This is a genomic window from Bradyrhizobium sp. 23AC (genome assembly GCF_054863025.1).
Map to the genome: position 1 here is coordinate 1 of NZ_JAVAYN010000021.1, position 57,671 is coordinate 57,671.

Genomic DNA, 57,671 nt, shown 5'->3' on the forward strand with positions numbered 1-57,671 from the left:
GCGCAGCCGATGCCTTGCTGGTGACGCCGGAGACCGTGTCGGTCGCGGTGAAGCTGTGCTTGCCGTCAGGCAGTGCGACGGTGGTGTAGTGCCACGCTCCATTCGCATCCGCCGTGACGGTGCCGAGCTGGGTCGTGCCGTCGAGCACCTTGACCGTGCTGTTGGCAACCGCAGTCCCCGCCAGGGACACCGTCTTGTCGCTCGTGATGTGATCACCGGCGGTACCGGTATCGTTGGAGAACGAGGCAATCTTCGGCGCGGCGGGTGCTGTCGGGGTTGATGAGCCTGTACCCGACGTACCCGTGCCGGAGGTACCCGAGCCCGAGGTACCTGAACCGGAGGTGCCTGAACCGGAGGTGCTCGAACCGGAGGTGCCCGAACCGGCGGAGCCCGTCGTTCCAGAACCAATGACCGGATCGACAGCCGTCGAGGCAACGCTGACGTTGCCGGCAACGTCGGTCGCCTTCGCGGTCAAGACGTGGGAACCGGACGACAGCGCAGACGTCGTAACGCTCCATGCACCGCTCGAGTTGGTCGTTGCGGTACCCACCTGCGTCGTTCCGTCAAATACCTTGATCGCGCTGTTCGCTTCAGCGGTTCCCGATACAACGGCCTGATTGGCACTATTCACGGTATCCTTCGCGATCGTCGGTGCGGCCGGCGCCTTGGTGTCGACGGTCACCACGACCGCAGCCGAGGCCACGCTGGTTTGCCCCGACGCGTTGGTCGCGGTCGCCGTCAGCGAATGCTTCGCATCGGTCAAGACCTTGGTGATGTAGTCCCAGCTCCCGGTCGAAGTCGCGGTTGCCGTACCAATCTGCGTCGAACCGTCATAGACCTTCACGGTGCTGCCAGCCGCGGCCTTGCCGTGCAGGGTGATCTGGCTGGCATCAGTGACGCCGTCTCCGGCCACAGCGCTGTCAGGCGACCAAGAGGCAATGACCGGCGCACTCGGGGCCGGGGTCGGCGCGGTCGTCGTCGTACCGCTATTTGCCGACGTGTTGAGCGCCGACGCCAGCGCCGCGCCGTCCGTGAAATTCCCGGAGAACACTGAGCTATTGCCGCGGATCATCGCGTCGCCGTATTGCGCGCCACCGATGTGGTTGTTGGTGAACGACACACCGGTAATCGAGGCAGTGCCCAGGTTGGAGTCCGCGTATACGGTATAGGCGCCACCAGTCAGGAGGTTATTGGTGACGGTGACATTCGAGACCGGCCCGAAGTCGTTGTCGATCATGATCGCGGAGGTCCATCCCCACTGATTGATGATCGAATTGCCGGTGATCTGAATGTTGGAGAGGCCTCCGTCGATCTGGATGCCGTCATAGTGAGGCGATCCGCCTGCGTGGAGATCGTGGATGTAGTTGCCCTGGATGACGGAGTTGCTGCCGGGAACGATGCCATTCTCCACATTGAAGATGTTGTTCCCGATGAACGTGCCGCTTCCCATGATGCCCTGATTGCCGGTGCCATCCGGCGCACGGCCGGTGCCATCGATGGTGCAATTCTGGACCACTGCGCCCGTAACTCCGGAATCAATGGTCACCCCAGCCCAACCGCCGGACGTGACCTTGCAGTTCTGAAGAGTCACATTGTCCGCTCTGATGTAGACGCTGCCGGTGATGTTGAGTCCCGAGACCACCGCCCCCGCCTGCGTGATGATCACATCTCCAGAAGGAGTCAGCGTTACCCCCGCCGGCACCCCGGTGTTCGTAGCGTCAGGCCATGCGTTCGTTGTCGTTGCCAAAATAGTTTCTCCGTCTTCTCTGTATTATCCCCGTTAACTGACACCAGTGCTTATTGCGAGTTTGCGTCCTTGATTTAATTGGTGATCGAGGTACGCCAGGTGCCGTGCTTGTGCGGCGTTAATGGTCGTCTGCAGACGGCCTTTTTTTGACAAGACCACGGCTCCGCTAAGGTCATTTCGCCACAAGCGCCGCCAGATTCCTGTTTCAGGAAATACGGCGCGGAAATCTACGTTACGGAAATTAAAAGCGATTTCGTTTTAGCCGCGATCAAACGACGGCAAAACATGCGCGCGCCACACTTCACAGAAAAATTCTTTCGTGCTGGCTCGTTGCAACGGATCGAGCGACTCCGAGATCGGCCCCGCTCAACGTCGGCGCACATTAAATAAACCATCGGATGTATAAATAACCAGCGACGCGCATTATTAAATACGGCGCGCGAATGTCCTCTGCAGCAGACAGCGGCAAGACATCAGCTCGAATTTGCCGTGCTGCTCCGTTGGCTGAGATGCGCGCATACCGGCGAAGCCAGAGGCGATGCAGGATGACCTTGTAAATGAGCTTAGGTGACAAAGCGGTGCGGCCCGATTTCGCCGGGTAACGTCAAAGCACCGCCTGGTCTAAGTCTTCCGGCACAAAAATACTTTTTCGCCGCGGATCAGACCATATTGCGCAACTTGAGGCTCGACCGCCGTATACTCGTCGACGACGAAGCCCGCTCGTTCGAGCCGGCGTCGGAAATCACGACCGAAGAAACGGACGTGATCATGCTGGTTGAAATACAGGATCCGATCTTCTTCTGTTTTCTGCCTCGATCGATCCTCGAACGTTTCTTGCCACCCCTCAATAAGAGGGATCATCGCGATCAACGTCCCGCCCTTACGCAAGATCCGAAAGAGTTCGGGTATGGCCAAGCGATCGTTCACGTGCTCGAGGATATGGCAGCAGATGATCAGATCGAATCTGTCGCTTTCGAGGTCTATCTTTTCGATATTGACGTCGAGATCAGCGCCTTTTCCTCCGAACTCGCAGGTGACGTAGCTTCGCGGCCTTCTCGCCTTGATATACTCCGTGAGCCCCTTTTCGGGCGCGAAGTGGAGGATATCCTTCCCCGTAAACAGCTTCTGCTCGGCGTCGCAAAGCACCAACAGACGATGCCGCTCGTGCGACAGACAATTCGGACAGAGCGAATCGAAGTTGATCCCCAATGCCAGCGGATTTGCGTACGCGAAAAATTTGCCCCGATACTCACATACCGGACAGGTCCTCTCAAATCGTCCGAACAGGAAACGGATCGTCCGAAGCCCGCTGCGCAATGACCAGACATAAGGTCGCAAACGTCCCTTGATGCCTCCAATCGACGATGATGCCACGTCAAAATCGCTCATCTTGCGCTCCCAACATCTGCCATTCCCTGAGCGAAGCACGCACGCCGATGCAAACGCCCCAAAACGTCCACATGTAGTTCCAGAAATGCACCGTCAAACCCGTGAACAGGAAAACGATGCAGGCGATCGTAAATCCCGTCTGAATCCCGCTTGGGCGGCGCCCGGGCACAGGCAATACCGCCGAGAGATTCAAAACGATCAGCAGGATGGTGACCGGTACGCCGTAATGAAGGCTCGTGACCAGCCACACGCTGTCGACTGTGCGATCGAGTAGATAATAGCCGAACGTTACGAATCCGGCTCCCGTCAGAGGCGACTGCCACACCTGCGCCGAGACAGCGTCCCAGATCATGAGGCGATAGAATCCCGTTTGAGGCTCCAGTGTCGCGTGGGACAGCAGCCAACTGAGTGGGTTATTCGTCACAGCGGTGACGGCCAGCAGGAACATGCCCGCTCCCGTCCAAAGCAGAGGCCATCGCCACGGGCAGCGGCGCAACAACCGCTCGTAGGCGTAGCTTGACATGACGACGACCATCCCCATGACAGCGGCCGAAGATAACGACAGCAATCCGCCGAAGAAGCACAGACACGCCCACGATAGACGCTTGATGGCACTTGTCTCCGAGAACAGCACGATGGCCGCAGCCAGCGAACAGAACACGCCATAGAGAATAGGATGATCGAACGTCGATATTGCGCGTCGCAGACCTGCTCGGATTCCATCTGCGCCCGACGTGCCGTCGTCGACGAACGCCTCAGGCTGCGGCATGAGTGCCGCCATGATCTCGCGGACGATCCAATGCCCCGTCAACACGTCCGCTAGCGCAACGCATATCGCAATCGCCGTGAATGCCTTGATGAGACGAATGAACTGCTGGACCGCCGACGGCTCCAGAACGAAGGCTCGCGCAACAAAGTATGCTCCGACAAAGTCGAGAGCCTCTGCAACAGCAGAAAACGCCGATTGAGGTCCGGCGGCGTAACCAGCCGCCGCCACCATGGCGAGCGCAAGCGTCCCCGCGAGCCCGTCCGACAGCAGGAGCCGACGGCTCGGCTGCAATAACCGCGCAACCGCCGGCAACAGCAGGACCAGAAGGCATATTCTGGTCGGCGTTAGCTTTGCCCCGGCGATCAGCACCTGGAGCCCCGACGGCAATACGATGCCCATCAGAAGGAGCGGGACGGCCAGACTGCCCCGTTGGGGAATGGTCGAATGGAATCCGGCCGCCGTGGCGCGGATACGCGGCTGCCCCGCGAGGAGAGCATAGCCAGGATAGCTCATGAGGCTGTCTCCCTGGACAGGCCGGACCAAGCCATTAGATCCGACAAGCGCTTCAGTTGGTGCGGAGCACGCCGGCGCTTCATCTGATGGCCTCCTGCGCCGCGACGCTGCCAAAGTCCAGATTGCGCACCAGGCGCCAGCCGTCGGTCGCATTTCTGAGATAGGTGGGCCGGTTTCGCCGAAACAGGGTCGGCCCATACTGCCCCGAGCCGATGTGATTGTCGGTGATCGAAACACCCGAGATCGGATTGTCGTTGAACTTCGCGTCCGAGTAGACCGTATAGCTGCCGCCTGCGAGAAGATTGCCTTCGATGACGATGTTGGAGACCGGGCCAAACTCGTTGTCGATCATGATAGCGCCCGCCGCGCCGTGAGAATTGATGATCGTGTTTTGCCGGATGACCGTATCCGAGATGCCGCCATCGATCTGGATACCATCGTAATGTGGCGCCCCGCCGGCATTGAGATCGTGAATAAAATTGTGTTCGATCAGATTGTCCTTCCCGGTCAGCACGATGCCGTTTTCGACGTTCGAGATGTTGTTGCGCTGGAACGTACCCTGTCCCATGATTCCCTGGTTGCCATTGCCATCGGGACCAGAACCCTGGCCGTCGATCGTGCAATCCCTGACGACAACTCCTGTCCGATGCGGATCGATCTTGATAACGGCCCAAGCGCTAGCCGAGATGCGGGACATCTCGATGGTCACGTTATCGGCGTTGACGACGACGCCGCCCTGAATGTCCAGTCCTGAAATCGTCGTGCCGGAAACGGCAATCGTGAGGGGACCGGACGGCTTCAGCGCGAGATCACGAGGCGGCCCCGTGTTGCTTGCGTCCGGCCATTGGGAGGCGAATGCCAGCTTAGATGCGCCGTTCGACTCAGCTGCCAGAGCTGCGGCACTCTGGAGCGCCGCGACCACAACCGCTACACGGGCGGCCTCGAGCACAATGCCGCCCCAGCGCTTATGGCCAAGCGCGAGCCCCCTGGCTCCTCGCCATCTCCGTCGCTGTCCTTCTACGCTATCTGATCTCATCGCTCTTCTCGCCGGAAACAACCCGACGCTCTCATGCCGGCTCGACCCTCGGTGCCTCGTAACCGCCAACCCACTCTCGCCGACGCCTCCAGACGGCTTCCCAATAAACAGCGTTCTTTTGCCATTCCGCATTCCGCGCCAGGGCGGCTGCCATGCCGTAACCGTACCGGCGTGTAAGCGGCACGATCAGGTGCAAAGCCTGCCCGATCGTCCGTGCCGGCCAGCCGAAATGCCGATTGATCAGGGTGATTCTCCCCTTGAAAACCTTCACCCTCTTGTCGACAGGCACGACGTCGGATGCCCCGCCATAGTGGACGATGGTCGCCTCAGGCGTGACCGCGGGCCGCGCACCGAGCGAGCGCGCGCGATGACAGAGGTCTGCTTCTTCTCCGTACATGAAGAATGTGGGGTCGAACCCGCCGAGCCTCTCCCACACCAGCCGGTCGATCAGCAGAAAGCAACCTGTAACGATGTCGACGTGCCGCGCGGTATCTCGGTCCCATCCGCCATAGGCCTCGGAATTGAAAATCGGACTGCGACGACCGAAATAGGTGAACCCCAGCGCGAAGCACAACAAATTCCACAAACTGATTCTTCGAAAGCACGAGGTGCGATTGAGACTGCCGTCCGGAAACAGGGTGCGTCCGCCCCAGACGTGAAATGACGGATTTGCCTCGGCGAACTCAAAAAGAACATCGATCGCGCAGTCGAGAATAATGGTGTCTGGATTGAGCAGAAGCAATCGTCGGCCGCGCGCTTGTTTTGCAGCCAGATTGTTGGCGCGTGCAAAGCCGATGTTGTCGTTTAGGGCAATCAGCTTGATGTCAGGGAATTGACGGGCAATTGCGGCAGCTGACTGGTCGGACGAATTATTGTCGACGACGATGACCTCATACGTCGTACCCATCGTCTCCGCGGCGATCGACGCCAGACAGTCGAGCGTCATGTCGCGGGTATTGTAGCTTACGACAATGATGGAGAGGTCCAGCTGCCGACCCGAGTCCGGACCTTCGTCATCATGGTACGCGCTGCTCATAGCGACTCTGCTCCTTTCAAAGAAACTGCGGCCCCCGCTCGTCGCGCTATCCCCCTCGAACCTGAACTCAGGTGCGGGTGTCGTCTCACTCCGCTGCACCGGCCTCGATTGTTCCTGTCAGATTGTTGCCCGGCTCATCACGGCGCACGGCGGCCTCAGTCCCAACGCCTCGTCGGCTGCCTAGACCTGCAATGTGCGACGACAGCCAACGCGAAACCCACGCTTTTTGCTTTAGCGCCGGCGCTTCGACAAATCGCCAGGAGGCATACGCCAGAACGAGAGTCACGGATGCCGACAGCAAGGCCAACGGCCAGCCGGCTGCGAGATCGAACAGCGTCAGGAACGCCAATATGACCGGTGAATGGATCAGGTATACGCCGTAGGACAGATCGTGCTTGAGTGGCACGCGACTGGCGACCTCGGAGAGCCCGAGATAGATCACGACGTAGGGTATACACAGCGGCATCGCCACCGCGCCCAACCCGCTCGCAAGACCAATCAGCGCGCCCCCCACGGCGACCGCGGCCCCGATTCCGGAGAACGGGACACTTTCACGGTAGAGGTAGAGGGTCGTGCCGGCGATGAAGTAGACGAAGAGACCGATGAAATCCAAGAGCCGCTGCGGACAGGCCGCGTGCAGCGATGGCGAGAGCGCCAGCCCAACATAGGTGAAGTATACCAGGGCGAAAGTGATCATCGTCAGCGCGCGTCGGCGGAGAAAGCCCACCACGCTCATCGCCGCCAGCACCGCATAGGACCAGACTTCGATATTGAGCGTCCATAGCGGTCCGTTAATCTGCACTTCGTGTCCATGCCGCACCACGCCGGGCAGGTAGTGGGACATCAGGGTAACGGCGTTCTTCAGATACAGGTAAAGCTCGGCGCTGCCGAAATAGTCGGCTAGCGAATATGTCGTCAGGACCGGCCCCAGCACGAACATCGATGCGATGACCACGACGAAGAGTGCGGGCAGGATACGCAACGACCTGTTTACGGCGAACCGGACGAGATCGCCAGATCGGGCCAGGCCAGGCGCCAGCAGGAAGCCGCTGACGCAGAAGAAAATGACGACTGCAAACAGGCCGAACTGGATGAACCCTCCGCTGAACCGATAGAGGATGTCGTTTGTTCCCCACCAAGCATGGTGAGCAACCACCGTGAGTGCGGCCACAAGTCGTATCTGATCAAAACCGGGGCCTCTGGCCGAAAGGACGGCAAGCCGATCGCTGATCGTCGTTGCCCCGAGTGAAATCATCGATTTCTCACGCGAAATGATCCTTCTGCCGCTTCACGATTATATAACATTTAATATAAAACTGCAATTAAATGCGACATCCATTTTAAATGGACCGGACCTCGCCGGCCGGGCGATTTGACTGAGGCGAGGCCGTTAATTCGGCTACCCCGTCAGTGCTTGGCATTCCTCCGGAGACGGTCACGATGATCGAGGCCGCAAGCCCGAGCGAAACAAACCCAGGCGCGAGCTTGCCCAGCCGGGAGGTCATGCCAAACAATCCATCGCCAGGATCCGCCGGAACTCCGAACATCGCTTCGATTCGCAGACCCGAATCGACGCACCACCTTGCCAGCTTGCGCCCCGAAGCGAAATGAGCGCCCACAGCCTCGTAGCCGCTGGAGCGCCCGGACTGGAGACACGCCCCGAGATAAGACCGAATGCCCCTTGGGGACATCGTGTTGGGCATCTGGATCACTGCGAGCGATTGCTCGTGCATGAACGATCGCAGCCTCAGAAGCAATTTTTGCGGATCCGGAGCGAGGTGCAACAGATTGAGACATAAAACGCAGTCGTAGGTGTCGCGATTGGAGTCGATACTGTCCAGATCGGCGTAGATCATCTCGATCCCGTCCCCGGCGGGGCCGGCTGCAATCACTGGATCGAGCGGAATCGCGGTGACGTGCAGGCCTCGCGCCTGCAGCCGCTTTTCCGTCTTGCCGGACCCACAACCGATCGAAAGCACGCTGCGCGCCGAAGCCGGCACGAGCGCGATCGTCGCCTCGGATTCAGGTTCATAATAGTCCTTGGAGAAGCTAGCGCGGCGAAGGCGCGTCTCCGTTGGGAGCAACGAGTAGGGCGAGCGACGGCCGTCCGCGATTTGCAGCAGAATTTCCTTCTGCCTGCCAATTTCTTCTTCCCCGATCCCCATCCGGCCGACGTACCGGTTGGTGAGGTGATGGACGGTGAAATCCTCCAGGTGTGAGATTGGCACCAGTTTCCGCAAACCACATTGGGTGTATGGATCCGTCGCGGCCGTACAGGCCAGATCATACTTTCCCTGATGCGGAGCTACATCGAAGCCGCCGGAATGCAGGACGTTGCCTAGCTGCTCCCGGGTAAGGACAAAGCAGGCGGCGTGCTCGTTGGTAAAATGCGCGAGAATATAGTCGCCGCGCCGCCTGACCGATGAGGAATCCCAGTGAAAGTGCGCGTGAATATCAGGATAGTTACGCTGGCCGTCTTCGCCGAATTCAACCCGCAGAAACCCGGCAACTTCCTCTGGAGATAGAAACGACGTTGCATCCAGCCAGGCCCGGATGTTCCTCTCGGTGATCAGAATGTCGTCTTCCGAGTAGATGAACAGATCGTATTGGTCACGACGTTCCGCAAACAGCTTCTTGTGCGCGAACGGCAGGGACCACGGGTTCCTGTCGGGCAGGCCGACAATGCATTCCACCCCGGTCGTTTTGCGCTTGTCGATGTTCGACAGCACGACAATATCAACGACGAGGGACATCGAGCCGTATTCCCGGATGACCCGCTCGAGATAGCGGTCATTCGAGGTTCCATGGCTTGCAATCGCGACCAGTACGCGAGGCACGTGACGGCCGTCTTGGCGCGCCACGTGTCGGGCAGCATGTTCGTTCATCGGATCGGGGTCCCGGTGAGGGTCAAAAGCGGGTCTCGCGTTTAAATCCACTCAGATTATATAACCAAATCCGGACTGGTCGACATTTATTATTATTTAAATATGGATTATATCGCGATATGGTTCTCAGCAATGTCAGGTTGGTCTCTCAGCGCTTTGGCGCGACACCCGGAGAATCCCATCGCATGAAGGTGCTGGTCTATCCCCATTCCATGGAACTGGGAGGGTCACAGCTCAACGCAGTCCAGCTCGCGGAGGCGGTTCGAGACCTCGGTCATGAGGTCACCGTGGCGGCAGAGACTGGCCCTCTTCTGGACAGAATAAGGGAGACCGGCCTCAGACATATTGAAATTCCTCGCCATCGGGCCCGCCCCTCGCCTCGTGTTAGCCAGATGCTCCGCAGCATCGTCAACGAACGCACCGTAGACGTGGTGCACGGTCATGAATGGCCCCCCATTGTTGAAGCTTTTCTGAGCGTTGGACTATCGACGAGGGCTGCCGTGGTGGGAACGGTCATGTCGATGTCCGTCCCCTCCTTCCTGCCGCGCAGCGTTCCTCTGACCGTGGGCACGGAGATGATCCGTCGCGCTGCGATCGCTGCAGGACATCAGGATGTTACCTTGCTCGAGCCGCCAGTCGATACGAAGTCCGACCACCCCCTGGTCGATGGCACGGGCTTTCGCGCGGCTCAGAATATTGGTCCGGACGAGGTCGTCATAGCGATGGTCTGTCGACTTGTGCCGAACCTTAAACTGGAGGGCCTGCTATCTGCGTGCGATGCTGTCGGCGAAATAGCGCTCGACGGCCTGCCAGTGCGGCTGCTGATCATTGGTAATGGACCGGCGCGACCGAACGTCGAGGCGCGTGCGGCCAGAATTAACTCGCTGGTCGGCCGGAACGCCGTCGTACTGGTGGGCGAGATGTCCGATCCGCGCCCTGGCTATGCTGCCGCGGACGTCATCATTGGCCAGGGTGGCTCGGCGCTGCGCGGAATGGCCTTTGGAAAGCCGCTGGTGGTCGTTGGTGAAGACGGGTTCAGCGAGCTGTTGACACCCGAGAGTGCGCCGACCTTCCTGCAACAAGGCTGGTACGGATTGGGCAAGGGCTCGCGTGGAGCCGGCGCCAGCGCACTTCAATCGGCTCTCGAGACCATTCTCGCCTCTGCGTCGCTCCGTCAGGAGCTCGGCGGATTCGGCCGGCGGCTGGTGGAGCATCGCTTCAGCCTCGCGCACGCAGCGAAAACGATAGAGCAAACCTATCTGCATGCGCTGCGCAGCAAACCCTCAACCAGCCAACGATTGGCGGATGCCGGCCGATGCGCGGCCAGCCTTGCCAACTATAAGGTGCAGCGAAAATACCGGCGTTGGATGGGCTTGGCTTCCGCCGAAGACGACAACGATCGGGCGCGAATCTCTGCGGTGCTATCCGCAAAATCGACGGCCCCTCGATCAGACAGGGCCGCGCCAGATCCCGCTCATAAGATATCCCGGCAGACCGATACATGACCCGCCACGGTGGCACCGCGGTTTGCGCGGGCAAGTTCAGCCTTCACCGCATCTACGATACGATCCTGGTCCGCGCAGTCCATCTGCGCATAAAGTGGAAGCAGGATCGCGTGATCCTGAGCTAGCTCGGATTGCCGCAGATCATCGCGCGACCCAGTGCCGGCATAGGGCGGCTCGCGATGGCAGCACATGATGCCCCTGCGCGTAGCGATGCCCTGATCGAGCAGAGATTGCATCGTCGCCCGCTGATCCAATCGATCGGGCAAGCGTACGCAGTAGCTCTGCCAGTTCGATCGTGCCCACGCCGGCTCGAACGGCAACCGCAGCCCCTCAATATTTCCAAGCAGTTCGGCGTAACGGGATGCCAGCGCGCGCCGCCGCGCAATCAGCTGCGGAAGTCGCTCGAGCTGTTTGCGCCCGATCGCAGCCTGCATATCCGTCATTCTGTAATTGTAGCCGACGAGGACGTACTCCTCGAAAATGACACGCTGCGAACCATGACGCACGATATCCGGAACGCTCATCCCGTGTTGACGCAGAAGCCTGAACTTGCGATCGAGCTCGGCATCGGCGGTGGTGAGCATTCCCCCCTCACCAGTCGTGATCACCTTTCGCGGATGAAATGAAAAGCAGGCAATGTCTCCATGCGGCTTGCCGATCGCCTGCCATTGCCCGTTCATGCAGATTTGCGATCCGGCGGCACAGGCCGCATCTTCGATCACAGCGATCCCGTGACGACGCGCCACGTCCATGAGCGTTGCCATGTCGCATGGCATACCCATCTGGTGCACCGCGATGATCGCGCGTGTGCGCTCGGTGATGGCTTCAGCCAGCCGGGCGCAATCCAAATTGTACGTCTCGGGCTCGATGTCGACGAAAACTGGAGTGGCGCCCTGATATCGGATCACGTTCGCCGTTGCGATGAAAGAATGGCTGACCGTGATCACCTCGTCGCCGCTGCCGATACCCAGCGCAGCCAAGGCAAGTTGCAGGGCGGTCGTGCAATTCGCGACGGCACAGGCGTGCGGAGCGCCGACAAGTGCGGCGAACTCGTCTTCGAACGCAGCCACCTGCGGACCTTGCGATACCCAGCCCGACAGCACCACGGCGCGCGCGGCGTCAGCTTCTTCGTCCGCAAGCAACGGAGCTGCGATCGGGATCACGATGCCGCCACCTGCCGCTGACGATCCGAAGGGAGTTCGCGTTCTGATCGCCACCATTTCACGAGGTCGGCGAGCCCCTGCTCGAGCGAAACCGTGGTGCGGAACCCCAGCAGACGATCGGCCTTTCCTGTCGATGCCAGCCGTCTCGGCACCGGATTGACCGAGCGTTCAGGCGCAAATTCGGGAGTCAGACCGCGGCGTCCCATCACCGAGGCAAGCACCGTAGCCAGTTGCGTCAGGCTGGTCTCAGTACCGCTCCCGACGTTGAAGACCTCGTCGGTAATCTTCGCCCTGGCCGCAAGGATGTTGGCGCGCGCGACGTCACGGACGTGAACGAAATCCATCGTCTGACGGCCATCACCAAAGATAACGGGAGGTAACCCGGCCTCAAGCCGCTCCATCCAGCGGATCAGGACCTCAGTGTACCGTCCGTGGATGTCCATCCGGCTGCCATAGACGTTGAAATATCGGAATGCCACGTAGTCGAGGCCGCATGCGTCGTTGAAGGCCCGCAGCAGCCCTTCGTTGAACGCCTTGGCCGCCCCATATAGCGTCCGGTTGTTGTACGGATTTTGCCGCTCGGTTGTCGGAAACTCCTCGGCCATGCCGTATACGGACGCCGAGGAGGCTGCGATGACCTTCTCGATGTCGTGCTTGATGCAAAGCTCCAGGAGGTCGTAGGTGGCGTCCACCATGACCTCCTTGGCCAGGCGCGGCTCCGCCGCGCAATGAGTGATGCGGAGTGCGGCCTGGTGAAACACGATGTCGGCAGCCTTCACCAAGGCTTCCATCAGCTTGCGATCGCGTATGTCGCCGTGAACCAGTCTCACCGGTCCACGACCGAGCGCACGCCGGAGATTTTCGGGGCGGCCTCTGACCATGTTGTCGAGCGCAACGATCTCGATGCAACCCTCATCGCAGAGCTGATCGACGATGTGGGAGCCGATGAACCCTGCCCCGCCAGTAATCAGAACGCGCTTTCCCTTGAGCTCAATCAAGACGCCCTCCTGTTGCAGGACCTTGTTGTGAAGCTTTGTGATTGCTGCGCCGGGTTGCTGGCGGCTTCGCTGGGGCGCAATGCTCCGGCGTTCCTCAACGTGGAGACAACTTCAGTCGCCCGGTCCGGCAGCAGCTCCGGATAAATGGGAAGGGAGAGAAAGTCGTTCGCAAGCATCTCGGTTACCGGCAGATCACCGGCCCGATAACCGAGTTCGGCGTAGGCCTTCTGCAGGTGCACCGGAATGGGATAGTGAATCCCTGCACCGATGCCGGCCTCCCGCAACAATGTGAGCGCGTCATCGCGACGCTGCAATCTGATCGAATAGACATGATAAACGTGGCGGGAGTACGAGGGCGGTCGCGGACGCGCGAATGGGAGCTCAGAAAGCAGCTCGTTGTATCGTTCTGCGATCGATCGGCGGGCCTCGGTCCAGCCTTCGATGTAGTCCAGCTTGACATTCAGTACTGCGCTCTGGATCTCGTCCATGCGATAATTGTATCCGGGAATGACGTGGTCGTACTTTGTCTCCTGCCCCCAGTCCCGCAGCAGCGACACGCGGTGCGCAAATTCAGCCCGATCGGTTACGACGGCCCCACCCTCGCCGAACGCCCCCAGATTTTTGCCTGGGTAAAAGCTGAAGCACCCCAGATCTCCGATCGAACCTGCGCGGCGCCCCCGGTATTCCGCGCCGTGCGCCTGCGCGGCGTCCTCAATGACGACCAGACCGTAACGTTGCGCAATCGACATGATGGGATCCATGTCGGCCATCAATCCATGGAGGTGAACCGGCACAATGGCTCTGGTTCGAGGTGTGATTGCAGCCTCGATCAGACCGGGATCCATCGTCCACGTGACCGGGTCAACGTCGACAAAAACCGGCTTGGCGCCGCTGTAGAGTATCGCCGCGGTTGTCGCCACGAAGGTCATGGACACCGTGATGACTTCATCGCCCGGCCCGACGCCCGCCGCCAACAGCGCAAGGTGGAGCGCAGAGGTTCCACTATTCACGGTGAGGCAACGCGCAGTCCGGCAATATTCCGCAAAACGCCCCTCGAACGCCGCCACCTCCGGCCCGAGCACAAAATGCCCGCTGCTGACGACCCGTGCCACGGCGGCGTCGATTTCCGGCTTGATTTGACAGTATTGGGCTTTCAGATCCAGGAAGGGTATCAAGTTTCAAACCTTGGATTGGAGCAACCGTTATTAAATAATTAACTCGCATTATAATATTTAATCAAGCGCCAATTTCAACAAATAAATTCGGTTAATTCAATCTAGTCCGAAAGACCGGCGGACGGGGGCACGATCGGCGGTGGCCCTGCCTCCGACTGCGGACATGGTCCGAGCGGGTACTCCGGCGACGGTGGCACCCGGGGCAACATCCCTCGTCACGACGGAGCCCGCGCCGACGGTCGCTCCCGCACCGATCGTGACACCACATAGAATTGTGGCGTTGGAACCGATGGCAGCCCCCCTGCCGACATGAGTGCGCTCCAATGTCCAGTCAGAAGCTTGCTGAGGGCGACCATCCGCGGTCGTTGCCTTCGGATATTTGTCGTTCGTGAACACCACGCCATGACCGATGAACACTTCGTCCTCGATTGTGACGCCTTCGCAGATGAAACTGTGCGATGATACTTTGCACCGCGCGCCAATCTTTGCTCCCGCCTGGATTTCGACGAAAGCTCCGATCCTGCTCTCATCACCAACCGTGCAACCGTACAGATTGACCAGTTCCGGGTGAAAGATGCGGACATCGCGACCAAGTTCTACGTCTTGTGTGATAGGCATATCGGGCACTCCGAATGATGTCGTAGAACCGCTATGGCGCCGTCCGCGAAGGCCACAGCCCCGGCGCCATTCTCGCCAGACCGGCCGCGGCGTAGTGAAACTGCTGCAGGAGCGGGTGCCCAGTGACCATCAGTCCAAGCCACCAACAGAGCACAGCAACGGAAAAAGCTGACGCCAACCCAGCACCCGAGGGAAGGCCCCCAGCTTCCGTCAGCGCCGCGCAAATAGACGCACCGGCAATCACCAGAACCGTTACAGCGCCGCTTCGCCACAGGGCGCGTACAAATTCGGCGGGCCGAAGGCCGAGTTGTCGTCCCAGAAAGTAGAATGCAACCATCGCCTGAAACGGCAATGTCACAAGAGCGGATGCAGCAACGGCGTGCACGCCAAGAAACGAGGCGCCCAAGATGACCAGAAGTGATGGTGGCAGCGAAATTAACGACGAGATCAGCGCATCCTGCACCCTTCCGACCGCAACAAACATCGGGTAGGTCAGGCACGCCGCGAAAAGCGCAAGATTTCCGATACAGAGCAGCTGCACCAGCGGGACGATCTCCAGCCACGTCGGGCCGAGCCAGATCAGAATGATGGGCCGGGCCATGATCGCCATAAATACCAGGAACGGCCACTGCACGGCGGAGAGCAGCTGGATGGCCTCGAGATAGACGACCTTGAGATCACCACCCGCTTTGCTTCGCGCAACAATTGCCGGCATGACGACCGGACTAATCACCTGCGTGACCAGCTTGTCGAATATCTGTGTCGAGGCGGTCGCTCGGCTGTAAAGGCCGACAGCGGTGAAGTCGAGCACTCTGGCAAGAAACAGCTGCGGCGCCAGGCCAAAAAACACATTTACGACGCTCACCGCGCCCGAGTAGAGGCCGAAACCGACGATCTCTCGGCAATCGATCAAGGATGGCCGCATCGCACCGAAATCTCTCCGCCATATCATCAGCATCACGGCCAGCACCCCGTTGCCGGCCACCCCTCCCCAGAGCGGGGCCATGTAGCTGAAGTGGGCCATTGCGAGGCCGACCGAAACGACAGCGATCGTCGTACCAGCCGCGAGATTACAGATTGCGAGCACGCCAAACTGCATCTCCCGACGGAACAATGCGGCTATGGTTCCGGAGAAGGGCAGCAAGAGAAGATTTAGCGAGGAAATCTCGATCCCCCGGCCCAAGCGGTCCAGTTCGAAGAAGCGCGCGATCGGCTGGGCAGACACGAACAGCACGAAAGCCGTGGCAGCCGAAATCATGAGGGTAATCGTGAACGTGGTCTGCACGCTCGCGCGCGACAACTCTCGCTTCTGAATCAGATAGCTTGCGCCCGCAAATTCCTGGAAGCAGGCCGCAATGATGGACGTGACGGCGTTCGCGACGGCATAGATGCCAAACTCTTCCGGGGACAGCAAACGGGCAAGCACGGCGGTCACAACAAAGACCAGCAGCAGGCCGACGTAACGGTCGAGCGCCGAGAACAGAATGGAGCGCTGCACGGACTTCATTGCGTCGTCTGTCATGTCGGTCAGGTGAGCTGGGTCGCCGCGCGCGTCATGCTATCGCTCTGGCGCGCTGCCGGGTTCCGTAAGGCTCGCGCAGCAATACGGGCGCACCCTGCTTTGCGATCGAGCACGATGCCGCCTCCAGAACCTCGATCACGCGGAGTCCCGAGATGCCGCTGGAAATCGGCTGGCCACCGGTGCGGATGCAATCGACAAAATGATCGACCTCCGTCTGTAGCGCCTCCATAGTCGAGATATGCGGAGCCCACATGTCGCCGGCGCGATATCCGATCCGAAACTGATGTGCATCTTCGGGAGGCGCGTCGAGCGTAATTCCCTTGTCATAGACCTTGATCTTTTCGGTCGGCTCGAGATCGTCGTAGACAATCATCTTCTTGCTGCCACCGATGAATGTCTGGCGTACCTTGACGGGCGACAGCCAATTGACGCTGACGTGGGCCACGCACGCGTTGGCAAAAAAAAGCGTGATGTGCGCCATATTCTCCGGCGAGCCGACAACGTGGCACGAGCCGGTTGCCGAGACCGCGATCGGCGCCTCATCAAGGATATGGTGGATGATCGAGATATCGTGCACCGCCAGGTCCCAGATCACATTTACGTCCTTTTGAAACAACCCGAGACTCGCGCGCGTACTGTCATAATAGTAGATGTCGCCGAGCTCTCGGCTCAGCAGGAGCTCCCGGATCTTCTGGACCGCCGGCGTATAGAGGAAGGTATGATCGACCATGAGCGTCAACCCGCGCCGATCTGCTTCCTCGATCAAGCGGGTCACGAGCTCAGCGCTCGGCGCGAGGGGCTTTTCGACCAGAACATGCTTTCCGGCTCTCAGCGCCGCAATTGCCAGCTCGTAATGCGTATGCACCGGCGTGGCGATTGCGATTGCATCGATACGGACGTCTTTCAGCAAATCTTCGTAGCTAGAGGTCGTTTCCACCGCAGGATAAAGCTGCTTCATCGCGCCAAGCCGCCCTGGGTTCAGGTCGCTCACGCCGACGACCCGGGTGGCGGGATTGATCGAAAAATTGCGAACGAGATTGGGTCCCCAATAGCCGCACCCCACAACGCCGATTCCCAATTGACTGTCTCGCATGCTAACCTCGATGCATCCAGAAGGTAGCCTCTAATCATCCCATTGCCGACGATCACTTCGCGCCGGGCATTAAGTCCGCACTGGCATGTCCTGCCATATGCCCCGGGTATCTATGACGTCGAGATGTCGTCGCTCCGATAGGGGCACCATCTTGAACTCGTCATGATCGACGAGAAGAACCGCGATTTCGCAGCTCCGCAGAGCCTCCTCGATGCTCACGAAAGCGACACGGTAATCCGCCAGCTGAGGCGGCAGACGGCGAAGGTTCGGCTCAACGACCTTGACGCGCTCTCCGTACTTTGCCGCGAGATGCGTGGCGATCTCCATGGCGGGACTTTCACGCAAATCGTCGACATTGGCCTTGAAGGTCAATCCACAACAAGCGACGTTTGCATAGGGATGATCCTCGATCAGCGCCTCTGTACGTTCGATGATCTTCTGGGTCTTGGCGTTGTTGACTTCCCGGCTTGTTCTCATCACCCGAGCGAGGTCTGGTGCAGAGTCGATGATGAACCAGGGATCGACCGCAATGCAGTGCCCGCCTACTCCCGGTCCTGGCCTCAATACGTTTACGCGAGGATGGCGGTTGGCGATGTCGATCACCTCCCAGACATTGATGTCGAACCGCTCGCAGATCAGCGAGAGTTCGTTCGCGAATGCTATGTTGGTGTCGCGGAAGGCGTTTTCCGTCAGCTTGACCAACTCAGCTGCGCGTGCCGTGGTCCCGACGCAGGCGCCGCGAACAAACATTTTGTAGAAGCGTTGAGCACGCCGCGTGCAGGTTGGCGTAATTCCCCCAATGCACCTGTCGTTGTTGATAAGCTCGGTCAGGATCCGTCCCGGCAACACGCGTTCTGGACAATAGGCGACGTAAATCGCTCCATCTTCCTTGCCGTTGACACCTATGTGCAGATCTGGTCTGCGTTCGACGATACGTTTTGCTATGGCCTCAGTCGTCCCGATCGGCGATGTCGATTCGAGGATGACGAGATTACCCGGCGCAAGGATGTCAACGATCTGGTCGACTGCAGCATTAACGCTTGAAAGGTCTGGACGGTTTTCGCGATCAATCGGCGTCGGCACTGCGATGATGAAGACATCGGCAGGCTGCGGCTTGGTGGCGGTCGTCAGGGCACCGCTCGACACAACCTTGGAAACGAGACCATCGAGATCTGGCTCGGCAATGTGAATCTTTCCGGATGCGACCGTATCGACGATACGCTCATTTGTGTCGATGCCGACCACCTGCATTCCCCGGCTCGCAATCAGCGCTGCGGTCGGGAGCCCGATATAGCCAAGTCCAACGACATTGATCTTCTGAAATTCAGGCATCGAGAAGCACCTTCACGATACGCTCGCTCGCGTGCCCGTCGCCGAACGGATTATGCGAACGGGCCATGGCGGCATAAGTCTCGTCATCGTCGAGCAAGCGAAATGTCTCGGCAACGATCTTGTCGTAGTTCGCGCCGACCAGGCGCGCCGTCCCGGCCTCCACCCCCTCAGGACGCTCGGTCGTATCGCGCATCACCAGGACTGGTTTGCCGAAGGTTGGGGCCTCCTCCTGCACGCCACCTGAATCCGTCAGGACCAAATGGGACAACGAGAGCAGACTCACGAAGTCCGTGTATTCCTGAGGAGAAATGAGGACGACCCTCGGGTGATCCGACAATCGGGACGCAAACAAGTCGCGGACGTTTGGATTCGGATGCACTGGGAGCACCACAGCAACGTCTTCCCTGTGCAGGATCGTCTCCAACGCGTTCACGATGTTGACGACACCGCCGCCGAAATTCTCCCGGCGGTGGCAGGTCACCAAAATGATGCGCCGATTGCCGTGTCGCTTCTTGATGCCGTCCCAGCGGCACGAAAGCCCCGGATCGGATTCGACCATGGCTTTAGCGAGGATGAGCGCGTCCACTACCGTGTTTCCGGTGACGTGGATGCGGTCGTCCGAGACGTTCTCAGAGCGCAGCGCGCGGGCAGCGCGCTCTGTCGGCGCGAAATGCTGATCGGCGATCGACCCGACGATCTTGCGGTTCACCTCCTCGGGCCACGGAGCGAAGATGTCGCCGCTGCGCAGTCCCGCCTCGACGTGCGAAACCGGTATCCGGTGGTAATAGGACGCCAGCGCGCCGACCATGGCAGTCGCCGTGTCGCCTTGGACGATAACCCTGGTAGGCTTCACTTTGTCGAGGAGCTCACCGACCTCTCCGAGCAACCGGGCCGTCAGATGATCCAACGTCTGATTGGCCGTCATGACGTTCAGATCAAAATCCGGAACTACCTTGGCGAGCTTGAGGACCTGATCAAGCAACTGTCGATGCTGTGCCGTCGCACAGATCGTTAGCGAAATGTCCTTGCGATTCTCGGCCTTGAGTCGGTTGATGACCGGAAAGAGCTTGATGGCTTCTGGTCGGGTTCCCAAAAGGATGAAAAAATGCTTGCGCACGTCTCACCCTCCGATCCGACTCGGGCCCGGCGGCACGGCGCCCGGCGCGCCGAATGTATGCCCTATCGCTTGCTTGATGAGCGCTTGCACCAGGATGCCCGCAAACAACGTGTTCGTTGTGGCGTATCGCCACCACATCCGCCCGGGCTCTTGATAGATGCGGTAAAGCCATTCGAGGCCCAGCCCCTGAATCCGCGCCGGCGCGCGCCGAACGGTGCCTGCAAGGATATCGAACGCACCGCCGACGCCCATGATAAAGGGTACGCCGAGCTCGTCACGGTGGGCGGCGAGAAAGCGCTCTTTCCGTGGTGTCGGCATGGCGATGAAGAGACAATCGGCCGCGCTGGACTGGATGTCCCGCACGACGTCCCTCTCCTGCTCCGGCTTGAAGTAGCCGTCGTGCCAGCCGGCGAAGACGAGTGAGGGATATCTCTCTCGCGCGCGTTGCATCGCCTGGTGCAGGACGGCGGGCGTCGCTCCCAGGAAATAGGGTTTGTAACCCTCCTGCGCACATACCGCGAGCAACTCGGCCAGGAGATCGACACCGGCGACTCGTGACCTCGCCGGCAGCCCCAAGACTCGGGCGCCCCAGAGAATTCCCATGCCGTCAATGCTGACGATGTCGCTGTTGGCAACATCGGCCGCGAGCATGGGATCCGATCGCATATTGACAAACTTGGCGACGTTCAGCGCGACATGTTGCAGCTGTCGGCGGCAACGCATGGCGCCGCGCGCGAGCTCGACGGTTTCCGCCATTGTCAGCAGGTCGATGGGGCACGCCAGGAACGATGCACGCATTTGAACCGACCCTCCAAAACGCAATTTGTTTAAGTTGCATTTAAGATTATAATAAGGATAATAATCGGCTAACATTTAATTGCAAGGATTAAATGCAGCAACCCCCTTCAGGGACGCTAAATTACCGCCCCGGCAGATATGCCGCAGGCCGACGTGAATTAAATAGGGGCATCATCAAAATGATCTCGGTCATTATTCCCCACCTCAATCAGGCTGACGCCTTGGAAGCCTGTCTGCGAAGCCTGGATGCGCAGACCCTGTCACGGGATTTGTTCGAGATCATCGTGGTGGACAACGGCTCGACCGTGCCGCCGATAGACGTCATTGCCGGCCATTCCGGCGTCAGGCTGGAGCACGAGGCGCATCCCGGTCCGGGCCCGGCGCGAAACACAGGAGCAGCTTGCGCGAGAGGCGATATCCTCGCTTTTGTGGATGCCGACTGCCGGGCTCATCCGGACTGGCTGACCGCGATCCGTGAGGCGTTCCAGCAAGCCAGGCCGGGGACGATCCTTGGCGGAGAGGTTCGCATCAGGCCTGCCGCCGAAGGGCGTTTCACCGCGATCGAAGCTTATGAAAGCGTTTTTGGCTTTCGCAATCGCTTGTACGTCACCAAGCACGGCTACTCCGTCACGGCAAATCTTGCGGTTCGCCGCGCCGACTTTGCGAAGATCGGACCTTTCCCGGGCATTCAGTTCGCGGAAGATATGCAATGGGGACAAATGGCCATCCGCGCCGGCTGCGAATTTCGCTACGTTCCCGGGATGATCGTGTTCCACGCTGCGCGCCGCTCTCTTCGAGAGCTCTATGCGAAATGGGACCGCCAAATCGCGCACTACCGCAACACCGCACAGGCCGCGCGCGGCTGGCAGCTGCGCTGGTTTGCCACGGCCCTTCTCGTCCTGGTATCACCGGCGGTCGGCGCCATCACTGTACTGACGAGCGGACGCCTCCATGGAATAAGCGCGCGCCTCAAAGCGATTGCCGTTCTCTGCGCGGTTCGCAGCCATCGAACGACCAGAATGCTGGCCCTACTTCGGAGAGAGGGCACGGTTGTCTGGAATCGCTAGCCGATCGCGCTGCCGTTGCGCTGCGGCACGCTACCGGCCGGGCAGGCTGGCTGTTCGAACGCGACGTTGTGACTGAGATCCCGCAAGTCGGTACGACGACCGAATGACCACAAGATCCAACCGAGCTCGTAGCTGCGGCACTCAAGCCGAACGTCCACATCTGTGCTGTCGATCAGGTCTCCCCCGCCCTCGCGCCAGACGTTCTTGATCGCCCGCAACACCCGCGGCGCCTTGGTCGTCAGTTCACCCTTGCGAACCTGCGAGCGGATCGTCAGGTTCAGTTCAGGCACGAGCATGGTCCGGCCTAGCTGGTTCTGACCAAGTACCCAGTTGAATCCCTTGACCAGCGCTTCCCGGGCTCCCCGTCGTCCAAAGCGCTCGGCCCATTCCAGCAGCGCTGGGGCCATTCCATACTGATGGACCGAATAGATCTCGTAGAAATCGAGGATGCGGCCGCTCGTCGCATCGAAGAACCACGGCCATTCACCTTGGGGACCTTGCAGCGCAATCAGATCGCGCACGCAAGTATCAGCCATGACGAGCGCGGACGCATCGCCGGTGAATTCGCCGTACTGATAGCAGGCGATGGAGAGATAGGTTTGCGTCGCAAATGATGCGAAACGGCGACGGAAACCGGACGGCGCATCGAAGAACAATCCGGAATCGCCATGGAAACGTTCCTTCAGGAATCGGTAGAGCGGGCCGGCAAAGCATAGCCACTCCTTCTCGCCTTCCCTCGCCTGGGCGATGACACCCGTCAGCAGCATGCCAAGGTCCTGCGCCCGAAAAGCCTGCCACCGCGACTGATCCGAGAGAACCGCTTTCAGCTCGCGCCTAACTGGCTCCGGAACAGGAAGGCGGAGCTCGGCGGCAGCCCACAGCGCCATGCCGAACGCATATTTGCGCACGGGGAGCGCGGTAAGCCTAATGGCATTTCGATAGAAGATCTCCGGGAGATCAATATCAGCCGGAAGCTTCGCGACCCGCGACATCCCAAGCAAGACGTTGAGAGTGTAGAACACGTCGCTATGCGGCAGCGACTCGTTCGGCGAAGCGGGCCGGTCGAGGCGATAAATATGCGACCAACGACGCTCCGCGGGCAACCAGCACCGCTCAAGCCCCTGCAACGCGTAGTTCACCAGCGGCGAGTTTGCTAACGGCGCCTTCGCTTCAGCGGGCACTAAGAATTTCACACCAGAGTTCGGACTGATCATCATTTCCAGTACACCATTGTAAATTCGGCTCAGTACTCCCGGATGCTTTCATCCAAGCCGCGAAGCAAGGGATAGAGGAAATATGAAATCACCGTTCGCTGTCCGACTTTCATCTCGGCGGTGACCGCCATACCGGGAATCAACTGAACGCGCTCGGACGGCAGCCGAAGGTGCGTGTCCCGCAGATCGATCAGTACGCGGTAATAGGGAGCTGACGACCGGCGCACACCTTCGGCCTTCGCCTCTGGCGAGAATGAGTCCTGACTGATGACTCCGACCTCGCCAGTAGCGGTGCCGTACTTCTGAAATGGAAATGCCTCGAACTTCACTCGTACGGCCTGCCCGACCGCCACCTGCCCGATATCCCTGCCCTCCACGTTGACCTCCGCCCGGAGCGTCTCATCCCGTGGAACCAGCACAAACAAAGTCTCGGCCTCGCGGACCACCGAACCCACCGTTCGATTGGCGATGTCGAGTACCACCGCATCCGCCGGTGCATTCAGCACGATCAGCTGCCGACGGAGCTCCGCCTTTTTGAGCTCTTCGGCAGTTCCATCGCGCTTTGGTAACGTCTCGACAAGTTCCTGATAGGCGCCGCGGCGAAACTCGGCGGCGAACACCTTCTGGTCTGCACGGGCCTTGTCCAGGCGATGCGTGTTGTCGACGATGCTGCCACGGACTCGCGCCATGTTGCTTTCGACCTCCAGCCGCGCATCCCGTGATAGCAGGAAGTTCAGTCTTGAACCGACCTCCTTGGCCATCAACGCGTTTCGCATGGCTTCAATGGACTGCATCGTGTCCAGCCGCTGGGCCAGGACCAACTCCTCGCTCTGAGCCGTTTTTAGATTGGCCTGTGCGGACGCAATCTGCGCGTCATAGTTCTGGATCTGAAGGTCGTAAGCCGCCTTCCTCTGGAGGAATACCTTTCTCTGCAGAGCTTGGTCGGCGTTCGCCGTCTCATCGAGGCCGTAGTCCGTGCCATCCAACTCGGCTCGAAGCCGGTCGATGGAGGCGTCGAGACCCGCCAGGCGGCCGCGCAGTTGGGCGAGATCGGCCTGAGAGAATGTCGGATCGAGGACCGCAAGAACGTCGCCACGATTAACGGCGTCGCCGGCCTTGACGCGAATCTCCCGAATAACCGAGGTTTCCAGCGGCTGTACGACCAGGTTCGGACGCGTCGTGATCAACTTGCCCTGTGCGGTCACAATCATATCAACGCGAGACACACATGCGAATGTGATCGCCGCAGCGATCAGGGCGACGACGCAATAGAGCGTGATCCGCCCCAAACGCGGTGGCGTCTGCTGCTCGATCTCAGCTGCATCTGACTGAAATTGCGCGACAAAGCGAGAATCTGTGGGCGCGGACCTCATGAGCCGGCGTCTCGTCCGTGAACCGGACGGAGATCCGGATCTGCCTGAGGCTGCTTCAGCTCTGGTCTTTTCAGCCGCAGTCATGCGACTTGCCTCGTCTGCTGGTTCCAGAGATGCCTGTAGAATGTACATTTCGACAGCAGCGCGTCGTGACGATCTACATCGACGACCCGTCCACGGTCGATCACCAAAATCTGGCTTGCGTCCGACAGCATCGAAAGCCGGTGCGATACGATGACGACGGTCCGTCCCTCCGCGATACGTCGCAGATTGCGCCGAATGATCGCCTCGCTCTCGGAATCCAGTGCGCTGGTGGCCTCATCGAGGATCAGGATGCGCGGGTTGACGATCAAGGCCCGCGCGATCGCAAGCCGCTGCTTTTGCCCGCCTGACAGGTTCGATGCCTGCTCCTCGAGCATGGTGTCGAACCCCCTCGGCAGCCGCTCTATGAACTCGTCCGCGCCGGCGAGCTGAGCCGCCCGGACGACCTCCTCGAATGTGGCGTCGCGCCTCACGCATGCGATATTTTCGCGCACTGTGCCCCGGAATAGGAAACTGTCCTGGAGCACGATCCCTAGATTCCGCCGCAGATGGGCGAGATCGATCTCGCGCGAATCGTGACCGTCGATGCGCACCAACCCCTGCTGCACCGGATACATTCCCGCGATCAGGCGTGTCAGCGTCGTCTTGCCCGAACCGCTCCGGCCGACAATTCCGAAGATCGAGCCGGGAGCAATCGAGAACGACACGTCGTCCAGCGCCGGCGTTCCCTCCCCATAGCGAAACGTGACGTTTTCAAACTCGATCTGCCCGGCGAAGTCGGGCCGCACGCCTTCGCGACGACCGTCGCGTTCCAGCTCCGTGTTCATAACCTCGCCGAGCATCTTAACGGCGAGCGCAACCTCTTGATATTCATGCACCATGGTCACCATCTGCACCAGCGGCCCCGAAACCCGTCCCGCCAGCATGTTGAAGGCGACAAGTGCGCCGATCGTCATCTCGCCGCCGAAGACGTCGAGCGCACCAAGTGCGACGATGCCGAGCGTCATCATCTTCTCGAGGAAACCGGTCAAGGCCTGAGCGCCCGCCGAGATTTTTTCGACGCCAAACCGCATCGATACCGACTGCGCGCAACGATCGTCCCATGTCCTGTTCTGGCCGGGCTCCATGGCCAACGACTTCACGGTACGCATGCCGTGCACGGTCTCAACGAGGAGCGCCTGGCGCCCGGCTTCGGCCTGATAAAGCTGGTAGAGCCGCCGTCGGAACGGTCCCATCAAAATAGCAATCACGCTCGCGCTGATGGCGGTGAAGGCCAGCACGACGCACGTCAGCTTGATGCTGTATAGCGCAAGAACAGGCAGAAAGACGAAAAGCGAAAGTGCGTCCAAGGCGGTCAGAAACAGTCGGCCGGTCAGGAACTCACGGATTCGTCCGGCCTGCTGCATGTGCTTCACCAACACGCCGGCCGAGATGCGCTCGAAGAAGGTTACCGGAAGTCCCAAAAGATGCCGAAACGTCCTGGTCGCGACCCGGATGTCGATCTTGTTCGTGGCATAGAGCAGCAGGTAGCGCCGCAAGAAGCTGAAGACGGCGTCGAAACAGAGCGCAAGGATCGCGCCAGCCGAGAGCACGTAGAGTGTCGTGAGGCTCTCATGGACAAGAACCTTGTCGATCACGAGCTGAAAGAAGATCGGAAGCGCCAGCCCGAGCGCATAGAGGAACACCGCAGCAATTGCGACGTCGGAAAGGAGCCGCCACTCCCGCAGCATTTCGGGTATGAACCAGCGCAGTCCGAAGGGCCTGTGGCCCTGCGATGGGGAGCTCTCGCGCTTGAACAGAACGACCTTTCCGGTCCACCTGGCGCAGAAGCGGTCCGCATCGACCAGCAGGTGCTCTCCTCTCCGCTCGGCCAGAGGATCGAAGACTGTTACAGCGTCGCCTTCCGGCCCAGCGCCGACCACGAGGACCCAGTTGAGGTTCGAGAGCTGGACAAGAGCCGGATAGGCTTCACCGAGCTGACATATCGCCTTCCAATCGAGCTGCGCCGTGCGGGCGCGAAGGCCAGCATCATGAGCCATGCGCAGCAAGAGATCGGTCGAGATGCCAGTCTCGTCGACGGCATAGGCGTGCCGCAACCGATCAGAAGGCAGATCGATACCGTGATGGGCAGCGATCCGTGACAGGCATTCAAGGGCCGTTTGAGCAGCCCGACGCGGCTCGTCCTCGGACGACGGCGGTTCTGGTTCGAACCTCTCGATTTCAACGGAAGTTGGTTGAGGCATTGGAAGATCGCGGATTGTCCGAAACTGGCGAGGCAGGCTCGACGCGCGCACTCGCCTGTGGCGCGGCCATCGGCGTCCTGGGCCGAGAGCGCTGGACGACGCCGGCATCGACCAGACCCTGAAGCGCGTTCTGCATCACCTCCACGGAGTTCGCGAACGACTCCGCCGAAAAGATCAGCCTTTGCCGAAAGACTTTCTTGGGCGCGTTGTTGGCATCACGTTCCGTGGGTGAGAGACTGACCAGGTCCACTCGCACGATCGACCCGCCAATTGTGACCTCGTCAATCCCGTCAGTATAGAGCTCTGTATGCATTGCGGTTCTCCTATGCTGCGAGCTGCGGCCTGAAGAGGACGTCAACCGCGTAGCTCGTCGCGTTGAAGGTGTTGGTGGGGAAGAGGCTTCCGGATCCGTATGCATAGACGCCGTTTCCGCCGCTGGACGCGGATGACGGAGCGGTCAATGGTCCGTTGGTTACCGAACTGGCAAATAGATTCGGATCGTCCGAATAGCTTCCCGCAGTGTGGTAGGAGGCGACATAGGTCGTGCCCGCCGTGATCGTGACCGGCGTCGCGAAATTGACCTGCTGCCAGCCGCTCGCCGTCTCATTGGTAAATGTGGCCGTCGCTAGCAGGGTCCCGGTGCTGCTCCAAAGATCGGCGACGTGAGTGCCGGTATTGGATGGTCCCTTGTAGAAGCGCAGCCCCATGACGTCGCCAGTGGTGGAAGCCTGGAACTTCATACCGAGCTCAACCGAATTCGGATCATTCACCGTCACCACGCTGGGCGTTGGATTCGAGCTGAACAGGCTTACGGTGCTTGCTGACGGCGCGTGAACGGTCACGGTCGCACTTGCGCTCGCCGTCCCGCCTCGACCGTCCGAGATCGTGTAATCGAACGAGGCCGGTCCGGTGTAATTGCTCGCCGATGTGAACGTCACCGTATTGTTCTGGGTGTTGAAGCTAGCGGTCCCGTTGACGGCCCCGCTGACCCCGGTGATTGTTAGCGCATCCCCGTTAGGATCGGTATCGTTTGCGAGGAGTGCCGAACCGGAAATGCTGAGCGGTACGTTTTGGGTGGCGTTGAAGCCGCTGTCGTTGTTGGCGATCGGCGGCTGGTTCGTGCCGCCACTCCCGTTGCTGAACAACACATCGACCCAATAGTTGGTCGCGCTGAATGTACTGGTTGGAAACAGATTGCCTGTTCCATAAGTGTACACACCATTGTTGCTCGCGGGAGCCGTGAGCGGCCCGTTCGTGCGTGCGGCGGTAAAGTAGTTTGACGTCGTCGCATAGCGTCCGTTGCTGTGGAAGCTCGCCACGTAGGTGGATCCGGCCGCAATCGAGACGGGGCTGCTGAATGTGAGGGTTTGCCAACCGCTGCTGGTCTCGTTGGAGAAGGTTGCGCTCGCGAGGAGCGTTCCCGTGCTGCTCCACAGTGAGCCGGTGTGAGAGCCGGTGTCGTTTGCACTCTTGTAGTACTTGATCCCGGTAATCGTGCCGGCCGCGGAGGATGTGAACCGTACGCCGAGATTGACCTGAGATGTGTCGGACGTCGAGAGCACCGAAGGCGTATCGGACGCCGAGAACAAGCTGACCGTCGAGGAGGCCGTGCCCACTGCTATATTGAACGTCTCACTGGCCGTGAGTCCGCCGAGATCAGTCGCGGCGGCCTTCACACCGAGCGTGCCGACGTCGGCCGACGCCGGCGTGCCACTGAAAGTCCGGGTCGACGCATTGAAAGACAACCAGGCGGGAAGTGCCGAGCCGTCGGCCGCAGTTGCCGTATAGGCGAGTGAATCCCCGGAATCCACATCGGTGAAGGTGCCGGCCGGCAGCGTCAGCGAGAAGGCCGAACCAACCGTTGCAGTCTGGTTGCCGGTTTGGGCCGCCAGGACCGGCGCATCATTGGCGCCATGAATGGTAACTGTGAGCGTAGTCGACGATGTTGCGCCGGCGGCGTCACGCATCGTGTAATTGAACACGTCCGTCAGCGTGGTAGTCGATAGCCGCAAGGCTTGGACGGCAGAGTCAGTTTCATTGACGGTATAGGTGAAAGCACCTGAAGCACTGAGCACGAGACTTCCGTGCGCTCCATTCAGCGCCGAGCCCAGCGTGCCGGAAGTCGAACCGAAGCTGACCGCAGTCACGGCCTTCGTATCGCCTGCGTCCGGATCGGTGTCGTTGGTCAGAACGTTTCCCGTGGCGGGTGAGCCGCCGCTGCCGTTACTGACACCGCCCTTCTCGGTCGCGTCACCCGTGTCGGCGACGGCGGTTGGCGGAGCGTTCGCGGTCGTTGTCACGACAATATTGAACGTTTCGCTCGCGGTTTGGCTGCCGAGATCCGTCACAGCTGCCTTCACACCCAGCGTGCCGACATCCGCTGACGATGGCGTACCGCTAAAGGTTCGATTTGATGCGTTAAAGGTCAGCCAGGCGGGAAGTGCGGAGCCATTCGCCGCTGTCGCACCATAGGTGAGTGAATCGCCGGAATCGACATCGGTGAAGGTGCCGGCCGGCAGCGTCAGCGAGAACGCCGAACCCACTGTCGCGGTTTGGTTACCGGTCTGGATCGCCAGCGTCGGTGCATCATTGGCACCGTGAATGGTGACTGTGAGCGTGGTCGAGGATGTTGCGCCGGCGGCATCACGCATCGTGTAATTGAAGACATCCGTCAGCGTGTTGTTCGCAAGCCGCAGGGCCTGAACGGCAAGATCCGTCTCATTGACCGTATAGGTGAAGGCGCCCGAAGCACTGAGCACGAGGCTACCATGCGCGCCATTCAGCGCCGATCCTAGCGTGCCGGAAGTCGAACCGAAGCTCACCGCAGTTACCGTCTTCGTATCGCCCGCGTCCGGATCGGTGTCGTTGGTCAGCACGTTTCCCGTGGCGAGCGAACCGCCGGTGCTGTTATTGACGCCGCCCTTCTCGGTGGCGTCGCCGGTGTCGGCCACGGCGGTCGGCGACCTGTTCGTAGCGGCGGATCCATTGAAGACCACGTCGACAAAGTAGTTGGTCGACTTGTAGAGGTTGGTCGGGAAGACGGTCCCGGTTCCGTAGGCGTACACTCCATTCCCCGCCGCTGGCGCGGTCAACTGGCCGTTCGTAACTGAGCTCGTGAAGTAGCTCTGAGTGTCGGAATAATTTCCGTTGGTGTGGTAGGACGCGACATATGTCGTTCCCGCGGAAATGGCGATCGGGCTCGCGAAACTGACCTGTTGCCAGCCGCTGGCCGTCTCATTCGCGAAGGTCGCCGTACCAAGGAGCGTTCCCGTCGAGCTCCACAGATGCGCGACATGGGTGCCGGTATTCGACGACCCCTTGTAGAAGCGAAGGCCGGTTATCGTCCCGCTCACAGAAGCGGAAAACTTGACTCCGACCTCGACGGAGCTCGTATCACCCGAATTGGCCACGCTCGGCGCGGCGTTTGTGGCGAACAGGCTTTGCGCGGAGACGGGATAGTTGACGTTGAGGAGAACCTGGCCGGTTCCGGTGGCCTCGCTCGTGTCAGTGATCGTATAGGAAAATTGCGCCGATCCCGCGAAATTCGCGGTCGGAGTGAACGTCACTGTCTGAGTCTGAGCGTTGTAGCTTACGCTACCGTTGATTGGGCTGCTCACGCCGGTGATCGAAAATGACAGGCCGGCCGGATCCGTATCATTGGCGAGCAGCGCCGATGCCGGAATGGTCAGAACACCGTTTTCGGTTACGTTAAAGCCGCTGTCATTGTTGGCCTGCGGCTGCTGGCTGGTATTTCTGAAGACGACATCGACCCAATAATTCTGAGCCTTCACAATCGAAACAGTGTTCGGGAAAAGCGGTCCGGGACCGTAGGCATAGACACCGTTGAGGCCGCTGCCTGTTGCCGTCAGCGCACCGTGCGTATGGCCGGCATTGTCGAAATAGAAGTCGGTCGTAGAGTACTGACCGGTATTCGTGTGATAGGAGGCGATGTAGGTGACCCCGGCCTGCACATGGACCGGTGTCGCGAAATTCACCTGTTGCCAACCACTCGCGCTTTCGTTGGTGAACGTGGCGCTCGCAAGCAGTACGCCATTCGTCGTCCAGAGATCGCCCAGATGCGTCCCCGTGTTCTGCGGCCCCTTGTAGAACCGGATGCCGGTGATATCGCCGGACTCGGCGGCGACGAACTTCATACCCAATTCTACAGCGCCGGCGTCGTTGGTTGTGACTACGGCCGGCGTATCGGTCGGATTAAAGATCGTCAGGTTCGACGAGGGCGTGACGGTGTAAGCAACGCCCTGGCCAGCCGTCTCGAGGTTCAGGCTGTCGTCCACCGCCCGGCTCTTGATGTTGTACTGGCCGGAAGCGCCAGCGGAGAATGTATACGACCAGGTCACATTCGCGATGCCGACTCTGCTGCTGGCGGGATGCCACGTCTGTCCGCTGTCTGTCGAGACTTCAACACCGCCGATGACGCCGCCCGCATCGCTCGCCGATCCTGTGACGGTAACCGACTGGCCCTCCGGGATGCTGCTGGCCGAGACGTTCGTGACGGTGGATGTTGGAGCAGTGTGATCAGTCGATTGGGAAGCAATTACCAGGCTCGCTTGCAGCGTCGCGGGTTGCACGCCCATGTCGGCGAGCACATTGACCGTTGCTTGCTGGACGTTCGGATCAATCGGCGTAGCGGACCCAACCACCTGGTCGTGATCGGAGGCGAGGCCCCACGACCAGAACACCGTGCCGGCCCCGAAAACAAGGGCACCGCTGACCGGGTCGCGAAACTCGACCAGATTATGAGTTGCTGTTCCGTTGCCGGTGGTGTTGCCGTAGTCCAGGAGATATTGGCCCGTGATCTGCAGCGTCGAAGACGACACATTTACCAGTCCAGCCGGGCGGAAGCCGTTATCAGGCGACGAATCCCACTCATAGCCGAGCAGATTCTGTACAAGCGAGGCGGTTTGGCCCACCGGCGTATTGGCGACCGACGTATTGCGCCAGAAGCGCAACTTCGTCATGTCGTACGGAATCCGGATAATATCCGTGCGATCGGAGTCCACCTGAAATACCTGGCCGGTGAGGGCATTGGAAGGGATTCCCGACAGGCCTCCAGTCGACGCGAAGCGCGCGTCCATGAAAGTGCCAGTCGCCGTTCCAGTTGGGTCGATCAACTGATTGGCGTGGGTGTCCTTGTACGAGATCAGGGTGCGGTTGGCCGTCTGGCTGACATCGATACTGGGCGCGAGTCTCGTTTGCCAATACACTTCGTTGCCACTGAGAAACATCAGATTGACGCCGGCACGGCCGGCCGCCTGGACGTTGGAGAACTGGCTATCGGTCCAATATTCATCGTGGCCGACATCCATGTAGACTTGATGGTTGAGCAGGAGTGATCCGCTGGTCGCAGCGTCGATGCCGGAGATGTAGGAGACGTCGTATCCGTTCTGCTCGAGCCAGTAGATCGCCGGATACTCCGCCGAGAACACCATATCGTTGGAGGTGCCGTACAGACCGCCGTCCCGTGTCGTAATGGGGCGGTTGTAGCTTACGGCATAGGCCGAACCGTTGATGCCAGGTCCGTTGCCGGTGTAAAGATTGGCTCCGCCCCAGGGGTTGTAGGCTTGCCACGTCTGATCGGAGGTCTGAAACACCATAGCGCTGTGCGACGCATCGTTGCGGATGACGAATGGAATCTGGAAGATCTGCGTTCCGTCGATGACGTTGGCGATGTACACGCCAGAAACGGCGTCCGTCGGTAGGCTCCAGGAGTCGGTCACGCTCCAATTGCCGGCGTCGACGAGGCCAGTCGATGCGTTCTTCAATGGCGCCGGCTGCACAACGGAAGTTGCGGCCTGATGCTGTACGGTCGTAACCAATCTGGCGCCGTTGCCGCCGTAATAACCCAGCCGGTAGATATCGATACGATAATTCGGATTGCCCGTCTGGTTGTTGATCTTGAATTGAACGGTGCCGCCGATATTGGTACTTATCGCTGTCGTGAACCCCTGGATTTTCGTCGAGTCCGCGCCAGGGTCGATCTGCCAGATATTTGGCGATGTGCCTTGTTTCTGATTTTCCAGGACGATCGGGTTCGTGACCGGGTCTGCAACGATCGTGCCGCCCTGCCCATCACTTGCAAAGGTCCAATTTGGGTCGTTCCCGGAGAACAGCAGAGTGACATTGCCGACTCCATTGCTGAAATCGACTGTGCTGATGTTTGAGCCCAGGTCGTAGTGAACAGAGGCGGACATCGTCGACGTGAAAGCGAAATCCCTGAGGTCGATCAGGTTGCCGGTTGAAAGCGGTCGGTCCGGCGACGAGCTCCCGATCAGGCCATGAAATTGGGCGGAGCGATCGAGAACCAGGGTGCCGACGTCCGTATCGAAGGAGACGGTTATTCCGTAAAACGAACCGTTCACGAGCTGCCCGGAGACCGAGCCTCCGATCTCGAGTGCCGATTTGTCGGAAATCGCGAAGGCGCCCGCCCCGCGGACATCACCTCTGAAGTCCGCTGCGGCAACCCCATCGCCGCCGGGCGATCCGACCTTGATGCTCCCGTTGTTTATGGCGTCACCTTCCACCACGAACGACGAGTCTTTCCCGAGCGCGATCGTCACACCTGCTTCAACGATCAAACTGCCCACATCGACATTGGCTCTGGTCGTGACAACATAGGATCCAGGCGCGTCGATGAAGGCGCCGTACGCCGCCATCGGAATACCCGCACTCCAGTTCACGGCGACATTCCAATAGCCGCCGCTCGAACTTATCCAATGTGTCGTACCGGCCCGCGAACGCGAAGACGCGATCACCGCTCGCAGATCGGAGCCCGAGGAGAGTAGCGAGCCGAGGCTGTCCGGGCGCGTCAGGGTGCTGGTCGTCCTCCACAGCCAAGCAGCGTCTCTGCTCCGGATCGCATTCCAGAGGGGCGCACCGAGCAAGTCAGCATCTATCTGGCCGAAATCACCCTCTTCCGGGAGGAGCGGCCTTGCCGACCGATAGAAGACGCTCGCCTTTTGATTCAACATGGCCAGCCCTCGAGCTTCGCAAGCGAAGTATTTAATTTAAAAGAACCGCGCCAGTCAATTAATTAAATCGGAAATAATAACTTTAAATCAGCCATCGATTGCGACGCCGGAGCGCGCCGCGGGCAACCGCAGTATTTCATTGAGATACCTGCCGTATCCGCTCTTCTCCAGCGGCTGAATCAGTCCAAGAAGCTGATCTTCATCGATGAATCCCTGCCGAAAGGCGACCTCCTCGAGACAAGCCACCTTCATGCCCTGGCGTTTTTCAAGCGTCTGCACAAAGGTCCCTGCGTCGAGAAGCGACTCGACCGTGCCCGTGTCCAACCACGCAAAGCCCCGTCCCATGCGCTCGACGTGGAGAGCGCCGGCCGCGAGATAGCGCATTTGCAGATCCGTGATCTCGAGCTCTCCCCGCGGCGACGGCTTGACACGGCGGGCATATCGCACGACCCGGTTATCGAAGAAATAGAGACCGGTGATCGCCCAGTTCGATGTCGGCTTTCTCGGCTTCTCCTCGATTCGTAGTGGGCGGCCCGCCTCGTCGAACGTAACGACGCCGTATCGTTCGGGATCGCGCACGTGATACGCGAACACGGTTGCACCTTCCTCGCGGGCTGCGGCCCTTGCGAGTAGTTCGCGCAAGCCGCCGCCGAAGAAGATATTGTCTCCGAGCACCATTGCGACGCGATCGGTTCCGATGAAATCGGCACCTACGATGAAGGCTTCCGCCAGGCCGCCGGGGCGAGGCTGCTCCGCATAGCTGAGGCTAATCCCCCACTGGCTTCCATTTCCGAGCAATCGCTCAAACTGAGACCGGTCTGCCGGGGTCGTGATCACCAGGATCTCGCGGATTCCTGCCAGCATCAGCGTCGACAGCGGGTAGTAGATCATCGGCTTGTCATAGATGGGCAGTAACTGCTTGCTGACCACACGCGTGATCGGATAGAGCCGCGTTCCGCTGCCGCCAGCTAGGACAATTCCCTTCAGCATCGGTGTCTCCTTTTCCGACAAGTTGGTCGAGACAAGTTTCGAGAGAGTGGCGCCAGGCCGGCAACCGAATTCCAAACACGCGCTCCGCTTTGGACGAGTCCAGGCGGGAGTTCAGGGGCCTGCGCGCAGCGCAGGGATACTGCTCAGTCGTGATCGCTTCCAGCGCCGGCGGCCGCACTCCACGACGGGATAAACCATCGAAAATTGCCTCGGCGAAGCCGTGCCAGCTCGTTGTTCCCTGGCCGGACACATGGAAGATGCCTGCCGCGATGCGGCGATCATCTGTGATCGACCGCTCTGCGATCTTCAGGAGCGCTGCGGCCAGCTCCGCGGCTGACGTCGGGCTTCCGTGTTGGTCGCAGACGACCCTTATGATTGGACGCGTTTCGGCCAGCTGCAACATCGTCCGAACGAAGTTGCTTCCTGTTGCGCTGTAGATCCAAGACGACCTGACGACAGTCGCGAGAGGATGCGCCGCCAAAACGGCCGCCTCGCCGGCCAACTTTGATGCGCCATATGTGTTCAACGGCGCCGGAACGTCGGCTTCGTCGTAAGCCTCACTCTTGGCACCGTCAAAGACGTAATCCGTCGATAAATGCACGAGCGGAATGTTTCTCTGCCATGCGGCATCCGCTAACGCGGCCGCACCATCGCGGTTGACACTGAAGGCTTTTCCGACTTCCGCCTCCGCCCGATCCACAGCCGTATATGCCGCGGCATTAATGATCATGCAGGGGGCGATCGAGGCGACCGTCCTGTCGATCCCGTCCCGGACTTCTAGGTCGAGCTCCTCACGTCCGAGGGCCACTGCAGATAGGCCGCTAAGCGCAGCGAGATCACGAAGGCAACTGCCCAATTGGCCGTTTCGACCAGCAATCAGAATCGGTCGTTCGATCATGGCAACCTCAGTGGCGGGTGGCTGGGAGACCAAGGCGCGCGCCGTCGTAGACCATATTGCGAGCCCGCGCCCACCAGGCGCCGCTAGCCAGATACCATTCCACCGTGTCGGCGAGACCTTGCTCGAAGCTGCGGGTCGGCCGCCATCCCAGCTCGCTGCGAGCCTTGGACGCATCGATTGCGTAACGTGCGTCGTGTCCCGGACGGTCCGGCACAAACGAGATCAATGATCGCCTCGCTGTCGGCCCCGGACGCAATCGATCAAGCACGTCACAAATCTGGGTGACTACCTCCAGGTTCGAGCGTTCGCTATCGCCGCCGAAATTGTACTTCTCTCCGGCCCTGCCCTCGAATAGCAGCCTGATCAGGCCTGCGGCGTGATCGTCGACATGAAGCCAATCGCGCACATTGCTGCCGTCGCCATAGACAGGCAACGGCTTGTGCTCAATCGCGTTGAGAACCGCCAGCGGAATGAGCTTTTCCGGGAATTGGAATGGACCGTAATTGTTCGAGCAATTGGAGACGATCACCGGCAAGCCGTAGGTCTTATACCAGGCGAGCGCGAGGTGGTCCGAGGCGGCCTTGCTCGCCGAATAGGGTGAACTCGGCCGGTAAGGGGTATCTTCCCGGAAGCAGTCGGCCGGCCCCAATGAACCGTAGACCTCGTCCGTCGACACGTGAATGAACCTGAACTGTCTTTGCCTCTGGCTTGAAAGCCCGTCGTAATATCGTCTGGCAGCTTCCAGTAGAGTATAGGTACCGACGATGTTGGTGCTAACGAACGCTGCCGAGCCTGTGATCGACCGATCGACATGGCTCTCCGCTGCCAAGTGGATGACTGCGCTTGGCTGCCACTTGTAAAACAAACGAGTGACCGCCTCCTGATCGCAGATGTCATGCTGCTCAAATCGATAACAGCTGGCACCCTCGATGGATGCCAGCGAGGCCAAATTAGCCGCATAGGTCAACTTGTCGACATTGACGACCGAGGCACCGGCTTCCAACACCAACTGTCGACAGACCGCAGACCCGATAAATCCCGCTCCTCCGGTCACCAGGACACGCATGCCACGCCCTCTATTCAAACATTGAAGCAAGCTGGTCGAAACGGGGAAGCGCCCGATCCTTCGGTGAAAGCTGGGCCGCCGAGGCCCTCACCGGCCACTCGATAGCCAATTCGGGATCCGCCCAATGGATGCCGGCGTCGTGGTCCGGAGAGTAGACCTCGTCGACCTTGTAAAAGACCGTAGTTTGAGGCTCGAGCGTACAGAAACCGTGAGCGAACCCTTTTGGAACGAGCAACTGCTCGTCAGTCTCGCTATCCAGTTTGACCGAGACGTGCTGGCCGAATGTCGGCGACCGCCGCCGAAGGTCGACCACCACGTCAACGATCGCTCCCCTTAACACGCGAACCAGCTTGGTCTGCGCGAAGGGAGGCTGCTGGAAGTGCAATCCGCGAACCGTCCCGACTCGCTCCGAGCAGGATTGATTGTCTTGGATGAAATCGTGAGAAATGCCTCTTTCGGCGAAAGCAGAGCGACGAAACGTCTCGCAAAAATAGCCGCGCGTATCGGAAAAGCGCTTCGATCGGACCAGCTTGACATCCGGAATCGCCAAACTTCGCACTTCCAGCATGACCGCACGCTCCGATAAGCGGCGCTAGCGCCCGGACGGTCGGCCTAATCTCCCCAATGTCCTCCCAACCGAGCAGCGCAGCGGACCAAGTCCGCCTCGCTCAGTTCGCGACAAATATCGGGTTTAATCGGACGCCGGCCCTTCATCGAGTTAATTTCCAGGCAATTAATGCCTGAGCTAGATTTAATTGGCAATACAAAATTTATCAGATATATTATTTTAAATACGGCCGCGGATTCGAATATCGCCTACGGCCCCGTGCTCCCGCGCGACTGTCAATAGCCGAGAGAATTGTCCGATGCTTCAGACCAATACGCTCCAGACCGATGGGGCACGTCTGCCCTCCTCCATGCCAATGCAGTCGGATCGCCAAGACGCCGCGGGCATCGGCGAGCTCATTAAATTGGCGCTCGTCTTTATAAGGCGGCAATACCTCGTCATCATTTTCACCACCGTCCTGGCAGGTGCCGCCAGCCTCATATACCTCCGACTGGTCTCGCCGGCCTATACGGCGCAGGTTCAGGTCCTGTTCGAAAACCCGAGGGCGCAATTCCTCCAGAAGCAATCGTTGCTCTCCGAACCGATCGTCGATGTCACTCAGATCGAAACGCAGCTGCAGATCATCAAGTCGCAGGCAACCGCTGCGGCCGTGATCAAGCAGCTGAAATTGGGCGATCACCCGGATTTCAAGGAGTCACGGTCGCTGCAGTCCTGGCTACTGAGCTGGCTTCGACGATGGCGATCGAATCCGTCGGAAGCTGCGCAATCTGCCGCGCCAGAGCAGCTCTCAGAAGTCGCCATTGCGAGCTTTCTGGATCGCCTATCTGCAGGTCGAGTTGGCTATAGTCACGTTATTGAAGTCAACTTCACCTCGAGCGATCCAGCGCTAGCGGCGGAAATCGCGAACGCAATTGCCAAAGCCTACATCAACGATCAGCTCGACGCGAAATTTGAAGCCAGCCGCACTGCAACAAGTTGGCTGCGGGAACGGCTGCGAAACCTCGGCGAGGAGGCGTTGACCGCCGAACGTGCCGTTGACGCTTACAAATCTCAGAACAACATCGTTTCGCCCGGTGGAAAACCGATCGACGAGCAGCAGATCACGGAACTTAACACTCGGCTGGCTACCGCCCGTGCGCAGAGTTCGGAGGCTGCGGCCAAGCTGTCCCGCTACGAAACTCTCCTCGGCACCGACCCGGCAAAACCATCCGCGATCAACAATCTGGATGCCATCGGCTCCGACGCGATGAACAGTCCAATCATTACGTCGCTACGCCAGCAATATCTCGAACTCGCCAGGCGTGAGGCCGAGTTATCGGCGCGCGTCGGGCGCGACCACCTGGCGGTCGTTAACATCCGAAACAGGCTCCGTGAATTTCGGGTCTCCATTCTAGACGAGGTTAAGAGACTATCTGAGATAAGCCGCAGCGAAGCCGAACTCGCAAAGCAGCGGCAGCAGGAGATCGAAAAACGTCTGTCCGTCGCCATTGCGCAGTCGCGCCTCACGAACTCGGCAGAGCTGACGATAAGAGATTTGGAAAGTCGAGCGAAGAGCCTGCGGGCGCTCTACGACACCTTCCTTCAGCAGTACATGGGCTCGACGCAGCAGGAGACCTTCCCTATCTCCGAAACCCGGGTCATCTTCCCCGCGTCCGCCGCACAGACTAAGAGCAAACCGAAGACGAAGGTCGTGCTGAGTTTCGGTCTTCTGGGTGGCCTCGCGCTCGGACTGCTGCTCGGTTTCGTGAGAGACGTAATGGACCGCGTTTTCCGTACCTCTTCCCAGCTCGAGGCTGCGCTGGAACTTCCGTGCCTGTCTCTCGTGCCAATCCTGAACTTACCCAAGCCGCAGAGGCCGTCGGCCCGGCTTCAACAGACGCAGGAAGACTCGAGCCAACGAATGCTTTCGACCGCTCCGGACATTCATCGCGCGGTCGTAGGCATGCCTCTCTCTCGGTACACGGAGGCCATCCGTGCGATCAAGATTGCGATCGATCACAGCCCGGCGAAGACCCCCAACCAGGTGATTGGCCTGACGTCAGCTCTCCCAAATGAGGGCAAGACCACGATTGCTGCTTCCGTGGCGCAACTCATCGGACACAGCGGAAAGAAGGTCATCATAGTGGACTGCGATCTCCGGAATCCATCGCTCTCGGCCCGTCTGGTCCCGAAGGCAGTGGATGGCATTATTGAGGTCATGAACGGTGCTCGCCCACTCGAGGAGGTGGTATGGCGGGACCCGAGGACAAATCTCGCCGTTCTTCCGGCCGTTCAACGCGGGCCCGTACTTCACTCGAGCGAACTGCTGTCCGACAGCTCGATATGCAAGCTCTTTGATCGCCTGCGACAAAGCTATGACTATGTCATTGTAGATCTTCCGCCGCTGAGCCCGCTTGTCGACGTACGGGTCACGGCGCCTCTGATCGATTGTTACGTTCTCGTCGTCGAGTGGGGACGCACCAAGATCGAGGTCGTTCAGCATGCACTGCACACCGCCCCAACGATCTCGGACTCGCTGATCGGCGCAGTCTTGAACAAGACGGACATCAAGGCAATGGCGCGATACGACACCCATCGAAGCGACTATTACGACGACAGTCACTATGTTCGTTACGGTCTTTCGAGCTCTTGAGCGGCCCCTCGCCGTGCACCATCACGATTTGCGCGTTAGACGGTCTGCCGATCGGAGCATCCGGAGGAACGCAAAGCCAGAGAGGTGACGTGGTATGCTCGTCAGGTTCCTGATGCTGGCACTCGTTGTGTCCGTCGCAGCAGCTTTTGCAATGCCCGAGATCCCGCAGCAACGAGCTCTATCCTCTGCTCTCCTCGCAACCGCGGCGCTGGCAACCGCAATCTTCGCCTCATCCTCCGCAATCGCGAGTCTGGTACGGCGGTCGGGACTCGTTCTCATCCTCATTCTCGCTGTACCGGCGATCTACATGGCCTTCCAGCTCGCGCCAGTTCCTATCCACGGGCTCGGCAATCCGATTTGGGAAACCGCATCGGCCGCCTTGAATGCCCCCCTCACCGAACGGCTCACGGTGGACGTCCGTGCAACTGTGCAGGCATTCTTGCACTACAGCACTGCCGTCGCCCTCGCGCTCATCACGACTGTCGTCGCGCTGGACAGACAGCGTGCGTGGCAACTCCTCTGCATGCTGGTCTCGATCTCGACGATCGTCAGTGCGTACCTGCTGTTGCGGCAGACGATCGGAACGGACGGTTTCTCGCGCGGCGATACTCCTGTCCTCGCCGCGACCGGCGCAGTCCCGGCAGTACTGGGGCTGGTGCTGTCCGCAGCGATGATGACCCGTGCGTTCGAGGACCACCGCCGCCGTGTCAAGCAACGCCCATTTCGAGTGGCGACGACTCTGTCGTTCGCACTCCTCGCAACCCTTCTCTGTCTGTCGGCAACCCTTGCCAGCGGAGACGGGATGGGAACGGCCACAGCGGCATTGCTCGGAGTGGGAATCGTGCTTGCCGCGTTCGCGATCCGTAACTGGTTCTCTGGGCTATGGGGTATCGCGAGCGTCCTGGCCACGGCTGCAGTGTTGTTTCTGGCGGCCTTCACCCTCATGCCAATAAGGCCTAATGCCGATCTGACAGTCGCCCTGTCCCAGCACGCCCCGGGGGCGACCGAGCGGATGTTGCAGGATGCCGGCCATGCCGGCTCCGGCGCGGGAACCTACGCGGCATTGCTACCAATCCATCGCGATATTGCCGCGCCGTTCTCACGAGAGCGCCCGACGGCTGCCGCGGCCATCGCAATCGAGATGGGCCGCCCCTTTCTGTACGGCGTGTTGATCGTTGCGGTGGTTGGCGCCGGGGCCTTGCTCAGATGCTCCCTGCGGCGAAGGCATGACTACGTCTACGCGGCCATTGGCGCCGGCGCGGCGACTTCATTGGTTGTGCTGGCCTTGGTCGAAGACGGCATTCTCGAGTTCGGCGCATCGCTGTTGGCTGCCGCGCTGTTCGGACTTGCGGTCGCCCAAAGCCAGCGTGATACAGGCGCCGTGACCGAGCAGTCGCGGTCGACGCGGCCCGTCGTTGGACTGGATAGTCCGGGCCTGGCATGCGCGCCAATACGCTCATATGGGATTGGCAATGCATCGATGCGTATTGGATTGGGCTCCATCGCAGTCGCGCTGATCGCCCAAACGGTCTGGCTGCTCGCTCAGCCGTCGTATCCCGGCGGTTTGCCGGTTGAAGCGCTCGCTGCCAATGATGCCTCACGCCAAGCACTTCTGAGAGTGCTGCCGCAGAACTCACTGCGCAGTGATGGCGATTTGCGGTCTGGGAGACCCGCTCCCGCCCCACAGCCCGCGGCCAATGGAGCAGCAGCCTCAAGACCGGAGTTCGGAGTCCATCCTGCCGCGCCGACTGTACTGGCGCAGGCACTGCGGTCCTCGCCATTACGAGGGGATCTTTGGCTCATGCTTGCGGCACTGTCGAGGGAACAAAAATCGGTCGAATACGACGTCGCGGCCTTACTGAAACTCTCTTACTACACAGCTCCAAACGATTTGGTACTGCTTCCGCTACGACTGACTGCCGCTCTCGGCGAGGCTTCGGTCGTCAGCGATCCCGAATTGCGTGAACTGGTGCAGCGCGACGCCAAGATTGCCTTTGCTAGGCAGCCCGCTCTTCGACCCGCTCTCATTGCTGCCTATCAATCGGCGTCGGCGGAGGGGAAGGCCCTTGTGGACAATCTGATTTCGGAATGGGATTCAGCAGCTCTTCAAAGCATGCGTAAGGAAGTCCCGATCCCTGGGCCTAAAACGGATCTACCTTTGCCGAACCGGACATGGGGTCGAGGGGCGGCGCGGTAGTTCCAAACCTGTTCCGCTTCGATGGGCAGTTCTTCGAGCACGCGCCAGATCCGAAGAGCGGCATTTGGTATCATTTAAATTAAGATATTTTGCTTGATATATTCAATATTAATAATAAATTAAATGCGAATTCCGAGTGCCCCACCATGAACTTCGTGAACCGGCACCTCCCCGATCGAAACGACACGGCTCGTGTCAGCCTCGAGCCGTCGGTGTCCCCCAGGCATAAATGGCCCCTCCGTTATGACTGGATCGAACATGTTGCACTCTGTGCCGATATCGCGACGATTTTGTTGGCGAGCGTCGTCTCCACATTACTGTACCGGCTCCAAAACGGGCAAGCTGATGGAGACCATGGCAACGCATTTGGCTTAGCGCTGGTCAGCGCAGCTTGCGTTGCATCCGTGCTGAAGGCTCAAGGTCTTTATCGCCCGATTGAGCTCCTCGTCCTCAAAAACCAGGTTCGGGCCGTCTGCGTGACGTGGGCGTCATTGCTGCTCTTGATTTGGGCCGCCGACGGCTTTGCAATTCGTCCGGGCGTATCTCAGGAAGCAGGCCCGCTCTTCGCCATCCTTGGCCTAGGGTTGCTTGTAGCCGAGCGATGGGCTGTCAAATCGCTGCTGATAAGAGGCCTGAGCGAAAGAAGATTTGCCAGCACGAATATCGTTCTAATCACGGACCAGCCGCTTTCGAAGAATGCCGGCCTACCGGAAACCTTGGCTATGCATGGATACTGCATCAAGGGGCGGTTCAGCCTGCCCCCCATTGGGTTCGGTCCTGCCGGTCGCAAGCGCCTCACGTCTCGCGTAATCGACCACATTCGCAACGCCCGGCTCGACCAGGTGGTGGTCGAAGCCAGCCCGGAGCGATGGCCCGAGCTTCGGGCATTTGTTGCCGAGTTGCGGGTATTGCCGTTTCCGGTCATATTCGTGCCGGTCGGCACAACAGCCGAATTGCTACGGCATCCTACGCGCAGCCTTGGTAGTGCCGTTTGCGTAGAATTGCAGCGCGGTCCCCTTACCCCGTTCGAGTGCGCAACCAAGCGAATCATTGATATTCTTGGCGCGGGGCTCGCCTTGGCGATATCCGCACCGCTGCTTGCGCTTGCCGCAATCGCAATCAAGCTGGATTCTCCCGGCCCCGTGTTCTTCCGACAACAGCGCTGTGGTTTTAATGGTCGGACATTCTTGATCCGCAAGTTTCGGACCATGCACGTGCTCGAGGACGGCAGCGTGATAGTTCAGGCCACCCCGGCCGACCAACGCATCACCCGCGTGGGCAGATGGCTGCGTCGAACTAGTTTCGATGAACTGCCGCAACTGCTGAATGTGCTCGAGGGCAGCATGTCGCTGGTGGGTCCGCGCCCCCACGCCTTGGCCCACGACGGACAGTTTGACAAGCTCGTGCGAAACTACGCGTTTCGCCGCCGGGTCAGGCCAGGACTGACCGGATGGGCCCAGATCCACGGCTGCCGCGGCGCAACACCTACAGCGTCCATGATCGAAGCACGTGTACAGTACGATCTCTGGTACGTCGACAATTGGAGTCTTCGGCTGGATCTCGCAATCCTGTTGCAAACTCCGATGGAGGTCTTGCGGGGCCGCAACGCCTACTAGGCTCGGTCCCCGCTCAAAGTGCCAAGCTGCGCCAACCTGCTGGCGTAACGACGTCTCACGCCCGCTGCCGAAGCTTCGGAGTCGCTGCCGCTATGCGAAACTCCTCGATCCGTCGGCCGGATTTCATGGCAGCAACCAACCACCGCGGCCGCTTGCCACGTCCTGACCAGGTTTCAGAAGTCTGGGGGTTGCGATACTTCGGCAGCACACGCGGATACTTGCGCCTCTGCTTGCCGGTCGGGGCGACGGCCGGCCCGCCGGTTTCGAACACGGCCATTCCCCCTCCGAGAACCGCCAGGCGCTTCTCCAGTTCCTGCTTTTCCGCCTTAATCCGATCCGACAAAATGCCGCTAATTTCCTCATGAAGCGACCATAGATCGTCCAGAGACATCGCTTCTAGTTCGAGCTTCTTGGTCGACATGCTAGCATCCTGTAGTTGCGCCCATTTAATATTGTCCCGGTCGGCTAATCAAGAACCAAGTGGTCAGCTTAAACAAAAATATGTGGAACCGAACGGCAAGTTGGTGCTCCACATAACTGCGCCGCCGGTTCTAATCAAGACAAAAAAATGAACTTATCCGCTCAATTTAATAGCGGCCAAAGTAACATTACGCGCCTTACGTGCACCGATGCCCCGACTCAAGTGAAGAACGACACGTTAAGCGGGGCCTGGGATCAATCTGCCATGCCGCACTTTCGACAAATATGATCGGCACCCGAGGCCGCGTTGCTTCGTTCTTAGTAAAATACGACCATGAACCCTCGGCAACCGGGAGCTTACGACTGCGATACCCTCAGCGGGAGCCATCGCAGCTGGATTTGCGGCTTTAAAGCCTGGATATCAATCAATCTTGCCGCGGGAGCGATGAACCGGCTGATCGCTTCCTGAAGGCTGCCCCAAAGGGCAATCGATAACATCCAATGTTTCTCATCGGGCCCGCATTAAAAACTGATGAAAATAATCCTCGCAATAAATAATTAAATAATATATTATTATTTATTGTCACGCCAATTTGAAAGACCAGCCTTGGACCTATCCGTATTTGCCGCTCGAAAACGATACTCGGCGTGGAGATGACAAGGTAGTCGGGAGCGTGGGTTGAACGGTGACGAGAATGCTATGCGCAGGCAAGATCTCGAAGCCATGGATTTTGAAGAACTATGGCTCCTCCACGAGGAGCTAACAAAGATTCTTGCTGAAAAGATCACGGCCGAAAAGCGGGAGCTGGAGAAGCGCCTGGCGCAACTCAATCAACCGGAACAGGTCGGTGGGCCCGAAAGCGGGGCGGCAGAGATGGGCCTAGGCCAGCCTCCCCGCCGCAAATATCCGAAGGTCGTACCGAAATACTTCAACCCTCTCAAACCGACAGAGACTTGGTCTGGGCGTGGCAAACAGCCGCGCTGGCTGGTCGCCGCCCTACAATCAGGGCACACATTGGAGGAGTTCAGGATTCACGAGAACGGTGAAGCCTCCAACCAGAATGCTGGTGGTCAAGAGCATTGATAGCCCTGCCGCTGCAAATCCCCGCATGCGCGAAATCGTTAGATTCACGTCCGGAAGCTGGCACTCGCTCGGAACGCGGCCAGTTGAAAGCGTTCGCTTCGGAGCTGCAGCCCTAACGGAGGGGCTTGTGATTTTAGGCCTTCCCTGCGCGCACCGCGACGGCCGCCTTCAACAGAAACTGCAGGGTTCCCATCCTCGGCAGGGACCACAATCCACGCCGGCGCGCAGTGGGTTGGATGGTGTCATTGGCCACCTTCCGGTAGTTTCCGAGATCCAGCATCATCATTGCGAGGAAGGGCACGCGTGTGGCCGGAAATCGTGCTTGCATCAACTGTCGCATGAACTGCAGACGGGGAATTAGCCGAGAGCGCAACTCTCGCGGAATCTCGACGCCAAGCAACTCAGCAAGAGCAAACAGCTGGGTTTCAACCGCGTTCTTCATCAGTTCGCCCGAGACAAGAGAGGCAAGCTCTTTCCAATCCAGGCCCTCGGCAGAATTGCTCATATCGCGCAATTCAACAAGGTGCCGCAGGTCGAGGTCGCCCAGCCAATAACCGTAGTCTTGAAATTGATCATGGATGATCAACATGAGCGCCCGGTAGGTAGGCGCGGGGATGTACACGCGTCCGCGCCCCAGCGGCGCGGGCACACAATGGTTCAGCGGGTGCCCGAAGCTCTGGTAGAGGTACGCAGGACCTGGAGCTGCCCGCTGCAGGTCGATGGTCCCGACATCCTGCGAGCGATTCAGCTCGACATGCCATCTGTGGCTTTCGGGAGGGGTCTCATAGTCAACTTCGTAGCCAATTGCGCATAGAGCGGAGACTGCCATTCTGGCTTCGTCCGGCATAACCATAATATCCAGGTCGGACATTAGCCGAACGCCTCGTCGCTCTTCAGGCGCGGTCACCAGCGTCGATGCCCCCTTGAGCATGATTGGCGTAATTCCCAGGTCGTTCATCGCAACGACGGCTTCTTCGAGTTGAGCGACGAGCCGATTGTTCCGCAGCACGTTTCGGCCGTGGATCTGGCGAATATATCCGCAGACGTCCTCCGACAGGATCGGTGCAAATTTGTCGACAAAATCGATGAGCGCCGGTGTCGTCAGGGTTTGATTTGCGAGCCCGATTACGGACGTCCATTCGACATCGACAGGTGGCATGCCTTGCAGGCAATTGCAGAGGCTCGTCAGCGCCGCGCTATGCCTTGCCATTGCATAGATCCATAAGCACGCGGCGAGCGTCCACGGCCTCGCAATAGGTGAGTTGAAGCGATGGCGCGCCCGCGACGATCCGCTTCAAAGCGAAAAAGCCGGCCTGCGAAAGTCTTCCGTCAGCAGCAAATCCGTTGTCGATGAGCCGCTTCATCGAATCCAGTTGATCTATCGCGGTTAGTTCGGCCGGACCGCTCGCGACACGGTTCAAGAAGATGATCCAGCTTGCGGAAAAGCTTTGGTGGTACGCATCCGCAACGGGTACGTATCGCACCAGAACGCCGTCGGAGCGGCAATGCGTCGCGTCGTACCGGCCGCCATGTAGCCGCGAGAGCAAGTCCCACGATCCCTCCTTGAGGGTGAGAGCAAACGGGATGCCGCAGATCGCTCCGTCAGCGCCAACCAGCGCAACGTCATCGCCGGCGTACCGAAGTCCGGCATCCACCAACTGCAATGTGAGGGTAGACTTTCCAGCTCCCGGTTGGCCGCACAACAATAGGCCCATACCGTCCTTCACGAGAGAAGCGGCATGAAGGGAGAAGGTCCAGCGATCGCTTCGAATAAGCCGCTCGGTGATGTGAGCTTTGATCGTTGGGGCAAGCGCTTCGACTTGACATCTGGAGATGCTGGAATCCTCTCCGCGCAAGAGCACTTGCTCGTCCAGCATCATTGCCTCGATCGCAATGTCGTCGTCTCCGCCGGCGTTCTGGTCCGAAACAAAAAACAGCGAACACAGCCGCCTCAAGAGGTCCCGATTTGCAGCCCGGACCCCTATTCGGTGCCGGCCTAGTACCGCTGAGAAGGCAAAATCGGTCGGCATTCGCCAGTCGACCTCGAGCAACGCTCGATCGATCCAGACATCTACGACCTGTCGGGTGAACTGGCGCGCGGTCTGCTCGTCAATGCCTAGCGTCCCAAGCCCCTTACAGGTGTCTTCCAGAGAGGCGCCTTGCGCCAGCTTACACCAGATGAATGCCCCTACTCGGTCCAGCTCAAAGATCTTCTGCCCTGCTTCACTGAAGAGCATTGATCGACCGTCCAGCAGCGCGAACACTGCATCCGAAGCCGGTCTCAACACCATCTCTGCCGACGATCTTTCCAGCACGGCTCCAACCAATGTGAAGACATCTGCCTCGTCCTGTGCCGACGAAGCGACGACAGCGCCCGGGATGCTAGCGTCGCGGCCCTCGGCAGCCACGAAGTTCAATCTGAACGGTCCGCGGCGCGGCAATTCCCGTCTGCCGGGCACAAGTGACCCAATCAGTCTCGTTTCGAAACGACAATCCGGTCCGGCATGCCACGGCTGGGCGCCCCTACCCCCTCCCTCCGGAGAAATGTTCAACACCTGCTCTCAAAGAAAGCGCGCTCGCGCTCGACCGGTGAGCATCCAGGAGGTACCGATAGGCTTCGCGATCGGCACTGCGTTCTCGCAGAATGCGCTCCTTCTCGCCAATACCTACCAATTCGGCACGCATCTGGGCCAACTGCGGCGCATCGGGGGCGAAATCGTACTCGCTAAGAGTTAAATCCCACATTGTCTCCTCCAGCCGAACGAAACCTGGGCGAGCTTAGCTTACGTGATCGGCAGCAATTAACAACGAGATTACAGCGCAGCCATATAATCAAAATTTATTTCATATTTGAACCGAACCTAACCCCCCGTTACCAAAGCCAAATCGCGGCGCGCCCGAACTGATGGCCGGTAGTGAGGGATGGCTGAAAACGTCCGAAGCGCCCGCCCTTTTCGATGACGACACCCCGCCGCGACAGCCCGCAAAATAACTCGGTCTAGAGTCGCAAACCGGACCGACAACGCGAATTTAATTGCGCATTAAATGAAAAAAGATAATGTTAACGAGTTGCGTGAGGGGGAGTGAGACCAGTGATCCGGTTGGCTGATCTGTCCGTCAAGAGGAAGATATTGGCTTCGTTGCGAGCGGAATATTCGGCACGAAGCCGCAAGGATTTGGACATGCTAATTGTGCGGGGCCTCCCAGAAGCCTTCGGTTGAAGCCGAAGCCTCATTTCATAGGCCGGCCGGCCAAAGCCGGCGGTATCCCGAGAATTCGCCAAGCAGGAATCCGGTCGGTTGGAGAAGCGTCGTCACGAGCAAGCTGCCCTTTGCTCGACAGCGACCCCAGGTGCGATGCCCCCCCAAGTAACCCGCACCGACGAGAGCGCACTCCAGCCGACCGGCCCCTTTTTCAGCAGTATGTTTCTGGGAGGCTCACATGGGTATGGTCATGGTCGAGTGTCCGCAAACGGGTCGCGCGATTCCTACCGGCATCAAATCGGATCGCGAGACTTTCCTGCGGAGCATCGTGTTTTTCGGCAATACTCGTTGCCCAATCTGTGAGGCCAATCATAACTGGTTCGCCCGCGAGGCCTGGGTCGAAGAGTCAATCGTCCGGACGGTGGATATCCTTCGTGCGGCTCCTTCGCGCTGATGCAAATGCCAAGGCCATTTCAAAGAGCGCGTCCAAATTCCCTTTTCCGATGCGAGCATTTTGGTGCAATGCACCAGGGTGCTCGAAAATATTTCTGCGTATCGTCGTAAAGCGAACGGACGGCTCCGGGATCCATTGCTTAGAAATTATTGGCACGTCGTCACAAATTCGATCTTCCCGTCACGGATCCGGCAAGGCCTGTTGGGGTGTTATAGTGAGTAGTGGGGTTTGTAGCCTGGCTGTTCTGCATCATACAGCGATCGAGCTCGTTAGCCTGCTCGCTCAATTGAAGCGGCTCCGGGAGAGAGTACGAAGGGCGGAAGCACGGCGCTCGGGAGAAAGACGGCAATCGGCGTCGCGTGCGCGAAAGCCCCGAGCAACGAGATATCGCACGCGACCGATTCCCAAGTCAGTGCAATTCTGATCACCAGGCTTGCTGAATCAAAGACCAGCATGGATGCGCAAGGCCTATTCACCGTAAGCGCGCCGTGTTCTCTCTAGCCCGCTTTCGACAGGCGCCGGCTCCACTTGCCTTCGATGGACTTTCTTTGATCTACCGGCGCACACATCGCGCCCACGAGAGCGGAGGCCATACGCGCCACTTTCACAGCGGCATACATCGCAGGCTTGAACCCCGATTCCGGCTTTCATCACGACCAAAGCCGCATCACAACAGACGGCGCAGAGCGTGTTGGCGCGCGTCCGATCGAGCTCTTCCAGTTTCCTCGGTTCATACTTCCGGCTTCGTTGGACGGAACGCATCGACGACTTTGGAACCGCTGGCTGTGAAGTGGCTCACATTGCCCAAGAGGATATACGTGTATCCGTCGTGCTGGGTGGACATGGCAGACGGAGATGCGCATGAAACGCCTCATGCTCTCGCTCATTGCAGCCTTGCTTCTCGCCGGAGCGGCCAACAGCATGCTCAGATCGCACGCACTCTTCGATCAGAGCGGCATGCCATCCATCCAGGAACTGCAGACAGGTCAGGCAAACAAGCTCCCTGAACAGGAGATGCAGGACCGTTCGATCTTGTTTGCGAAAGAACCGGCGCAATAGAGCGAACCGCCCAATTTCCCGGCTGTCCGTCTTACTCGGCCGCCTCGGTTGCGGGTCGTGACTGTCCGTCGTTAGGCCCCGCTCGTGCCGTCTCCTGGTCGAACCAGAGGCTATGGTGCTCGCGAGCCCAATTGACGTCGACCTCGCCTGAGCCCATCGCCTCGAACGCACCTTCCATTCCGATGGTGCCAATATAGATGTGCCCGATCATCGCCGCGACAAACAATACGGCCACAATGGAGTGGACGATCTGGGCCATCTGCATGGCCTCGATCCCGGTCATATAGAACGGGAACATCAGCGCGTACCCCGTGATTGCAACCAGACCGCCGCCGATCACGACGATCCAGTAGATCATCTTCTGGCCGGCATTGAAGCGATAGGCCGGCGGATGATCGTGACCGATCAGGCCGCCGCCGCGCCTCGCCCAATCGACATCCACCTTGTTCGGGATATTGCCGCCGATCCACATCAGGAAGATCAGGACGACGCCGATGGTGAACGGGAAGCTCAGATAATTGTGGGCGTACTTGGCCCATTGCGACCATTCGGAGAAAGCTTCGAAGCCGATCAGCGGCAGCAGCAATGGCCGGCCGAACGTGATGTTCAGCCCGGAAATGGCCAGGACAATGAAGCAACTCGCGGTCATCCAGTGCACGAAGCGTTCAAACATGTTGAAACGCACGATGGTGCGGCCCGACCGTCCGGCTTCGAGACGGACCATCCCGACGGAGAGATAGAAGATGACGATGGCCGCGATCATGCCGAGGATGGCAACGCCGCCAATCCAGCGCAGCGCCACATTACGGAATTCCCGCCATTCCCGCCCCTGCGGCTGCTCCAGAACGCCCGACCGCTGATCGGGAATGCTGACGCGACCCTGGATCCGGTTGAGCTCCTGCAAAAGCTGCTGCTCCTTGACCGCACTCGCGGTCGGATTGACCTGCTGAGCACCTGCGGGCGCCGCCATGACCAAGAGGAGCAGCACACACGTGCCGAAAGCCAGGCGAATGATCCTTTCAAATGACGCCATCACGTCCTCCCGGTGTTGTGCGCCCTTCGGCTATCCGTTTCAGGACTCGATCGTCTCGCGATACGCGGTCTTCCAACCCCACGCGCCCGAGCCGTAGCCGCGCTTCATGACGCGCTCCTTGTAGATCTGGGCAATGATCTCACCGTCGCCCGCAAGCAACGACTTGGTCGAGCACATTTCGGCACACAGCGGCAGCTTGCCCTCGGCCAGGCGGTTCGCGCCGTACTTCTCGTATTCCTCCTTGCTTCCGTCGGCCTCCGGGCCGCCGGCGCAGTAGGTGCATTTGTCCATCTTGCCGCGCGAGCCGAAGTTTCCGACCTTCGGATATTGCGGCGCGCCGAACGGACAGGCGTAGAAGCAGTACCCGCAGCCGATGCAGAGATCCTTGGAATGCAGCACCACGCCATCGGCGGTGGTATAAAAGCAATTCACCGGGCACACCGCCGCGCAGGGCGCGTCGGTGCAATGCATGCAGGCCATCGAGATCGAGCGCTCGCCCGGCTTGCCGTCATTGATGGTGACCACGCGGCGCCGGTTGATGCCCCAGGGCACCTCATGCTCGTTCTTGCAAGCGGTGACGCAGGCATTGCATTCGATGCAACGGTCGGCGTCGCAGAGGAATTTCATACGTGCCATCGTCGTTGCTCCTTATGCCGCCGCGATCTGGCAAAGCGTGACCTTGGGCTCCTGCATACCGGTCGCGGGATCGTATCCGTAGGTGGTGATGGTGTTCGCGCTTTCGCCGAGAACGATCGGATCGGTCCCCTTCGGGTAGGCGCTGCGAAGATCCTTGCCTCCCAGCCAGCCGCCGAAATGGAAAGGCATCCAGGCGACGCCCTTGCCGACGCGCTCGGTGACGAGCGCTTTCATCCTCGCCCTGGAATTGTTCTCCGCGCCCGTGACCCACACCCAGCCGCCGTCCTTGACGCCGCGATCGGCAGCATCGGCCGGATTGATCTCGATGAACATGTCCTGCTGCAGTTCGGCAAGCCACGGATTGGTACGCGTCTCCTCGCCACCGCCCTCATACTCGACCAGACGGCCCGAGGAGAGGATGAGCGGGAACTGCTTGGCAATCCCCTTTTCCACGGCAGCCTTCTGCACCGAGAAGCCGATATTGGGCATGCGGAACTGCTTGGCATCGGGCAGCGTCGGATATTTCTCGACGAGGTCGACGCGTGGCGTGTAGATCGGCTCGCGATGGACCGGAATCGGATCAGGCAGGCCGAATGCGTTCATGCGAGCCTTGCCATTGCCATAAGGCACGCAGCCGTGCTTGAGCGCGACCCGCTGGATGCCCCCTGAGAGATCGAGCGACCACGACACCGAATCCGGATTGGTCGGATTGACCTTCATGATCGTGGCCATCTCCGTTTCGGTGAGATCGGTGTCCCAGCCGAGCTTCTTCAGGCTCGCCAGCGTGAATTCGGGATAGCCGTCCTGGATCTCGGAATCCTTGGAATAGGATTTGTCGGCCAGCATGCTGACCTTGCGCGTGGTTCCGTCCGGCAGCTTCTCCTCGCGCTCGATACCGAAGCGTGGTCGGAACGTGCCGCCGCCGTCCATCACCGCGAGATTGGTGTTGTAGAGCAGCGGCGTGCCGGGATGCCTGACTTCCGGCGAGCCCCAGCACGGCCACGGCAGGCCGTAATAATCGCCGCCCACTTCGGGATCGTCCTTCGGCGCGCGCATCGTCAGCATGTCGAACTTCGCCTGGTTCTTCATGTGCGCCTTGAGCCGCTCCGGCGACTGGCCGCAATAGCCGGTCGACCAGCTGCCGCGGTTCATCTCGCGCAGCACGTCTTCTGCTTCAGGCAGGTTGTTCTCGACCTTGATGTTCTTGAACATCTGGTCGGCGAAGCCGAGCTTCTTGGCCACCAGATAGATGACCTCGAGATCATCCTTGGATTCGAAGATCGGCTTCACGATCTGCTCGCCCCATTGCAGCGAGCGGTTCGAGGCGACGCGAGATCCCTTGCACTCGAATTGCGTGGCCACCGGAAGAATGTAGATGCCGTCCTTGCGGCCAGCCTCCACCGCCAGCGACGCCCAGGTCGTGGGATGCGGGTCGGCAATGACAAGCAGGTCCAGCGCCTTCAGGCCCTTGAGAGACTCCGGAATGCGCGTGATGCTGTTGCTGGCGTGTCCCTGAACGAACACGGCCCGCACGTTGTCCTTCTGAGCGACTTGATCTTTCGGCAGCGTCACCGCCTCGAACCAGCGGGTCAGCGGAATGCCCGGAGTTTCCATGATCTGCTTGGAATCAAAGCGCGACTTCAGGAACTCGTAGTCGACTTCCCAGACCCGCGACCAGTGCTTCCAGGCGCCTTCGGCAAGGCCGTAGTAGAACGGCAGCGTCACGATATCGAGCCCGACATCGGTCGCGCCCTGCACGTTATCGTGGCCGCGGAAGATGTTGGCGCCCATGCCCGGTCCGCCGACATTGCCGGTCATAAGCAGCAGGATGCAGCTCGCCCGTACATTGGCGGTGCCGACGGTCTTCTGGGTCTGGCCCATGGCCCAGATCAGCGTCGACGGCTTCTCGGTGGCGAACATCTTAGCCACCCGCTTGAGCTGTTCGCCGGGAATGCCGGTGACGCGCTCGACCTCCTGCGGATTCCATTTCTCCACTTCCTTGCGGAGATCGTCGAAGCCGTAGACGCGCTGCTTGATGAATTCCTTGTCCTCCCAGCCGTTCTGGAGGATGTGCCACATGATGCCATAGAGCACGGGAATGTCGGTACCCGGACGCATCCGCACGTATTCCGTCGCGTGCGCGGCGGTGCGCGTCATGCGCGGGTCGATGACGATGAAGTTGGCTTTTTGCAGCTCCTTGCCCTCGAGCAGATGCTGCAACGAAACCGGATGCGCCTCGGCCGGATTGCCACCCATGATCATCTGGGTCTTGGCATTGCGAATATCGTTGTAGCTGTTCGTCATCGCGCCGTAGCCCCAGGTGTTGGCGACGCCGGTGACGGTGGTGGAATGGCAGATGCGTGCCTGATGATCGGTGTTGTTGGTGCCCCAGAACGCCCCGAGCTTGCGGAACAGATACGAGCCTTCATTGGTCATCTTGGCCGAGCCGAGCCAATAGACGGAATCCGGCCCCGATTTTTCGCGAACCTCGAAGATCTTGTCGCCGATCTCGTTGATCGCGGTGTCCCAGGAGACGCGCGTCCATTGCCCATTCACGAGCTTCATCGGATAGCGCAGACGCCGCTCGCTGTGCACCAGCTCGCGCACGGAAGCGCCCTTCGCGCAATGAGATCCGCGATTAATGGGGGACTCCCAGCTCGGCTCCTGGCCAATCCAGACCCCGTTCAATACCTCCGCGGTCACGGTGCATCCGACCGAGCAATGCGTGCAGATGCTCTTCTTGACGGCGGCGCCGACGGTCAGCGGACCCGCCACGGCCGCTTCCGCCTTGCGCACGCCTGAAACCGGCAGGGTGCCGAGGGCTGCGAGCGCGCCACCCGCAAGACCGGACCGCCGCAGGAAGGTACGGCGATCGAGACCGGTGGTCTGGCTTGCAAGGGTGTTCGCGACAGAACCGCGGCGATTGGAATTCTGGTGGGTTCGCTTGATAAGCACGGGCGGCCTCCCTCTCAAGTCGGGTAGCGATTGACGCGGTAATAGGCCTTCACGTGGTCGGATTCCTTGTAGCGCGCTTTGCGCTTCTCATCGTCGTTCTCGCTATCCGCTTGCGCGGAGCCGCCCAGCGGCGTCGCGAGCGTCGCGCCGGCGCCGACCGTACCGATGCCGACCTTGCGCAAGAAATCGCGGCGTCCGACCTTGGCTTTGGTTTCTTCACTCATCGCATCTCTCCCGGACCGACGCGCGTCGATCAGTTGGCGAATGTGAATGCTTCCGTCTCGATCCCGATGAAGGTGCGACCGAGCGCGCCGACCGCCCGATAGAAACGGGCGTTCCCGGCACTCTCGATGTCGGCGAACAGCCGCGCCATCCAGGGCGACACATGTTTTTCGAAGAAGGCGCGCTGGGCATCGGGCGAGACGCCGAAGCGTCCGTCGGCAAGGCCCGACATGACCTCGCACAGGATGGCGGCGGAATCCTCAGGTTCGGAATTGTTGGCAACCCGCTCGATGCCGAGCCTCGCCAGGTCCGCACGCAGGCGCGACAATGGCCGTTCGTTGAGGAAGCCGGTGAGATAATAGGAGGCGTAAGGCAGCAATTCGCCGCGACCGAGCCCCACGAACAGATCGAAATATTCACGCTCGACCTTCGCTGCGACGGCGCTCGAGGCCGCGTCGGCCAGCATCGCGTGCGCGCGCCCGAGCGGCGTCGCGTCACCGGTCAATGCGGCGAGCTGGTCGAGCAATCGTCTCGACGGCGGCGCAGACAGCAGCATTGCCAGCAGCGTATATTCCTGCGCCCGCGCAGCATCGACGGGATCGACGAGCTCTGAGGAAACGGCTTGTTCGCTGTAGAGATCGGGCCGCAGGTCGTTGCGAGGAACGCCGGTGGCGGTTTCGACCGCAATCACCCGTTGTGCGGGCACGCGCGTCCAGTTCGAGACGGACGGCTGGCTGATACCGATTTTGCGCGCAAGCTGGACGATGCCGCCCGCGGCATCGATCGCACGATCAAGCCCGTCATCACGCACGTGGACCTCCCATCCAAGAGTCCCGTCTGCTTGATTTGTGCTTTTCTAACAAAGCACTAAGGAGAAGCGTAATCCCGGTTCCACGAACCGTCAATCGCCCGCCCATAGCCCAAGCCTATAGTCTTTGGTCGTGCTACTCAGTGCGGCAGTGCACCACCGTGCGTACGCGGCCTGACGGGCTCGGCAAACTCCGCAGATCTGTCCGCCACCGTCGGCTGCGCTGCAACAGGGATCGCCGGGCATTCCGCCTCGACCGGCGGCTCGACGACGTCGGATGCGGCTGTCGTATCGGCTTGATGCAAGTGCGCTGAAGAATCCGCGGTTTCAACCGGCGCCTCGGGGAGAGATCGGACTGCCTCACGCACCCCGCCGACGATGCGATCGACGAGTGCGGCCAGTTCCTCCGAAGAGCAATCGAGCGGCCCAAAACCCGGCATCGCGGTCGGATCGTTGAAGTCCCACGCATTCTCCGCGAGCCCGATGAAGTCGCGAATGGCGGGATCGGCCGCCCAGGCGCGGCGAAGGGCCGCACGGCTCAACTCCTGCGGAATACCCTTGCTCAGAAAGCCGGTGACGTCGGTCGCCGCGGTGATCTCGTCGATCGACGGCAGCATCGAGAGATCGACCTCGCTCTCGTTGTCCTTGGCCTCGGGCGGCGGCGCGGGCTGCGCCTCGGCAGGCTTCGCCGGTTCCGCCTGCGACTCACGCTTGCGGCGTGACCAGCGTGCAAGGAACTCCTCGTCGCTCATTCCTGTCCGCCTTCATGTTCGCGGCGCGCCAACGCCTCCGGGTCGGCGCGGCGCCGCTCGCGTTTGACGAATTCCCGCTCGACATGGTGCTCGGCCACGAACCTTTCAATGACTTCGCGCAGCACCTCCGGCATCGGCACGGCCTCGACGAGATTGTCGGCGGCTTCGGTAAACCCCTCGCCCTCCGCGGGATCGGCGGTAACCGCGGTGATGGCATAGGGCCAGGCGCCTTCCGAGGGCGACAGCACAATCCAGATGCTCGGACTGCCGGAGGCGAGATTGTCGCGATAGCGCGCCGTCTCGGACGGATAAAGATCCACGGCCGCTCTTCCGGCATAGAACAGCGTCGTGCCGTCCTGCTCGCGAACCGCGCTCCAGGGTCTTGTGGCCGGCTCGTCCGGCAGGATGGCGATGCCACGCCAGATGAAATCGACCCAAGGGGAGTCGGCCTTGCGCCGCTCGACCACGACACCGACTGGAATCGACAGCAATGGCAGCGCCGCGGGGCTCATGTCACCATCTCCAGTCGTTTGACCGGCAAGCCTGTCAGCAGATTCTGGGGCTTCATGCGCAGTTTTTGATCCGCCGACATCGACAGGATCAGGTAGACCGGCTGGTCCTCGAGATCGTCGAGCGCGAGCGTTGAATCGACAAAGGTAAGGCGGTACAGCGCGAGCACACGCTCGGCGCTGGGCCCGTCGAGCTCCTCGCCGTGCCAGAGACGATCGCCGAGCCTTGTGGCATCGGCATCGAGCCCGACATACCAGGTGAGCTTTGCGTCCTGCAGTGCGCGCAGCGGTTCGATCGTGACGTCCAAACCGAGCAGATGAGAGAGCCAGCGCCTCATCACCTGCGCCAGGGCAGTCGGCCCCAAGCCGTCAGCCGTGAGGTCGAAGGCCATGTCGAATTGGTCGCTGCGCTGCCAATAGGCAGCAACATTCTCCGCGTTCAAGACATCGGCCACCGCATCGGTCGTAGAGCCTAGCATCGACATCAGCGAGAGCACCGGAGTTGGGCTAATTCCGCCGACGATCTCCTCGTCGCCGAGCAGCAGGGCCTGCTCATGCGGCAGAATCCGCTGGGCCCGGAAGAACAGTTCGGCCGCGCGCAGCACGAACGGATCGTCGCAACCGTCGAGCGCATTGCGCAGGATGACGTGCACGAGTTGATTGACGAACAGCGGCGGCAAATCGTTCGCGCCTGCGCGCACCGTTGCAAGATAAGCGGCTTCGAGCGTCGGATGCCGCAACAGGAGATCGCGAAAGGCCAGCACGAACTGCCAGTTCTCCCGGGCGTCGGGGTCGGCAATACCGGCGATTTCGCCGGCGCTGACCGGTTGGCGCGGATCGGAGAGCAATTCCCGGTGCAGCCGGCGTTCGACCGGACACGCATCCTCCGGCGGCATCAGCTCGGGACGGGCAAAATAGGCCTTGAGGAATTCGTCGGTAACGCGG

General features: G+C 60.0%; 45 protein-coding genes (1 of these 45 running past the window's edge). 8 read left to right on the forward strand and 37 right to left on the reverse strand.

Annotated features, from left to right (window positions below):
- The 7 genes from RAD10_RS33910 to RAD10_RS33940 all read right to left on the reverse strand — a co-directional run.
- On the reverse strand, positions 1-1,666 hold a 1,666-nt coding region (locus RAD10_RS33910; protein ID WP_461620831.1), incomplete at its 3' end, for an Ig-like domain-containing protein.
- A 702-nt stretch (positions 1,667-2,368) separates the two neighbouring features.
- Positions 2,369-3,136, reverse strand: a complete 768-nt coding sequence (locus RAD10_RS33915; protein ID WP_461620832.1) for a methyltransferase domain-containing protein — start codon at positions 3,134-3,136, stop codon at positions 2,369-2,371.
- A complete protein-coding gene (locus RAD10_RS33920) occupies positions 3,123-4,418 on the reverse strand; it encodes an O-antigen ligase family protein (protein WP_461620833.1) in 1,296 nt (431 codons plus the stop codon). Before RAD10_RS33920 ends, RAD10_RS33915 begins: the two co-directional genes overlap by 14 nt.
- A 79-nt stretch (positions 4,419-4,497) precedes the next feature.
- Positions 4,498-5,367, reverse strand: coding sequence for a right-handed parallel beta-helix repeat-containing protein (locus RAD10_RS33925; RefSeq protein WP_461620834.1), 870 nt, complete (start codon positions 5,365-5,367; stop codon positions 4,498-4,500).
- Positions 5,368-5,485: 118 nt separating this feature from the next.
- Positions 5,486-6,490: a glycosyltransferase family 2 protein gene (locus RAD10_RS33930; protein ID WP_461620835.1), complete on the reverse strand. Its 1,005-nt coding sequence runs from the start codon at positions 6,488-6,490 to the stop codon at positions 5,486-5,488.
- A gap of 85 nt (positions 6,491-6,575) precedes the next feature.
- The gene (locus RAD10_RS33935) at positions 6,576-7,745 is read right to left on the reverse strand and encodes an acyltransferase family protein (RefSeq protein WP_461620836.1); all 1,170 of its coding nucleotides are present in this window, start codon (positions 7,743-7,745) and stop codon (positions 6,576-6,578) included.
- 85 nt (positions 7,746-7,830) lie between these two features.
- On the reverse strand, positions 7,831-9,375 hold the full coding sequence (locus tag RAD10_RS33940; protein ID WP_461620837.1) for a class I SAM-dependent methyltransferase: 1,545 nt from the start codon (positions 9,373-9,375) through the stop codon (positions 7,831-7,833).
- Between the two features lie 185 nt (positions 9,376-9,560).
- On the opposite strand from RAD10_RS33940, the gene RAD10_RS33945 reads away from it, so the two are divergent.
- Positions 9,561-10,880 carry a glycosyltransferase family 4 protein gene (locus tag RAD10_RS33945; protein WP_461620838.1) on the forward strand — a complete coding sequence of 440 codons (1,320 nt, stop codon included), beginning with the start codon at positions 9,561-9,563 and terminating at the stop codon, positions 10,878-10,880.
- Here RAD10_RS33945 and RAD10_RS33950 read toward each other — a convergent pair.
- The 9 genes from RAD10_RS33950 to RAD10_RS33990 all read right to left on the reverse strand — a co-directional run bounded on the left by RAD10_RS33950 (position 10,850) and on the right by RAD10_RS33990 (position 20,696).
- The gene (locus RAD10_RS33950; RefSeq protein ID WP_461620839.1) at positions 10,850-12,100 is read right to left on the reverse strand and encodes a DegT/DnrJ/EryC1/StrS family aminotransferase; all 1,251 of its coding nucleotides are present in this window, start codon (positions 12,098-12,100) and stop codon (positions 10,850-10,852) included. The genes RAD10_RS33945 and RAD10_RS33950 overlap by 31 nt on opposite strands.
- On the reverse strand, positions 12,040-13,041 hold the full coding sequence (locus RAD10_RS33955; protein ID WP_183231956.1) for an NAD-dependent epimerase/dehydratase family protein: 1,002 nt from the start codon (positions 13,039-13,041) through the stop codon (positions 12,040-12,042). The genes RAD10_RS33950 and RAD10_RS33955 overlap by 61 nt, the downstream gene beginning before the upstream one ends.
- Entirely contained in the window at positions 13,038-14,216 is a 1,179-nt protein-coding gene (locus tag RAD10_RS33960) for a DegT/DnrJ/EryC1/StrS family aminotransferase (RefSeq protein ID WP_461620840.1), read from the reverse strand. The genes RAD10_RS33955 and RAD10_RS33960 overlap by 4 nt, the downstream gene beginning before the upstream one ends.
- 96 nt (positions 14,217-14,312) lie before the next feature.
- A complete protein-coding gene (locus tag RAD10_RS33965; protein WP_461620841.1) occupies positions 14,313-14,834 on the reverse strand; it encodes an acyltransferase in 522 nt (173 codons plus the stop codon).
- A 31-nt stretch (positions 14,835-14,865) separates the two neighbouring features.
- The gene (locus RAD10_RS33970) at positions 14,866-16,341 is read right to left on the reverse strand and encodes an oligosaccharide flippase family protein (protein ID WP_461620842.1); all 1,476 of its coding nucleotides are present in this window, start codon (positions 16,339-16,341) and stop codon (positions 14,866-14,868) included.
- Between the two features lie 46 nt (positions 16,342-16,387).
- Positions 16,388-17,449 (reverse strand): Gfo/Idh/MocA family protein, encoded by a 1,062-nt coding sequence (locus RAD10_RS33975; protein ID WP_461620843.1) that lies wholly within the window; start codon positions 17,447-17,449, stop codon positions 16,388-16,390.
- A gap of 69 nt (positions 17,450-17,518) precedes the next feature.
- A complete protein-coding gene (gene wecC / locus RAD10_RS33980) occupies positions 17,519-18,781 on the reverse strand; it encodes a UDP-N-acetyl-D-mannosamine dehydrogenase (protein ID WP_461620844.1) in 1,263 nt (420 codons plus the stop codon).
- Positions 18,774-19,898, reverse strand: coding sequence for a non-hydrolyzing UDP-N-acetylglucosamine 2-epimerase (gene wecB / locus RAD10_RS33985; RefSeq protein ID WP_461620845.1), 1,125 nt, complete (start codon positions 19,896-19,898; stop codon positions 18,774-18,776). The genes wecC and wecB overlap by 8 nt, the downstream gene beginning before the upstream one ends.
- Positions 19,899-19,901: 3 nt before the next feature.
- A complete protein-coding gene (locus tag RAD10_RS33990) occupies positions 19,902-20,696 on the reverse strand; it encodes a WecB/TagA/CpsF family glycosyltransferase (RefSeq protein WP_461620846.1) in 795 nt (264 codons plus the stop codon).
- A gap of 179 nt (positions 20,697-20,875) precedes the next feature.
- On the opposite strand from RAD10_RS33990, the gene RAD10_RS33995 reads away from it, so the two are divergent.
- Positions 20,876-21,763, forward strand: coding sequence for a glycosyltransferase family 2 protein (locus tag RAD10_RS33995; protein ID WP_461620847.1), 888 nt, complete (start codon positions 20,876-20,878; stop codon positions 21,761-21,763).
- On the opposite strand, the gene RAD10_RS34000 is transcribed toward RAD10_RS33995, so the two are convergent.
- The 9 genes from RAD10_RS34000 to rfbC form a co-directional block, all read right to left on the reverse strand.
- Positions 21,760-22,980, reverse strand: a complete 1,221-nt coding sequence (locus RAD10_RS34000) for a hypothetical protein (RefSeq protein WP_461620848.1) — start codon at positions 22,978-22,980, stop codon at positions 21,760-21,762. The two genes, RAD10_RS33995 and RAD10_RS34000, sit on opposite strands and share 4 nt — an antisense overlap.
- Positions 22,981-23,006: 26 nt before the next feature.
- Entirely contained in the window at positions 23,007-24,434 is a 1,428-nt protein-coding gene (locus tag RAD10_RS34005) for an HlyD family type I secretion periplasmic adaptor subunit (RefSeq protein ID WP_461620849.1), read from the reverse strand.
- Entirely contained in the window at positions 24,431-26,635 is a 2,205-nt protein-coding gene (locus tag RAD10_RS34010) for a peptidase domain-containing ABC transporter (protein ID WP_461620850.1), read from the reverse strand. Before RAD10_RS34010 ends, RAD10_RS34005 begins: the two co-directional genes overlap by 4 nt.
- Positions 26,613-26,948: a hypothetical protein gene (locus RAD10_RS34015; RefSeq protein WP_461620851.1), complete on the reverse strand. Its 336-nt coding sequence runs from the start codon at positions 26,946-26,948 to the stop codon at positions 26,613-26,615. Before RAD10_RS34015 ends, RAD10_RS34010 begins: the two co-directional genes overlap by 23 nt.
- A 10-nt stretch (positions 26,949-26,958) precedes the next feature.
- Positions 26,959-33,624, reverse strand: a complete 6,666-nt coding sequence (locus RAD10_RS34020) for a DUF4082 domain-containing protein (protein ID WP_461620852.1) — start codon at positions 33,622-33,624, stop codon at positions 26,959-26,961.
- An 87-nt stretch (positions 33,625-33,711) separates the two neighbouring features.
- Positions 33,712-34,614: a glucose-1-phosphate thymidylyltransferase RfbA gene (gene rfbA, locus RAD10_RS34025; RefSeq protein ID WP_461620853.1), complete on the reverse strand. Its 903-nt coding sequence runs from the start codon at positions 34,612-34,614 to the stop codon at positions 33,712-33,714.
- Positions 34,523-35,512: a dTDP-4-dehydrorhamnose reductase gene (gene rfbD / locus RAD10_RS34030; RefSeq protein WP_461620854.1), complete on the reverse strand. Its 990-nt coding sequence runs from the start codon at positions 35,510-35,512 to the stop codon at positions 34,523-34,525. Before rfbD ends, rfbA begins: the two co-directional genes overlap by 92 nt.
- 7 nt (positions 35,513-35,519) lie before the next feature.
- A complete protein-coding gene (rfbB, locus tag RAD10_RS34035; protein WP_461620855.1) occupies positions 35,520-36,578 on the reverse strand; it encodes a dTDP-glucose 4,6-dehydratase in 1,059 nt (352 codons plus the stop codon).
- Positions 36,579-36,588: 10 nt separating this feature from the next.
- The gene (gene rfbC, locus RAD10_RS34040; protein WP_461620856.1) at positions 36,589-37,146 is read right to left on the reverse strand and encodes a dTDP-4-dehydrorhamnose 3,5-epimerase; all 558 of its coding nucleotides are present in this window, start codon (positions 37,144-37,146) and stop codon (positions 36,589-36,591) included.
- A 298-nt stretch (positions 37,147-37,444) separates the two neighbouring features.
- Between rfbC and RAD10_RS34045 the strand changes: the two genes are divergently transcribed.
- The 3 genes from RAD10_RS34045 to RAD10_RS34055 all read left to right on the forward strand — a co-directional run bounded on the left by RAD10_RS34045 (position 37,445) and on the right by RAD10_RS34055 (position 43,591).
- The gene (locus tag RAD10_RS34045) at positions 37,445-39,778 is read left to right on the forward strand and encodes an AAA family ATPase (RefSeq protein ID WP_461620857.1); all 2,334 of its coding nucleotides are present in this window, start codon (positions 37,445-37,447) and stop codon (positions 39,776-39,778) included.
- 94 nt (positions 39,779-39,872) lie between these two features.
- Positions 39,873-41,975 carry a hypothetical protein gene (locus RAD10_RS34050; protein ID WP_461620858.1) on the forward strand — a complete coding sequence of 701 codons (2,103 nt, stop codon included), beginning with the start codon at positions 39,873-39,875 and terminating at the stop codon, positions 41,973-41,975.
- A gap of 146 nt (positions 41,976-42,121) precedes the next feature.
- Positions 42,122-43,591: an exopolysaccharide biosynthesis polyprenyl glycosylphosphotransferase gene (locus tag RAD10_RS34055; RefSeq protein ID WP_461620859.1), complete on the forward strand. Its 1,470-nt coding sequence runs from the start codon at positions 42,122-42,124 to the stop codon at positions 43,589-43,591.
- A gap of 55 nt (positions 43,592-43,646) precedes the next feature.
- Here RAD10_RS34055 and RAD10_RS34060 read toward each other — a convergent pair whose 3' ends face one another.
- Positions 43,647-44,012 carry an H-NS histone family protein gene (locus RAD10_RS34060; protein WP_461620860.1) on the reverse strand — a complete coding sequence of 122 codons (366 nt, stop codon included), beginning with the start codon at positions 44,010-44,012 and terminating at the stop codon, positions 43,647-43,649.
- Between the two features lie 699 nt (positions 44,013-44,711).
- Between RAD10_RS34060 and RAD10_RS34065 the strand changes: the two genes are divergently transcribed.
- A complete protein-coding gene (locus RAD10_RS34065; protein ID WP_461620937.1) occupies positions 44,712-45,095 on the forward strand; it encodes an H-NS histone family protein in 384 nt (127 codons plus the stop codon).
- A gap of 133 nt (positions 45,096-45,228) precedes the next feature.
- Here the strand turns inward: RAD10_RS34065 and RAD10_RS34070 are convergent, their stop codons facing one another.
- The 3 genes from RAD10_RS34070 to RAD10_RS34080 form a co-directional block, all read right to left on the reverse strand.
- Positions 45,229-46,305, reverse strand: coding sequence for a nucleotidyltransferase family protein (locus tag RAD10_RS34070; protein ID WP_461620861.1), 1,077 nt, complete (start codon positions 46,303-46,305; stop codon positions 45,229-45,231).
- Complete coding sequence (locus RAD10_RS34075; protein ID WP_461620938.1) at positions 46,292-47,503, reverse strand: serine/threonine protein kinase; 1,212 nt, start codon at positions 47,501-47,503, stop codon at positions 46,292-46,294. Before RAD10_RS34075 ends, RAD10_RS34070 begins: the two co-directional genes overlap by 14 nt.
- A 115-nt stretch (positions 47,504-47,618) precedes the next feature.
- The gene (locus RAD10_RS34080; RefSeq protein WP_245323124.1) at positions 47,619-47,840 is read right to left on the reverse strand and encodes a hypothetical protein; all 222 of its coding nucleotides are present in this window, start codon (positions 47,838-47,840) and stop codon (positions 47,619-47,621) included.
- Positions 47,841-48,536: 696 nt separating this feature from the next.
- Between RAD10_RS34080 and RAD10_RS34085 the strand changes: the two genes are divergently transcribed.
- Positions 48,537-48,752, forward strand: a complete 216-nt coding sequence (locus tag RAD10_RS34085) for a hypothetical protein (protein ID WP_091952435.1) — start codon at positions 48,537-48,539, stop codon at positions 48,750-48,752.
- Positions 48,753-49,613: 861 nt separating this feature from the next.
- Positions 49,614-49,811: a hypothetical protein gene (locus tag RAD10_RS34090; protein ID WP_240536272.1), complete on the forward strand. Its 198-nt coding sequence runs from the start codon at positions 49,614-49,616 to the stop codon at positions 49,809-49,811.
- 31 nt (positions 49,812-49,842) lie between these two features.
- Here the strand turns inward: RAD10_RS34090 and RAD10_RS34095 are convergent, their stop codons facing one another.
- The 8 genes from RAD10_RS34095 to RAD10_RS34130 all read right to left on the reverse strand — a co-directional run.
- A complete protein-coding gene (locus RAD10_RS34095; protein ID WP_461620862.1) occupies positions 49,843-50,844 on the reverse strand; it encodes a formate dehydrogenase subunit gamma in 1,002 nt (333 codons plus the stop codon).
- A 39-nt stretch (positions 50,845-50,883) separates the two neighbouring features.
- On the reverse strand, positions 50,884-51,480 hold the full coding sequence (fdh3B, locus tag RAD10_RS34100) for a formate dehydrogenase FDH3 subunit beta (RefSeq protein ID WP_007592757.1): 597 nt from the start codon (positions 51,478-51,480) through the stop codon (positions 50,884-50,886).
- A gap of 12 nt (positions 51,481-51,492) precedes the next feature.
- On the reverse strand, positions 51,493-54,435 hold the full coding sequence (locus tag RAD10_RS34105; protein WP_461620863.1) for a formate dehydrogenase subunit alpha: 2,943 nt from the start codon (positions 54,433-54,435) through the stop codon (positions 51,493-51,495).
- Positions 54,436-54,449: 14 nt separating this feature from the next.
- Entirely contained in the window at positions 54,450-54,659 is a 210-nt protein-coding gene (locus tag RAD10_RS34110) for a twin-arginine translocation signal domain-containing protein (protein WP_461620864.1), read from the reverse strand.
- A gap of 29 nt (positions 54,660-54,688) precedes the next feature.
- Positions 54,689-55,468 (reverse strand): molecular chaperone TorD family protein, encoded by a 780-nt coding sequence (locus tag RAD10_RS34115; RefSeq protein WP_461620865.1) that lies wholly within the window; start codon positions 55,466-55,468, stop codon positions 54,689-54,691.
- 137 nt (positions 55,469-55,605) lie between these two features.
- Positions 55,606-56,217, reverse strand: a complete 612-nt coding sequence (locus RAD10_RS34120; protein WP_461620866.1) for a DUF3306 domain-containing protein — start codon at positions 56,215-56,217, stop codon at positions 55,606-55,608.
- Positions 56,214-56,729, reverse strand: coding sequence for a DUF3305 domain-containing protein (locus RAD10_RS34125; RefSeq protein WP_461620867.1), 516 nt, complete (start codon positions 56,727-56,729; stop codon positions 56,214-56,216). Before RAD10_RS34125 ends, RAD10_RS34120 begins: the two co-directional genes overlap by 4 nt.
- Positions 56,726-57,671: the 3' portion of a DUF6352 family protein gene (locus RAD10_RS34130; RefSeq protein ID WP_461620868.1), read on the reverse strand. The gene runs 62 nt beyond the window's last position; the window shows 946 of its 1,008 coding nt (coding positions 63-1,008); the start codon falls outside the window, past its right edge — the gene reads right to left on this strand; it ends in the stop codon at positions 56,726-56,728. Before RAD10_RS34130 ends, RAD10_RS34125 begins: the two co-directional genes overlap by 4 nt.

Bases quoted from the DNA above. Each gene is read 5' to 3' on its own strand.
- RAD10_RS33945 (WP_461620838.1), top strand. From the start codon at position 9,561: ATGAAGGTGCTGGTCTATCCCCATTCCATGGAACTGGGAGGGTCACAG.
- RAD10_RS34095 (WP_461620862.1), bottom strand. From the start codon at position 50,844: ATGGCGTCATTTGAAAGGATCATTCGCCTGGCTTTCGGCACGTGTGTG.
- rfbA (WP_461620853.1), bottom strand. From the start codon at position 34,614: ATGCTGAAGGGAATTGTCCTAGCTGGCGGCAGCGGAACGCGGCTCTAT.
- RAD10_RS34000 (WP_461620848.1), bottom strand. From the start codon at position 22,980: ATGATGATCAGTCCGAACTCTGGTGTGAAATTCTTAGTGCCCGCTGAA.
- wecC (WP_461620844.1), bottom strand. From the start codon at position 18,781: ATGCCTGAATTTCAGAAGATCAATGTCGTTGGACTTGGCTATATCGGG.
- RAD10_RS34085 (WP_091952435.1), top strand. From the start codon at position 48,537: ATGGGTATGGTCATGGTCGAGTGTCCGCAAACGGGTCGCGCGATTCCT.
- RAD10_RS34060 (WP_461620860.1), bottom strand. From the start codon at position 44,012: ATGTCGACCAAGAAGCTCGAACTAGAAGCGATGTCTCTGGACGATCTA.
- RAD10_RS34045 (WP_461620857.1), top strand. From the start codon at position 37,445: ATGCTTCAGACCAATACGCTCCAGACCGATGGGGCACGTCTGCCCTCC.
- RAD10_RS33970 (WP_461620842.1), bottom strand. From the start codon at position 16,341: ATGAAGTCCGTGCAGCGCTCCATTCTGTTCTCGGCGCTCGACCGTTAC.
- RAD10_RS33930 (WP_461620835.1), bottom strand. From the start codon at position 6,490: ATGAGCAGCGCGTACCATGATGACGAAGGTCCGGACTCGGGTCGGCAG.
- RAD10_RS34005 (WP_461620849.1), bottom strand. From the start codon at position 24,434: ATGACTGCGGCTGAAAAGACCAGAGCTGAAGCAGCCTCAGGCAGATCC.
- RAD10_RS34010 (WP_461620850.1), bottom strand. From the start codon at position 26,635: ATGCCTCAACCAACTTCCGTTGAAATCGAGAGGTTCGAACCAGAACCG.
- RAD10_RS33915 (WP_461620832.1), bottom strand. From the start codon at position 3,136: ATGAGCGATTTTGACGTGGCATCATCGTCGATTGGAGGCATCAAGGGA.
- RAD10_RS34120 (WP_461620866.1), bottom strand. From the start codon at position 56,217: ATGAGCGACGAGGAGTTCCTTGCACGCTGGTCACGCCGCAAGCGTGAG.
- RAD10_RS34070 (WP_461620861.1), bottom strand. From the start codon at position 46,305: ATGGCAAGGCATAGCGCGGCGCTGACGAGCCTCTGCAATTGCCTGCAA.
- rfbC (WP_461620856.1), bottom strand. From the start codon at position 37,146: ATGCTGGAAGTGCGAAGTTTGGCGATTCCGGATGTCAAGCTGGTCCGA.
- RAD10_RS34055 (WP_461620859.1), top strand. From the start codon at position 42,122: ATGAACTTCGTGAACCGGCACCTCCCCGATCGAAACGACACGGCTCGT.
- RAD10_RS34015 (WP_461620851.1), bottom strand. From the start codon at position 26,948: ATGCATACAGAGCTCTATACTGACGGGATTGACGAGGTCACAATTGGC.
- RAD10_RS34110 (WP_461620864.1), bottom strand. From the start codon at position 54,659: ATGAGTGAAGAAACCAAAGCCAAGGTCGGACGCCGCGATTTCTTGCGC.
- RAD10_RS34020 (WP_461620852.1), bottom strand. From the start codon at position 33,624: ATGTTGAATCAAAAGGCGAGCGTCTTCTATCGGTCGGCAAGGCCGCTC.
- RAD10_RS34080 (WP_245323124.1), bottom strand. From the start codon at position 47,840: ATGTGGGATTTAACTCTTAGCGAGTACGATTTCGCCCCCGATGCGCCG.
- rfbD (WP_461620854.1), bottom strand. From the start codon at position 35,512: ATGATCGAACGACCGATTCTGATTGCTGGTCGAAACGGCCAATTGGGC.
- RAD10_RS34065 (WP_461620937.1), top strand. From the start codon at position 44,712: ATGCGCAGGCAAGATCTCGAAGCCATGGATTTTGAAGAACTATGGCTC.
- fdh3B (WP_007592757.1), bottom strand. From the start codon at position 51,480: ATGGCACGTATGAAATTCCTCTGCGACGCCGACCGTTGCATCGAATGC.
- RAD10_RS34090 (WP_240536272.1), top strand. From the start codon at position 49,614: ATGAAACGCCTCATGCTCTCGCTCATTGCAGCCTTGCTTCTCGCCGGA.
- RAD10_RS33965 (WP_461620841.1), bottom strand. From the start codon at position 14,834: ATGCCTATCACACAAGACGTAGAACTTGGTCGCGATGTCCGCATCTTT.
- RAD10_RS33940 (WP_461620837.1), bottom strand. From the start codon at position 9,375: ATGAACGAACATGCTGCCCGACACGTGGCGCGCCAAGACGGCCGTCAC.
- RAD10_RS33950 (WP_461620839.1), bottom strand. From the start codon at position 12,100: ATGGTGGCGATCAGAACGCGAACTCCCTTCGGATCGTCAGCGGCAGGT.
- RAD10_RS34050 (WP_461620858.1), top strand. From the start codon at position 39,873: ATGCTCGTCAGGTTCCTGATGCTGGCACTCGTTGTGTCCGTCGCAGCA.
- RAD10_RS33935 (WP_461620836.1), bottom strand. From the start codon at position 7,745: ATGATTTCACTCGGGGCAACGACGATCAGCGATCGGCTTGCCGTCCTT.
- rfbB (WP_461620855.1), bottom strand. From the start codon at position 36,578: ATGCGTGTCCTGGTGACCGGAGGAGCGGGATTTATCGGGTCTGCGGTC.
- RAD10_RS33920 (WP_461620833.1), bottom strand. From the start codon at position 4,418: ATGAGCTATCCTGGCTATGCTCTCCTCGCGGGGCAGCCGCGTATCCGC.
- RAD10_RS33990 (WP_461620846.1), bottom strand. From the start codon at position 20,696: ATGCGTGCATCGTTCCTGGCGTGCCCCATCGACCTGCTGACAATGGCG.
- RAD10_RS33995 (WP_461620847.1), top strand. From the start codon at position 20,876: ATGATCTCGGTCATTATTCCCCACCTCAATCAGGCTGACGCCTTGGAA.
- RAD10_RS33975 (WP_461620843.1), bottom strand. From the start codon at position 17,449: ATGCGAGACAGTCAATTGGGAATCGGCGTTGTGGGGTGCGGCTATTGG.
- RAD10_RS34125 (WP_461620867.1), bottom strand. From the start codon at position 56,729: ATGAGCCCCGCGGCGCTGCCATTGCTGTCGATTCCAGTCGGTGTCGTG.